This is a genomic window from Pseudomonas sp. B611 (assembly GCF_055407965.1).
On record NZ_JBUZST010000007.1, the window covers coordinates 169641 to 224404 of the forward strand.

General features: G+C 60.5%; 57 protein-coding genes and 5 tRNA genes (2 of these 62 cut by a window edge). 46 read left to right on the forward strand and 16 right to left on the reverse strand.

Translation table 11 applies throughout. The annotated features are described in order from the left end of the window. From ACZRMO_RS17580 to ACZRMO_RS17600, 5 genes are all read left to right on the forward strand, one after another. A protein-coding gene (locus ACZRMO_RS17580) for an O-succinylhomoserine sulfhydrylase (protein ID WP_463973646.1) crosses the window boundary here: on the forward strand, nucleotides 1–243 show its 3' portion. Its footprint begins 969 nt before the window's first position; only the last 243 of its 1212 coding nucleotides appear in the window; the start codon falls outside the window, past its left edge; the stop codon is at nucleotides 241–243. Between the two features lie 11 nt (nucleotides 244–254). Continuing rightward, complete coding sequence (locus ACZRMO_RS17585) at nucleotides 255–1019, forward strand: SDR family oxidoreductase (protein ID WP_463973730.1); 765 nt, start codon at nucleotides 255–257, stop codon at nucleotides 1017–1019. A gap of 107 nt (nucleotides 1020–1126) precedes the next feature. Continuing rightward, nucleotides 1127–1202 (forward strand) — tRNA-Val (locus ACZRMO_RS17590). A 55-nt stretch (nucleotides 1203–1257) separates the two neighbouring features. Then, nucleotides 1258–1334: transfer RNA gene (locus ACZRMO_RS17595), tRNA-Asp, on the forward strand. Between the two features lie 105 nt (nucleotides 1335–1439). Beyond that, nucleotides 1440–1516: transfer RNA gene (locus tag ACZRMO_RS17600), tRNA-Asp, on the forward strand. Nucleotides 1517–1841: 325 nt separating this feature from the next. Here ACZRMO_RS17600 and ACZRMO_RS17605 read toward each other — a convergent pair. Further along, entirely contained in the window at nucleotides 1842–3125 is a 1284-nt protein-coding gene (locus tag ACZRMO_RS17605; RefSeq protein WP_463973647.1) for an NAD(P)/FAD-dependent oxidoreductase, read from the reverse strand. A gap of 184 nt (nucleotides 3126–3309) precedes the next feature. On the opposite strand from ACZRMO_RS17605, the gene ACZRMO_RS17610 reads away from it, so the two are divergent. The 5 genes from ACZRMO_RS17610 to pcp all read left to right on the forward strand — a co-directional run bounded on the left by ACZRMO_RS17610 (nucleotide 3310) and on the right by pcp (nucleotide 6863). Further along, nucleotides 3310–3386 (forward strand) — tRNA-Val (locus tag ACZRMO_RS17610). Between the two features lie 485 nt (nucleotides 3387–3871). Beyond that, the gene (locus ACZRMO_RS17615; protein ID WP_463973648.1) at nucleotides 3872–4297 is read left to right on the forward strand and encodes a GNAT family N-acetyltransferase; all 426 of its coding nucleotides are present in this window, start codon (nucleotides 3872–3874) and stop codon (nucleotides 4295–4297) included. A 253-nt stretch (nucleotides 4298–4550) separates the two neighbouring features. Further along, nucleotides 4551–5267: a DUF969 domain-containing protein gene (locus ACZRMO_RS17620; RefSeq protein WP_463973649.1), complete on the forward strand. Its 717-nt coding sequence runs from the start codon at nucleotides 4551–4553 to the stop codon at nucleotides 5265–5267. Then, nucleotides 5264–6214, forward strand: a complete 951-nt coding sequence (locus ACZRMO_RS17625) for a DUF979 domain-containing protein (RefSeq protein WP_017737844.1) — start codon at nucleotides 5264–5266, stop codon at nucleotides 6212–6214. Before ACZRMO_RS17620 ends, ACZRMO_RS17625 begins: the two co-directional genes overlap by 4 nt. Before the next feature lie 7 nt (nucleotides 6215–6221). Then, nucleotides 6222–6863: a pyroglutamyl-peptidase I gene (gene pcp / locus ACZRMO_RS17630; protein ID WP_463973650.1), complete on the forward strand. Its 642-nt coding sequence runs from the start codon at nucleotides 6222–6224 to the stop codon at nucleotides 6861–6863. 15 nt (nucleotides 6864–6878) lie between these two features. On the opposite strand, the gene ACZRMO_RS17635 is transcribed toward pcp, so the two are convergent. Continuing rightward, nucleotides 6879–7196 (reverse strand): hypothetical protein, encoded by a 318-nt coding sequence (locus tag ACZRMO_RS17635; RefSeq protein WP_463973651.1) that lies wholly within the window; start codon nucleotides 7194–7196, stop codon nucleotides 6879–6881. 224 nt (nucleotides 7197–7420) lie between these two features. Here ACZRMO_RS17635 and ACZRMO_RS17640 point away from each other — a divergent pair, with 224 nt between their 5' ends. Next, nucleotides 7421–8086 carry an HAD family hydrolase gene (locus ACZRMO_RS17640; protein ID WP_463973652.1) on the forward strand — a complete coding sequence of 222 codons (666 nt, stop codon included), beginning with the start codon at nucleotides 7421–7423 and terminating at the stop codon, nucleotides 8084–8086. 11 nt (nucleotides 8087–8097) lie between these two features. Here ACZRMO_RS17640 and ACZRMO_RS17645 read toward each other — a convergent pair whose 3' ends face one another. Continuing rightward, on the reverse strand, nucleotides 8098–8361 hold the full coding sequence (locus ACZRMO_RS17645; RefSeq protein WP_463973653.1) for a hypothetical protein: 264 nt from the start codon (nucleotides 8359–8361) through the stop codon (nucleotides 8098–8100). A 205-nt stretch (nucleotides 8362–8566) separates the two neighbouring features. Next, nucleotides 8567–8761, reverse strand: a complete 195-nt coding sequence (gene csrA, locus ACZRMO_RS17650) for a carbon storage regulator CsrA (RefSeq protein ID WP_003192511.1) — start codon at nucleotides 8759–8761, stop codon at nucleotides 8567–8569. Between the two features lie 263 nt (nucleotides 8762–9024). Here csrA and ACZRMO_RS17655 point away from each other — a divergent pair, with 263 nt between their 5' ends. Further along, nucleotides 9025–9390 (forward strand): SPOR domain-containing protein, encoded by a 366-nt coding sequence (locus ACZRMO_RS17655; protein ID WP_463973731.1) that lies wholly within the window; start codon nucleotides 9025–9027, stop codon nucleotides 9388–9390. A gap of 30 nt (nucleotides 9391–9420) precedes the next feature. Here the strand turns inward: ACZRMO_RS17655 and ACZRMO_RS17660 are convergent, their stop codons facing one another. From ACZRMO_RS17660 to ACZRMO_RS17670, 3 genes are all read right to left on the reverse strand, one after another. Then, a complete protein-coding gene (locus ACZRMO_RS17660) occupies nucleotides 9421–10110 on the reverse strand; it encodes an endonuclease (RefSeq protein WP_124525719.1) in 690 nt (229 codons plus the stop codon). 4 nt (nucleotides 10111–10114) lie between these two features. Then, on the reverse strand, nucleotides 10115–10366 hold the full coding sequence (locus ACZRMO_RS17665; RefSeq protein ID WP_017737837.1) for a DUF1654 domain-containing protein: 252 nt from the start codon (nucleotides 10364–10366) through the stop codon (nucleotides 10115–10117). A gap of 193 nt (nucleotides 10367–10559) precedes the next feature. After that, nucleotides 10560–11648 carry an asparaginase gene (locus ACZRMO_RS17670; protein WP_026136927.1) on the reverse strand — a complete coding sequence of 363 codons (1089 nt, stop codon included), beginning with the start codon at nucleotides 11646–11648 and terminating at the stop codon, nucleotides 10560–10562. A gap of 490 nt (nucleotides 11649–12138) precedes the next feature. On the opposite strand from ACZRMO_RS17670, the gene ACZRMO_RS17675 reads away from it, so the two are divergent. The 7 genes from ACZRMO_RS17675 to ACZRMO_RS17705 are packed head-to-tail and all read left to right on the forward strand — an operon-like array spanning nucleotide 12139 to nucleotide 19103. Continuing rightward, entirely contained in the window at nucleotides 12139–13095 is a 957-nt protein-coding gene (locus ACZRMO_RS17675; protein ID WP_463973654.1) for a substrate-binding domain-containing protein, read from the forward strand. Between the two features lie 57 nt (nucleotides 13096–13152). Further along, on the forward strand, nucleotides 13153–14706 hold the full coding sequence (locus tag ACZRMO_RS17680; protein WP_257780964.1) for a sugar ABC transporter ATP-binding protein: 1554 nt from the start codon (nucleotides 13153–13155) through the stop codon (nucleotides 14704–14706). Beyond that, entirely contained in the window at nucleotides 14703–15680 is a 978-nt protein-coding gene (locus tag ACZRMO_RS17685; RefSeq protein WP_463973655.1) for an ABC transporter permease, read from the forward strand. Before ACZRMO_RS17680 ends, ACZRMO_RS17685 begins: the two co-directional genes overlap by 4 nt. A gap of 3 nt (nucleotides 15681–15683) precedes the next feature. Beyond that, entirely contained in the window at nucleotides 15684–16706 is a 1023-nt protein-coding gene (locus ACZRMO_RS17690) for a LacI family DNA-binding transcriptional regulator (protein WP_463973656.1), read from the forward strand. A 23-nt stretch (nucleotides 16707–16729) separates the two neighbouring features. Continuing rightward, nucleotides 16730–17647 carry a ribokinase gene (gene rbsK, locus ACZRMO_RS17695; protein WP_463973657.1) on the forward strand — a complete coding sequence of 306 codons (918 nt, stop codon included), beginning with the start codon at nucleotides 16730–16732 and terminating at the stop codon, nucleotides 17645–17647. After that, a complete protein-coding gene (rbsD, locus tag ACZRMO_RS17700; protein ID WP_448183796.1) occupies nucleotides 17644–18048 on the forward strand; it encodes a D-ribose pyranase in 405 nt (134 codons plus the stop codon). Before rbsK ends, rbsD begins: the two co-directional genes overlap by 4 nt. Before the next feature lie 26 nt (nucleotides 18049–18074). Continuing rightward, on the forward strand, nucleotides 18075–19103 hold the full coding sequence (locus ACZRMO_RS17705) for a nucleoside hydrolase (RefSeq protein WP_463973658.1): 1029 nt from the start codon (nucleotides 18075–18077) through the stop codon (nucleotides 19101–19103). A 33-nt stretch (nucleotides 19104–19136) separates the two neighbouring features. Here ACZRMO_RS17705 and ACZRMO_RS17710 read toward each other — a convergent pair whose 3' ends face one another. Further along, a complete protein-coding gene (locus ACZRMO_RS17710) occupies nucleotides 19137–19349 on the reverse strand; it encodes a hypothetical protein (RefSeq protein ID WP_124525710.1) in 213 nt (70 codons plus the stop codon). 170 nt (nucleotides 19350–19519) lie between these two features. On the opposite strand from ACZRMO_RS17710, the gene ACZRMO_RS17715 reads away from it, so the two are divergent. Then, a complete protein-coding gene (locus ACZRMO_RS17715; protein ID WP_463973659.1) occupies nucleotides 19520–19828 on the forward strand; it encodes a hypothetical protein in 309 nt (102 codons plus the stop codon). 143 nt (nucleotides 19829–19971) lie between these two features. Then, a complete protein-coding gene (locus ACZRMO_RS17720) occupies nucleotides 19972–20292 on the forward strand; it encodes an I78 family peptidase inhibitor (RefSeq protein WP_463973660.1) in 321 nt (106 codons plus the stop codon). A 73-nt stretch (nucleotides 20293–20365) separates the two neighbouring features. Here the strand turns inward: ACZRMO_RS17720 and ACZRMO_RS17725 are convergent, their stop codons facing one another. Both ACZRMO_RS17725 and ACZRMO_RS17730 read right to left on the reverse strand, forming a co-directional pair. Further along, on the reverse strand, nucleotides 20366–20578 hold the full coding sequence (locus ACZRMO_RS17725; RefSeq protein WP_003234260.1) for a cold-shock protein: 213 nt from the start codon (nucleotides 20576–20578) through the stop codon (nucleotides 20366–20368). A 289-nt stretch (nucleotides 20579–20867) separates the two neighbouring features. Continuing rightward, complete coding sequence (locus tag ACZRMO_RS17730; protein ID WP_017737825.1) at nucleotides 20868–21182, reverse strand: hypothetical protein; 315 nt, start codon at nucleotides 21180–21182, stop codon at nucleotides 20868–20870. A gap of 366 nt (nucleotides 21183–21548) precedes the next feature. Between ACZRMO_RS17730 and thrS the strand changes: the two genes are divergently transcribed. The 10 genes from thrS to ACZRMO_RS17780 all read left to right on the forward strand — a co-directional run bounded on the left by thrS (nucleotide 21549) and on the right by ACZRMO_RS17780 (nucleotide 29798). Next, on the forward strand, nucleotides 21549–23471 hold the full coding sequence (gene thrS / locus ACZRMO_RS17735) for a threonine--tRNA ligase (protein WP_122773355.1): 1923 nt from the start codon (nucleotides 21549–21551) through the stop codon (nucleotides 23469–23471). After that, the gene (infC, locus tag ACZRMO_RS17740) at nucleotides 23471–24022 is read left to right on the forward strand and encodes a translation initiation factor IF-3 (RefSeq protein WP_169850653.1); all 552 of its coding nucleotides are present in this window, start codon (nucleotides 23471–23473) and stop codon (nucleotides 24020–24022) included. The genes thrS and infC overlap by 1 nt, the downstream gene beginning before the upstream one ends. A 60-nt stretch (nucleotides 24023–24082) precedes the next feature. Next, nucleotides 24083–24277, forward strand: coding sequence for a 50S ribosomal protein L35 (rpmI, locus tag ACZRMO_RS17745; protein ID WP_002553160.1), 195 nt, complete (start codon nucleotides 24083–24085; stop codon nucleotides 24275–24277). Nucleotides 24278–24307: 30 nt separating this feature from the next. Then, complete coding sequence (gene rplT / locus ACZRMO_RS17750) at nucleotides 24308–24664, forward strand: 50S ribosomal protein L20 (protein WP_003174975.1); 357 nt, start codon at nucleotides 24308–24310, stop codon at nucleotides 24662–24664. A 109-nt stretch (nucleotides 24665–24773) separates the two neighbouring features. Beyond that, a complete protein-coding gene (gene pheS / locus ACZRMO_RS17755; protein WP_017737822.1) occupies nucleotides 24774–25790 on the forward strand; it encodes a phenylalanine--tRNA ligase subunit alpha in 1017 nt (338 codons plus the stop codon). 26 nt (nucleotides 25791–25816) lie between these two features. Then, nucleotides 25817–28195 carry a phenylalanine--tRNA ligase subunit beta gene (pheT, locus tag ACZRMO_RS17760; protein WP_463973661.1) on the forward strand — a complete coding sequence of 793 codons (2379 nt, stop codon included), beginning with the start codon at nucleotides 25817–25819 and terminating at the stop codon, nucleotides 28193–28195. A gap of 3 nt (nucleotides 28196–28198) precedes the next feature. Then, nucleotides 28199–28501: an integration host factor subunit alpha gene (gene ihfA, locus ACZRMO_RS17765; RefSeq protein ID WP_002553164.1), complete on the forward strand. Its 303-nt coding sequence runs from the start codon at nucleotides 28199–28201 to the stop codon at nucleotides 28499–28501. Further along, entirely contained in the window at nucleotides 28482–28838 is a 357-nt protein-coding gene (locus tag ACZRMO_RS17770; RefSeq protein WP_010209127.1) for a MerR family transcriptional regulator, read from the forward strand. Before ihfA ends, ACZRMO_RS17770 begins: the two co-directional genes overlap by 20 nt. A 90-nt stretch (nucleotides 28839–28928) precedes the next feature. Beyond that, a tRNA-Pro gene (locus ACZRMO_RS17775) sits at nucleotides 28929–29005 on the forward strand. Between the two features lie 361 nt (nucleotides 29006–29366). After that, nucleotides 29367–29798 (forward strand): glycine zipper domain-containing protein, encoded by a 432-nt coding sequence (locus ACZRMO_RS17780; protein ID WP_124525707.1) that lies wholly within the window; start codon nucleotides 29367–29369, stop codon nucleotides 29796–29798. A gap of 64 nt (nucleotides 29799–29862) precedes the next feature. Here the strand turns inward: ACZRMO_RS17780 and ACZRMO_RS17785 are convergent, their stop codons facing one another. After that, nucleotides 29863–30714, reverse strand: coding sequence for a lipopolysaccharide biosynthesis protein (locus tag ACZRMO_RS17785; RefSeq protein WP_463973662.1), 852 nt, complete (start codon nucleotides 30712–30714; stop codon nucleotides 29863–29865). A 350-nt stretch (nucleotides 30715–31064) separates the two neighbouring features. Here ACZRMO_RS17785 and ACZRMO_RS17790 point away from each other — a divergent pair, with 350 nt between their 5' ends. From ACZRMO_RS17790 to ACZRMO_RS17815, 6 genes are all read left to right on the forward strand, one after another. Then, the gene (locus tag ACZRMO_RS17790; protein WP_463973663.1) at nucleotides 31065–31733 is read left to right on the forward strand and encodes a GntR family transcriptional regulator; all 669 of its coding nucleotides are present in this window, start codon (nucleotides 31065–31067) and stop codon (nucleotides 31731–31733) included. Between the two features lie 77 nt (nucleotides 31734–31810). Next, entirely contained in the window at nucleotides 31811–32617 is an 807-nt protein-coding gene (locus ACZRMO_RS17795; RefSeq protein ID WP_463973664.1) for an ABC transporter substrate-binding protein, read from the forward strand. Between the two features lie 12 nt (nucleotides 32618–32629). Then, a complete protein-coding gene (locus ACZRMO_RS17800) occupies nucleotides 32630–33406 on the forward strand; it encodes an amino acid ABC transporter permease (protein ID WP_017737070.1) in 777 nt (258 codons plus the stop codon). A gap of 2 nt (nucleotides 33407–33408) precedes the next feature. Continuing rightward, nucleotides 33409–34188, forward strand: a complete 780-nt coding sequence (locus ACZRMO_RS17805) for an amino acid ABC transporter ATP-binding protein (protein WP_124525702.1) — start codon at nucleotides 33409–33411, stop codon at nucleotides 34186–34188. A 30-nt stretch (nucleotides 34189–34218) separates the two neighbouring features. Further along, the gene (locus tag ACZRMO_RS17810) at nucleotides 34219–35829 is read left to right on the forward strand and encodes a gamma-glutamyltransferase family protein (protein WP_463973665.1); all 1611 of its coding nucleotides are present in this window, start codon (nucleotides 34219–34221) and stop codon (nucleotides 35827–35829) included. A 713-nt stretch (nucleotides 35830–36542) separates the two neighbouring features. Then, entirely contained in the window at nucleotides 36543–37022 is a 480-nt protein-coding gene (locus ACZRMO_RS17815) for an Lrp/AsnC family transcriptional regulator (protein ID WP_124525700.1), read from the forward strand. Here ACZRMO_RS17815 and ACZRMO_RS17820 read toward each other — a convergent pair. Continuing rightward, entirely contained in the window at nucleotides 36994–38121 is a 1128-nt protein-coding gene (locus tag ACZRMO_RS17820) for an alkene reductase (protein WP_463973666.1), read from the reverse strand. The two genes, ACZRMO_RS17815 and ACZRMO_RS17820, sit on opposite strands and share 29 nt — an antisense overlap. A 26-nt stretch (nucleotides 38122–38147) precedes the next feature. Next, a complete protein-coding gene (locus tag ACZRMO_RS17825; protein ID WP_463973667.1) occupies nucleotides 38148–38588 on the reverse strand; it encodes a nuclear transport factor 2 family protein in 441 nt (146 codons plus the stop codon). A gap of 133 nt (nucleotides 38589–38721) precedes the next feature. Between ACZRMO_RS17825 and ACZRMO_RS17830 the strand changes: the two genes are divergently transcribed. The 6 genes from ACZRMO_RS17830 (at nucleotide 38722) to fecE (ending at nucleotide 46001) form a co-directional block, all read left to right on the forward strand. Further along, nucleotides 38722–39642: a LysR family transcriptional regulator gene (locus ACZRMO_RS17830; protein ID WP_463973668.1), complete on the forward strand. Its 921-nt coding sequence runs from the start codon at nucleotides 38722–38724 to the stop codon at nucleotides 39640–39642. A gap of 81 nt (nucleotides 39643–39723) precedes the next feature. Further along, nucleotides 39724–42108 carry a TonB-dependent siderophore receptor gene (locus tag ACZRMO_RS17835; protein WP_463973669.1) on the forward strand — a complete coding sequence of 795 codons (2385 nt, stop codon included), beginning with the start codon at nucleotides 39724–39726 and terminating at the stop codon, nucleotides 42106–42108. Nucleotides 42109–42333: 225 nt separating this feature from the next. Continuing rightward, nucleotides 42334–43248: a Fe(3+) dicitrate ABC transporter substrate-binding protein FecB gene (locus ACZRMO_RS17840; RefSeq protein ID WP_463973732.1), complete on the forward strand. Its 915-nt coding sequence runs from the start codon at nucleotides 42334–42336 to the stop codon at nucleotides 43246–43248. A gap of 2 nt (nucleotides 43249–43250) precedes the next feature. Further along, a complete protein-coding gene (fecC, locus tag ACZRMO_RS17845; protein WP_463973670.1) occupies nucleotides 43251–44240 on the forward strand; it encodes an iron-dicitrate ABC transporter permease FecC in 990 nt (329 codons plus the stop codon). Continuing rightward, nucleotides 44237–45205 (forward strand): iron chelate uptake ABC transporter family permease subunit, encoded by a 969-nt coding sequence (locus ACZRMO_RS17850; protein ID WP_463973671.1) that lies wholly within the window; start codon nucleotides 44237–44239, stop codon nucleotides 45203–45205. Before fecC ends, ACZRMO_RS17850 begins: the two co-directional genes overlap by 4 nt. Nucleotides 45206–45209: 4 nt before the next feature. Then, nucleotides 45210–46001, forward strand: coding sequence for a Fe(3+) dicitrate ABC transporter ATP-binding protein FecE (gene fecE / locus ACZRMO_RS17855; RefSeq protein WP_463973672.1), 792 nt, complete (start codon nucleotides 45210–45212; stop codon nucleotides 45999–46001). 110 nt (nucleotides 46002–46111) lie between these two features. Here the strand turns inward: fecE and ACZRMO_RS17860 are convergent, their stop codons facing one another. From ACZRMO_RS17860 to ACZRMO_RS17870, 3 genes are read right to left on the reverse strand one after another with little or no spacing between them, the layout of a single operon-like run. Continuing rightward, entirely contained in the window at nucleotides 46112–47044 is a 933-nt protein-coding gene (locus ACZRMO_RS17860; protein ID WP_463973673.1) for an aliphatic sulfonate ABC transporter substrate-binding protein, read from the reverse strand. After that, nucleotides 47041–48372 (reverse strand): LLM class flavin-dependent oxidoreductase, encoded by a 1332-nt coding sequence (locus tag ACZRMO_RS17865; RefSeq protein ID WP_463973674.1) that lies wholly within the window; start codon nucleotides 48370–48372, stop codon nucleotides 47041–47043. Before ACZRMO_RS17865 ends, ACZRMO_RS17860 begins: the two co-directional genes overlap by 4 nt. Nucleotide 48373: 1 nt before the next feature. Continuing rightward, nucleotides 48374–50554: a TonB-dependent receptor gene (locus ACZRMO_RS17870; RefSeq protein ID WP_463973675.1), complete on the reverse strand. Its 2181-nt coding sequence runs from the start codon at nucleotides 50552–50554 to the stop codon at nucleotides 48374–48376. Nucleotides 50555–50761: 207 nt separating this feature from the next. Between ACZRMO_RS17870 and ACZRMO_RS17875 the strand changes: the two genes are divergently transcribed. The 3 genes from ACZRMO_RS17875 to ACZRMO_RS17885 form a co-directional block, all read left to right on the forward strand. Then, nucleotides 50762–51802 carry a LacI family DNA-binding transcriptional regulator gene (locus ACZRMO_RS17875; protein ID WP_463973676.1) on the forward strand — a complete coding sequence of 347 codons (1041 nt, stop codon included), beginning with the start codon at nucleotides 50762–50764 and terminating at the stop codon, nucleotides 51800–51802. Nucleotides 51803–52307: 505 nt separating this feature from the next. Then, nucleotides 52308–54701 (forward strand): TonB-dependent receptor plug domain-containing protein, encoded by a 2394-nt coding sequence (locus ACZRMO_RS17880; protein WP_463973677.1) that lies wholly within the window; start codon nucleotides 52308–52310, stop codon nucleotides 54699–54701. A 25-nt stretch (nucleotides 54702–54726) separates the two neighbouring features. After that, nucleotides 54727–54764, forward strand: partial view of an amino acid ABC transporter permease gene (locus tag ACZRMO_RS17885; RefSeq protein ID WP_017737031.1) — the start only. The gene runs 928 nt beyond the window's last position; the window shows 38 of its 966 coding nt (coding positions 1–38); the start codon lies at nucleotides 54727–54729; the stop codon falls past the right edge of the window.

Consider the following 54764-nt stretch of genomic DNA (forward strand, 5'->3'; position numbering starts at 1 on the left):
GTGAAGGGCGGCAAAGACGGCGCCTGGCGTTTTATCGATGCCACGCGCCTGATCTCCATCACTGCCAACCTGGGCGATAGCAAGACCACCATCACCCACCCGAGCACCACGTCTCACGGGCGCCTGGCGCCGCAAGAGCGTGAAGCGGCGGGCATTCGTGACAGCCTGATCCGCATCGCGGTGGGTCTGGAAGATGTGGCTGACTTGCAGGCTGACCTGGCTCGCGGGCTGGCGGCCTTGTGATCGAGTGGTCCATGGAGGCAGCGGCGGCGACTAACGGGCGCGTCGCATTGGTGACCGGTGCTGCCCGTGGTATCGGTCTTGGCATTGCTGCGTGGCTGATCAGCGAGGGCTGGCAGGTGGTGTTGACCGACCTGGACCGTGATCGGGGTTCCAAGGTGTCGAAGGTGCTGGGGGAAAACGCCTGGTTTATCACCATGGATGTGGCCGATGAGAAGCAGGTCGCCCAGGGTGTTGCCGAGGTGCTTGGGCAATTTGGGCGCCTGGATGCCTTGGTGTGCAATGCGGCGGTGGCCGACCCGCGCAATATCACCCTGGAAAGCCTCGACCTGGCCTACTGGAACCGCGTGCTCGCGGTGAATCTCAGTGGGCCGATGTTGTTGGCCAAACATTGTGCGCCGTACCTGCGTGCCCATGGTGGTGCCATCGTCAACCTGGCATCGACCCGCGCTCGTCAGTCCGAGCCGGATACCGAAGCCTATGCGGCGAGCAAGGGTGGCCTGCTGGCGCTCACTCACGCACTGGCCATGAGCCTTGGCCCGGAAGTGCGGGTCAACGCTGTAAGCCCTGGCTGGATCGATGCGCGTGATCCGGCCGCACGGCGTGCCGAGCCTTTGACCGACGTCGACCACGCCCAGCATCCTGCGGGCAGGGTCGGCACAGTGGAGGATGTGGCGGCAATGGTGGCGTGGTTGTTGTCGCGCCAGGCCGGGTTTGTCACCGGGCAAGAGTTTGTCGTGGACGGTGGCATGAGCAAGAAGATGATTTACAGCGAGTAGGGCAGGTAGCTGTCTTGAAGCATTTTTGTCTTTTTCAGAAAAACTTCAAGCAGGCTATTGACTTAGGTCCGTTACCTGCGTAAATTTCGCGGCCTCAACGAAGCAAAGGGTGATTAGCTCAGCTGGGAGAGCATCTGCCTTACAAGCAGAGGGTCGGCGGTTCGATCCCGTCATCACCCACCACTTCTTGAGAGTTTTGCCTTAGGGCAAGACGCAACGTTAAAGGTTGCACCGACGCGCAGCGGTAGTTCAGTCGGTTAGAATACCGGCCTGTCACGCCGGGGGTCGCGGGTTCGAGTCCCGTCCGCTGCGCCATATTTTCCAGGTCTGACTTGTCGGGCTTGAGATCGAACAGCCAAGGCTGGTTGGTCAGATGTTTAAAGACGGTTGGGAGTTTGCTCCGAGCCGGTCAAGCGATACGCAGCGGTAGTTCAGTCGGTTAGAATACCGGCCTGTCACGCCGGGGGTCGCGGGTTCGAGTCCCGTCCGCTGCGCCATATCTGCTTCAAGGCCCACTGAACGCCTTGAAGCACAAAGAAAGCCTCTGGCTACTTTGATCCGATAGCAAAGACCCTGGTCGAAAGACCGGGGTTTTTTGTGTCTGCGATTTGGTTTACTGACACGATCAGGTCAAAAGTGTGGGAGCGGGCTTGCCCGCGATAGCGGTGTATGAATGATCGTTCCCACGCTCTGCGTGGGAATGGCGCCGGTGACGCTCTGCGTCACGCCTTCAAGAACGGACGCAGAGCGTCCAGGGATGCATTCCCACGCAGAGCGAGGGAACGATCAACCACACAAGCCCGCTCCCACAGTTGGATTGGGTCAGAACCCCAACTTATCCCGCAGCCCGTAGTACCAAGCCCCCAGCGCCGCAAACGGCGTGCGCAACAATTGCCCGCCCGGGAACGGGTAGTGCGGCAGGTCGGCAAACGCATCAAAACGCTCTGCCTGGCCTCGCAGCGCTTCAGCCAGCACCTTGCCCGCCAAGTGCGTGTACGTCACGCCATGGCCGCTACAGCCCTGGGAGTAATAGATGTTGTCGCCCAGCCGACCTACCTGTGGCAAGCGCGACAGGGTCAGCAGGAAATTACCGGTCCAGGCGTAGTCGATCTTCACGTCCTTGAGCTGCGGGAATGCCTTGAGCATTTTCGGGCGGATGATTGCTTCGATGTTCGCCGGATCGCGCGCGCCATACACCACGCCGCCGCCGAAGATCAGGCGCTTGTCGCTGGTGAGGCGGTAGTAATCCAGCAGGTAGTTGCAGTCTTCGACGCAGTAATCCTGTGGCAGCAATGTCTTCGCCAGCTCATCGCCCAGTGGTGCCGTGGTGATGACCTGGGTGCCGCAGGGCATCGACTTGGCCGCCAGCTCCGGCACCAGGTTCCCCAGGTAAGCGTTGCCCGCGACAATGATGAACTTGGCCCTGACCTTGCCCTCGGCGGTGTTCACCACCGGATTGGCGCCACGCTCGATACGCAGCGCCGCCGATTGCTCGTAGATCGTGCCGCCCAGGGACTCCACTGCCGCCGCTTCACCCAGTGCCAGGTTGAGTGGGTGGATGTGCCCGCCGCTCATGTCCAGCAGGCCGCCCACATAGTTGTCACACGCCACGACTTCACGGATGCGGCGCTCGTCCAGCAGTTCCAGCTGTGTGTGGCCGTAGCGCTCCCACAGGCGTTTTTGCGACTCCAGGTGGCCCATGTGCTTGCTGTTGAGTGCGGCGAACACGCCGCCGTCCTTCAAATCGCACTGGATCTGATATTTGGCGACCCGCTCGCGAATGATCCGGCCACCTTCAAACGCCATCTGCCCGAGCAATTGCGCTTGCTGGGGGCCGACGCTGCGCTCGATGACATCAATATCTCGGCTATAGCTGTTGACGATCTGCCCGCCGTTACGGCCCGACGCGCCAAACCCTACCTTGGCGGCTTCCAGTACCGTCACGCGAAAACCGTTCTCCAGCAGGAACAGCGCGCTGGAGAGGCCGGTGTAGCCTGCGCCAATCACGCACACATCGGTTTCGACATCACCTTGCAGCACTGGGCGAGGCGGGACTGCATTCGCGGACGCGGCGTAATACGACTGGGGGTAGGGGGTGTTCGCCATCCTGGAACCTCTGTTTTATATTTTTTACGAGTGTCCCGATCCTACCTCAGTTGAAAATTGCCCGCCAGCTACCCGAAAACCACGGGTATCCCCGGCTCAAATAAATAATTCGCATATTCATAGGGTTAGCTGCAAAAAAGATGTTGACACCCCTCCGGAATTCCGTAGAATGCCGCCTCACAGCAGGCACGTAGCTCAGTTGGTTAGAGCACCACCTTGACATGGTGGGGGTCGTTGGTTCGAGTCCAATCGCGCCTACCAAACAAAATCCGCTCTGCTGGGCGGTCTAGAAAGGCTCACCGAAAGGTGGGCCTTTTTTTGTTGCCCGGGATTTGCAGATGGCTGCAGGTGCTTGGCCTGCAACCAGGCGCGAGGCATTGGGCGTTGGGAATATCCTGGGCAAACGGAGGCAGAGTCGCAACGACTCCTGCGGGGGAATATATAGCCTGGGTGTATTGATCAATCAGCAAAAAAGCTGAGCCACCGATAGCAGACAGATGATCTGTACAACCATCTGGCAGCGAATCTCACCATTTGTTGTCGCCATACCCATTTGTCCGGCGTACATAGTGGACTACCTCTTCGTCAGCGAAGCGATGCACAGAAATGCGCAATCGCACGAATGAGTATAGGTGCTGTGTGAGATTCTTCATTGTTTCGCCGATCAGGCGCGATTTGGCACGCTTTCTCCCACCCCCGCAGGCAGCCATACTGAGCGACGTTTTCGTCTTATACAGGAGGTCGAAATGGAATTGGCAATGGAAGTGTCGTTCAACGTATCCGAACAGGAGCGCGAGGCAATCTTCAAACCGCTACGTGCTTACAACCTCACTATTACCGGGAAAATGCCTTTCGAAACCGTCGGGATTTTACTGCGTGACCCAGACAGCCAAGAGGTTGTTGGTGGGCTTTACGGGAAAATTTCCTACGGCTGGCTGTTTGTTGAGTTGTTGAGCGTCCCGGATCAGATGCGTACCCAAGGTACGGGCACGCGGCTGATGCGTACCGCTGAGGACTTGGCGCGTCAACGAGGGTGCGTTGGGATCTGGCTGGATACGTTCAGCTTTCAGGCGCCCGGATTTTATCGAAAGCTGGGTTTCAGCGAGTTTGGTCACGTTGCCGACTACCCACCGGGTCATCAGCGCTTCTTTTTTCAGAAGCGTTTCGCGTAAAACCCTGGGCGCTGATGATCGCCAGCCGGCTTCAGCGCAGCCTCCAATCACTGACAAAATTTATTGGTTTGCAGCAACAATTTTTCTTGTTGGACACCTCCCGCCCCAGGCAGCAAAGTTGCCGCCACTGACGCTCGACCTTCCGGGTCAACAATAAAAAACCGAGCCGACTGCACGCCACTTCTTGCTGTGAACCCTTTGTTCACATCCTGCTGTAATGGCGCCGCAGCGCGCATTTAAGGACTTCACCGTCATGCAAACTGTTGTGAACCTATGGCCGTTGATCGGCGTACTTGTCATCGTGGTTGGCTTTGTCTTGCGCTTCAATCCGCTGTTGGTGGTCACCGCTGCCGCCATCGCCACCGGGCTTGCTGCCCATTTTCCCTTGGAAAAAATCCTCGCCACCATGGGGGATGGTTTCCTTCAGACCCGCGCCCTGCAATTGATCCTTCTGTTGCCCCTGGCCGTCATCGGCTTGCTGGAGCGTCATGGTTTGCGCCTGCATGCGCAGAACTGGATCGCACGGTTTGAGCGAGCGACGGTTGGGCGCCTGTTGATCATTTACCTGTTTGTGCGTGAATCCACGGCGGCCATGGGCTTGACCAGTCTGGGCGGGCATCCGCAGATGGTGCGCCCGTTACTGGCGCCGATGGCCGAAGGTGCGGCGGAAAAGCGCTACGGCAAGCTGCCAGACAAAGTACGACACAAGGTTCTGGCGATGTGTGCGGCGACTGACAACGTGGGTTTGTTTTTTGGTGAGGACATCTTTGTCGCCTTTGGCGCGATTGCACTGATGCACACCTTCCTGCTCGGCTCTGGTATTGATGTGGAACCGCTGCACATTGCGGTGTGGGGCATTCCCACGGCGATCTGCGCCTTTATCATCCACGCGATCCGTTTGCATCGGTTTGACCGCAAGCTCACCCGCGAGCTGACGCCGGCCGCTACGTCTGTGGAGGCCGTGCAATGATTATCTCCATTCAATATCTGTACTGGTTGGCCGGTGTGCTGCTGCTGATCACGGCAGGCATGATCGTGTTGGATCGCAGCCATCCCAAGCGCTGGTCAAGCGCGCTGTTCTGGCTGCTGTTTGCTATCCCCTTTCTGGTTGGTGAGCGCTTGCCGTCGGTAGTTATCGGTGCCGGGGTCGTCGTGATGGCATTGATCGCCGGGATGGGCGGTGTTGGCCGTGGCCAGCATGCCGAATTGCATGACAAGGCTTCTCGTGCCAGCGCTGGTCGCTTGGGGCACAAGCTGTTTATCCCTGCGCTGGCCATTCCCCTGACCACGGTGATTGGCTCGGTATTGCTCAAACACACCGAAATCGGTGGCGTGCCGCTGCTGGACCCGAAAAACACCACCTTTGTGTCCCTCGGCATCGGTTGTCTGATCGCCCTCGGTCTGGCCTGTTGGCTGACGCGCGATACGCCGGTGCAAGCCCTGCGCGAATCCCGGCGCCTGACAGAAGCCTTGGGCTGGGCCATGGTGCTGCCGCAAATGTTGGCGATGCTCGGGTTGTTGTTCAATGAGGCGGGGGTCGGTACGGCCGTCGCCCATGTCACCACCACCTATATCAACCTGGATTACAAGTTGGTGGCGGTAATGGTCTATGTGCTGGGCATGGCATTGTTCACGGTGATCATGGGTAACGGTTTTGCGGCCTTTCCGGTGATGACCGGCGGTGTCGGCGTGCCGGTACTGGTGGGGATCTACGGTGGCAACCCGGCGGTGATGGCGGCCATTGGCATGTTCTCCGGCTACTGCGGCACATTGATGACGCCTATGGCGGCGAACTTCAATATCGTGCCGGCAGCGCTGCTGGAACTGCCGGACAAGAACGCGGTGATCAAGGCTCAGTTACCTACGGCGCTGATGATGTTGGTGGTCAATATCGTCCTGCTTTACCTGCTGATGTGAGATCAAGATGCAAACTATACTGCTGACGGGGTTTGAACCTTTCGATCAAGACCTGGTGAATTCCTCCTGGGAGGCCGTGCGCCAACTGGACGGTATGCAACTGGACGACGATGTGCAGATTGTTGCGCGCCGCTTGCCTTGCGCGTTTGCCACGGCGGGCGAGTACCTGACCCAACTGATCGCTGAACTGTCCCCGGTGATGGTCATTGCCACTGGCCTCGGCCCGGGACGCAGCGATATTTCCATCGAGCGGGTGGCGATCAACGTTAACGATGCGCGGATTCCCGATAACTTGGGCGCGCAACCGATCGACACTGCGGTGGTTGTGGGTGGTCCCGCAGCGTACTTCACCACACTGCCGATCAAGGCGATGGTCAAGGCCATGCGCCAGGCAGGGGTCGCGGCTTCGGTTTCGCAGACCGCAGGTACGTTTGTATGCAATCAAGTGTTTTATCGGTTGCAGCACCTGCTGGCCGGGACAGCTGTGCGCAGTGGGTTTATTCATGTGCCCGCCTTGCCGGAGCAGGTCGTTGGATCGGGGCAGCCTTCGATGGCTTTGGCGATCTTGGTTGGTGGCTTGCAGGTTGCGGTACGGACGGCGTGGCTTACGCCCATGGATGTTGTGGAGGCCGGCGGACAGGTCAGTTGACCTGTCCGATTGGCCCTAGCTGGAATGCACTCGGATCAATCCGAAGGCGATAGCGCATGCAAGGCCGGCTATTGCGAGCGTGGTAGCGACGAAGCATTTGATGATGTTCATTTCCGTCGTCGCCAGGTCTGCCCGGGTGGCGAAGTGTTTTTCAATGGAATCAGCCTTGTTCGAGACGGTTAATAGCTTCTCTTTCATTTCTGTTAACCCCTTTTCCAGTAAGCCCACGCGTTTTTCCAGGCCGGAGCCTCCGTCGTTGCCTCCAGCGGTTCTGCCTTGAGCCGGAGTATTCAGAGTATTCGCGCCACCGACCTGATATTGTCTTTTTTCCACTGTGTGACATCCGTTTCAAACAATGTGAGTGAGTGCTTCGGAACCAAGAATAGTAGGAGTGCGAGCCAGTGAGGGCGGGCAAATTTTTGCAAAATAACACCGTGGCTCTGGCCCGTGGTTTTCAGTCCGCCCGCTCGGTGAGCAGCCAGCGTTTACAAGCATCGATGGCATCCGTAGATTGCTTCGGGCCGATTATTTGTTACCGCCCATGAGGAAGCCACGCAGTGTCCATCCCAGCAGCTCAACATTACCGCGCCTTTCTGTTCGATATGGACGGGACCCTACTCAACTCCATCGCCGCCGCCGAGCGGGTGTGGAGCATTTGGGCGCAACGCCATGGCCTGGACGTAGCGGCGTTCCTGGCCACCATTCACGGCGCACGTGCGATTGATACGATCACGCGCCAGGCATTGCCCGGCGTCGATCCAGAGGCCGAGGCGCAGTGGATTACCGAAGCCGAAATCAATGATGTCGAAGGTGTTGTCGCGATACCTGGCGCCATTGCATTCCTGAACGATTTGCCGGGCGATCAATGGGCGCTGGTCACGTCTGCCCCTCGGACGCTGGCGCTGCGTCGTCTTCAGGCCGCGGGAATTACGCCGCCTGCTGTGTTGGTGACAGCCGAAGATGTCGCCACCGGCAAGCCAGACCCCGCCTGCTACGTTTTGGGGGCGCAGCGGTTGGGCGTGGCGGTTCAGGAGTGCCTGGTGTTTGAGGATGCGACAGTGGGCATTCGTGCAGGCGAGGCTGCTGGTGCGGATGTGATGGTCGTGACCTCGACGCACCTCACTCCCATGGTGACGAAGCATCCTTCGATAAACGGATATGAAAAACTACAGGTCCGGCGCAGCACTGACGGCTTGTTGTGCGTGCAGGGCAGGGACGAATGATACGAAGGTCATCAACTTGCGGCTTTGCGTCGCAGCTGTTGAGTCGCGTTGCGGCACAACCTACGCCGGACGGCCGCCTGGATGGGCTTGAGGCAGAACGCAAACAGGTAGGCGCAGAGGAATAAGCCAAGGTCCAGCCACGAACGGGTTTCAGGGTTGGCGGCTTGTTGGGCTCCCAGGCTCAGGCCATATTCCAGCCCTGCGAAGGCAAGCCCAATCAACAGAGCGATTATCCAGGCACGAATGGCAAAGGGTTGTGTTGCTATGCGCCTCATCGACGTGCTCCTGACTGCACTCTGATGGCGGGAAAGGGTCAGGAGATTCGGCTGTGAGTTTGTCGACAAGTTCCAGGCGCCGACATAGTTTCATCTTTGTAGCGATGAACAGGCGAGGCATGCGAACTCACGGAAAAACCTAAGCAGGGCTTGGGGTTTTCGCCAGCCGTTACAGTGAACGAAAAGGCTGGCTACTGAGTGCGCGTCAAGGCGTCTGGTTTTTGTCTGGAGCGGTCAGGCCAGCCTGGATGCGTTGGTAAATCTCCTCGCGATGCACGGCAACGTCCTTTGGTGCGTTGATGCCGATTCGTACTTGCTGGCCGCTAACGCCCAGGATGGTGATCGTGATGTCATCACCGATGTTTATGCTTTCACCGACTTTGCGGGTGAGTATAAGCATGGACTTCTCCTTGATTACTTTTAAGGACACATGTTTCAGACAGGGCAGGTGTCGGATGTGTGTAGCTTACTGCTAAGCGCTTCCCTGTGACTGCCTCTTTTAGGACGCATAGAGGCGACATTAATTCCCATGGCGGCATCATACAGGTCTGCGATACATGATTCGCATTGTTTAAGCCAACGTTTATGACGGCCAGAATAGACAGTGAATGATAAAGTTGCCTCTTTATCCTTTAAAGGAGCAGGGCAGTGCGTAAAGTAGCGATGGCAATTGCGGTGTTGGCATTGGCCGGTTGCGGTGAAGGCAAGCGTGTCGATGCCCCCAAGGCCAAGCCTGCCGTGACCGAAAGCCAGCCACAAACCGGTACGATTGCCGCCCAGGAGTGGGATGTGCGCGTAGGCCCGCCGGACCACAAGTTGCAGGCTATTACCGACCTGACAGCGTGGTTGCTGGAACATGGTTTCAATTTTTATATCGTGAAGGTCGACGGCAAGGACGAAGTGTTCCTGGGGCCTTTCGCAAGCAAGGCTGAGGCTGAGGCCAAGCAGGCGTTGCTTAACGAGAAGATGGCCCGCGCCAAAAAAACCGATACCGAGTCACAGGTTGTCGAGCACAAGGCTGCGCAATAAGGGCTGGTTGGGCGGGAGTCCCGCCCACGTTCAACCGCAGGCCTTGAGGTTTACCGGGCCGACAAATTCATTGCCGCGCCCCATCACGCAGGCCACGGTCTGGTTACGCTGGCGCTCCCAGGTTTGCACCGGGTAGGTCTTGTTCCAGGCTTCGTACAACTGACGGTCCTGTTTCGACAGGCGCAAGCCGTATTGCTTGCTCATGTAAAAGTAAGTGCGCGCAATCATCCCGCGAACCGAGGGGCGCGGCATGACTTTCTTGGCCTTGAAGTCCACCTGGGTCAAGCATGATCCGTACTGCCCGCGTTGCACGGGCAGCCAGCCAAAACTGAAGTTGTTACGGTCCCCGTTGACCTCGCCGATGCTTGGCACCAGGTTGTGCAGGTCGGCTTCGGCGCGCTTGAATACATCGTCATGGCGCGTGCAGTTTTTGCGCCCGCCGTTTTGCCAGCATTGGCGCTGATGCCCGATCTGCCAGGCTGGGACAATATGCTCCCACTCGATACGCGCAGCGCGGCTGGCGTTTTTGCGTGGGATGTAGCCGCAGGCTTTCAGGTCCACGCGGTTGCCAGTGTATTTGCAGCCGCAATAAAACTCGGTGGATTGCGGTGCGTAGAGCTTCCAGGCGACTTTCTTGGCTTCGCTGAACGTGCGAGGCGCTTGTGCGTGGGCGGTGATGGAAAAAAACAGGCAGCACATAGCAATAAAGCGGGCACTCATTGAATCAATCTTCCTTCGGCACAACCCAGAAAATCTGCACGCCGCCATCATCCCGGTAGGCAAGGGTGACGTTGTCGTTCTCTGCGATTTCCTCCAGCAGGCGCTGCCACTCATCCTCAGGTTCATCCGGCAAGCGGAAGATCAAGGCTGCCTTGGCTTTCTGGGCGTTGGTCGAATTGATGATCTTTTGCACACGAATGGCCAGGCGTTCGTAAGCACCAGGTGGGGTTTGTGCTGCGGAAGAGGACTTTGCCACAGGGGGCTCCTTAGATAAGCTGTACGTGCATACAGTATTTAACTGCGAGCAATTTCGCAACTGCTTAAAATTCAGGAAGTTCTTCTGATACCGACTTGGGCGGTTTGGTGTAGGAAGGGGCGGTTCTAATGGTGGGCATTTGCGAAGGGAGGCAGGGGCGGGTAGGCCGCCCCTGCCGGGGTGTCACCAGGAATCAATATTCCCAGAACATCCGTTGCAGCTCTTTGCTGTCCTGGGTCTTGGTCAGGGCGACCATCGCGAGGATGCGGGCTTTTTGCGGGTTCAGGTCATGGGCGACCACCCAGTCGTACTTGTCGTCAGGTTGTTCGGCGTTGCGCAGAACGAAACCGCCAGCATTCACGTGGGAAGAGCGAATGATCTGCACGCCTTGTTTACGCAGTTCCTGCAGGGCAGGGACAACCTTGGAAGACACCGAGCCATTGCCGGTGCCGGCATGGATGATGGCTTTGGCGCCAGCCTGGGCCAGGGCCTTATAGGCCGTGTCGCTCACGTTGCCGTAGCCGTAGGCGATTTCAACGTCGGGCAGGCTCTTGATGTTCTTGATGTCGAATTCAGAATCCATGGTGTGGCGCTTGGCTGGCAGGCGGAACCAGTAGGATTTGCCCTCAACCACCATGCCCAGCGGGCCCCATGGGCTCTTGAACGCTTCGGTCTTGATGTTGACCATCTTGCTTACGTCGCGACCCGATTGGATTTCGTCGTTCATGGTCACCAGCACGCCTTTGCCGCGTGCATCTTTGCTGCCAGCCACGGCCACGGCGTTGTACAGGTTGAGCATGCCGTCTGCCGACATGGCGGTGCCTGGGCGCATGGAGCCGACCACAATGATTGGCTTGTCGGTTTTTTCTACCAGGTTCAGGAAGTAGGCGGTCTCTTCCAGGGTGTCGGTGCCGTGGGTGATCACGATGCCGTCCACGTCCTTGCTGTCGGCCAGTTCGGCGACGCGACGACCCAGTTGCAGCAGGTTGTCGTTGTTGATGCTCTCGGATGCAATTTGCATCACTTGCTCGCCGCGCACGTTGGCGATCTGGCTAAGCTCAGGAATACCGGCGATCAATTGTTCGATACCGACCTTGGCTGCCTGGTAGGTGGCACTGTTGGCCGAGCTGGCGCCGGCGCCGGCGATGGTGCCGCCGGTGGCGAGGATCACCACGTTGGAGAGTTTGGTCTTGGTTTCAACTTCCTTTGCCTGGGCGGCAACGGGGAACAACAGCAGGAGGGCCAGCGCGCCCGGAACAATGTTCTTCAATGCAGATTTCATTATTTTTCTCTCTGGTTTTTGATGAGTGCTGGTGCAGGTTCATCTAGAGCGCCCGGGCGGTTCTGAACGCCGCGAGGTGCAGGGAAAGAGCAGGATCTGTACCAGCCTCACCAGGTTTTCATTCATAAAATAAGATATTGATTTATATGGAATAAATTCGGTTTTTTGAATTTCTTCAGCGATACGTTGTCCGGCTTTCCGAACAATTGGGCAGTAGCGCGTTCGGTTGTCCGAAAAAATGATCGAATCTTCCCCGGGGGTGTGCGACACCAGCCTCGCAGCCTGTCGTTTTAGAGAACGACCAGGCACCGGCGATGTTTAAGAGTGCCTCTGCGCCGCGTGAAGGTTGAGGCTAGAGGGCTCGCATGAAAGCGTGCTGGAGACCGTTGACAAATCTCGACAAGGTTCTCATAGTTTCAATAACGCAAACGTTTGCGAGATGTTTCGTTGCAGGCGTTGCTTACAATAATCATAAGATCGGAGTGAACCCATGAAGCTGCCATTCGCTGGACGTCTTCTTGCTGTCGCTGTGCTTGCTGCCGCATCCGCTGCTCTACCTCTCTCCTCGGCATTTGCCGATGACGCCGCCAAGCCAAAGGTTGGCCTGGTGATGAAGTCCCTCGCCAACGAATTTTTTGTCACCATGCAAGACGGTGCAAAGGCCTATCAGAAGGACCACGCCGCCGATTTCGACATGATCACCAACGGTATCAAGAACGAAACCGATACCGCCGCGCAGATCGACATCGTCAATCAGATGATCCTCGCCAAAGTTAACGCCATCGTCATTGCGCCCGCCGACTCCAAGGCGCTGGTCACTGTGCTGAAGAAAGCCTCCGACGCCGGTATCAAGGTCGTGAACATCGACAACCGCCTCGACCCGGACGTGCTGAAAAGCAAAAACCTCGATATCCCCTTCGTCGGCCCCGACAATCGCAAAGGCTCCAAGCTGGTGGGTGACTACCTGGCCAAGCAACTGGCTGCGGGCGACAAGGTCGGCATCATTGAAGGTGTACCGACGACCACCAACGCCCAGCAGCGCACCGCTGGCTTCAAGGATGCGATGGATGCGGGCGGCATGAAGATCGTTTCCACTCAATCGGGTAACTGGGAAATCGACCAGGGCAACAAGATTGCGGCGGCGATGCTGAGCGAAACACCAGACATCAAGGCCCTGCTGGCCGGTAACGACAACATGGCCCTGGGCGCAGTCTCCGCTGTCCGCGCGGCGGGCAAGGCCGGCAAAGTGCTGGTTGTAGGTTATGACAATATCGAAGCCATCAAGCCGATGCTGCTAGATGGCCGTGTCCTGGCGACCGCCGACCAGGCTGCGGCCCAGCAAGCTGTGTTCGGTATCCAGAATGCACTCAAGCTGGTCAAGGGTGAGAAAGTCGATGCCAAAGATGGCGTGATCGAAACCCCGGTCGAACTCGTCCTCAAGAAGTAATCCTGGCAGCACCCAACAGCGCCCGCTCATGGTGAGCGGGCGCCTGGAGATTTTCCTATGTCATCTTCCGCCCCGAACGCTGTCCTCTCGGTCAGCGGTATCGGCAAGACCTATGCCCAACCGGTTCTGTCCGACATCACCCTGACGCTCAATCGCGGTGAAGTGCTGGCGCTGACCGGTGAGAACGGCGCAGGTAAAAGTACCTTGTCGAAGATCATCGGCGGGCTGGTCACGCCGACCACCGGGCACATGCAATTCAACGGGCAAGACTATCGCCCGGGCAGTCGCACCCAAGCTGAAGAGCTGGGGGTGCGCATGGTCATGCAGGAACTCAACCTGCTGCCGACGCTCACCGTGGCCGAAAACCTGTTCCTGGATAACCTGCCCAGCCACTGTGGCTGGATCAGCCGCAAGCAACTGCGCAAGGCGGCTATCGAAGCCATGGCTCAAGTCGGCCTCGACGCCATCGACCCGGACACGCTGGTTGGCAGCCTGGGCATTGGCCATCAGCAGATGGTCGAGATCGCGCGCAACCTGATCGGCGACTGCCATGTACTGATCCTCGACGAACCGACGGCGATGTTGACCGCCCGTGAAGTCGAGATGCTCTTTGAACAAATCACCCGCCTGCAGGCCCGGGGCGTGGCGATCATTTATATTTCGCACCGGCTGGAAGAACTCGCCCGGGTTGCCCAGCGCATTGCGGTACTGCGTGACGGCAAGCTGGTGTGCGTCGAGCCGATGGCCAACTACAACAGCGAGCAACTGGTCACCTTGATGGTCGGCCGCGAGCTGGGTGAACAGATCGACCTGGGCCCACGTACCCTTGGCGCGCCTGCGCTGACGGTAAAAGGCCTGACGCGCTCGGACAAGGTTCGCGATGTGTCCTTTGAAGTGCGTGCCGGTGAGATCTACGGCATTTCCGGCCTGATCGGCGCAGGCCGTACAGAGCTGCTGCGCCTGATCTTCGGCGCTGACCTCGCCGACAGTGGCACCGTGGCACTCGGCTCGCCGGCCCAGGTGGTAAGCATCCGCTCGCCGGTAGATGCAGTGGGCCATGGCATCGCCCTGATCACCGAAGACCGCAAGGGTGAGGGCCTGCTGCTGACGCAATCCATCAGCGCCAATATCGCCCTGGGCAACATGCCGGAAATTTCCGGCGGTGGCGTAGTCAACGGTCGTGATGAAACTGCGTTGGCCAAGCGTCAGATCGATGCCATGCGCATCCGCAGTTCCAGTCCGGCGCAGTTGGTGTCCGAATTGTCTGGCGGCAACCAGCAGAAAGTGGTGATTGGCCGCTGGCTGGAGCGCGACTGCTCGGTAATGCTGTTCGATGAGCCAACCCGCGGTATCGACGTGGGGGCCAAGTTCGACATCTACGCTTTGCTGGGCGATTTGACCCGCCAGGGCAAAGCGCTGGTTGTCGTGTCCAGCGACCTGCGTGAGCTCATGCTGATCTGCGACCGCATCGGTGTGTTGTCCGCCGGGCGCCTGATCGAGACCTTCGAGCGTGACAGCTGGACCCAAGACGAATTGCTTGCCGCCGCCTTTGCCGGCTATCAGAAACGTGACGCGCTGCTAAACGACGCAGTGCTTAGGGATACCCCATGAAAACCACCACTTCTCCCGGTAAAGCGGGCGGCAACTTCTACGGGCTTGGCACCTACCTGGGCCTGGCGGGTGCCTTGTTGGCGATGATCGCGCTGTTCTCGGTGCTCAGTGATCACTTTCTGTCCTACGACACCTTCAGCACCCTGGCCAACCAGATCCCGGACCTGATGGTGCTCGCGGTCGGCATGACCTTTATCCTGATCATCGGCGGCATCGACTTGTCGGTGGGCTCGGTGCTGGCATTGGCGGCGTCGGCGGTCAGCGTGGCGATCCTGGGGTGGGGCTGGAGCGTTGTGCCAGCCGCCATACTCGGCATGGCCTGCGCTGCACTCGCCGGTACTATCACCGGTTCGATCACGGTGGCGTGGCGCATTCCGTCGTTTATCGTGTCCCTTGGCGTGCTCGAAATGGCCCGTGGCGTGGCGTACCAGATGACGGGTTCGCGCACGGCCTACATCGGTGATTCTTTTGCCTGGCTGTCCAACCCGGTGGCCTTTGGTATTTCGCCGTCGTTCATCATTGCGTTGCTGGTCATCATCGCGGCGCAATTGGTGTTGACCCGCACGGTGTTTGGTCGCTACCTGATCGGTATTGGTACCAACGAAGAAGCGGTGCGTCTGGCAGGGATCAATCCAAAACCCTACAAGATCCTGGTGTTCAGCCTGATGGGGCTGCTGGCGGGTGTGGCGGCGCTGTTCCAGATTTCGCGGTTGGAAGCGGCAGACCCGAACGCGGGTTCCGGCCTGGAGCTGCAAGTGATCGCGGCGGTGGTTATCGGCGGGACTAGCCTGATGGGTGGGCGTGGTTCGGTGATCAGCACCTTTTTTGGTGTGTTGATTATTTCGGTATTGGCCGCTGGCTTGGCGCAGATCGGTGCTACGGAGCCGACCAAACGCATCATCACCGGTGCGGTGATTGTGATTGCGGTGGTTCTCGATACCTATCGCAGCCAGCGCGCCGGTCGGCGGGGCTGAGCCATGGCGACGATCAAGGATGTGGCAGCGCTTGCAGGTATTTCCTACACCACGGTGTCCCATGTGGTGAACAAGACGCGCCCGGTGAGTGAGCCAGTGCGCATCAAAGTCGAAGCGGCGATCAAGCAGCTCGACTACGTGCCCAGTGCTGTCGCGCGTTCGCTCAAGGCCAAGACCACGGCCACGATTGGCCTGTTGGTGCCCAATAGCCTCAACCCGTACTTTGCCGAACTGGCCAGGGGCATCGAGGATTATTGCGAGCGTAATGGTTACTGCGTGATCCTGTGCAACTCCGACGATAACGCAGAAAAGCAGCGTAACTATTTGCGGGTATTGCTGGAAAAGCGCATCGATGGCTTGATCGTGACTTCCGTAGGTGGCGATGACAGTGGCCTTGCCGCTGGCTTGAGCGCCGTGCGCACGCCGATGGTCATTGTCGACCGGGCGCTGCAAGGCATTGATGTCGATCTGGTGCGCATTGACCACGAGGAGGGCGGGTACCTGGCGACCCGGCACTTGCTAGAGTTGGGCCACCGCGACATCGCCTGCATCGGCGGGCCGGCTCACACCCGCGTCGCGCAGATGCGCCTGGCGGGTTATCACCGTGCGCTGTCCGAGGCGGGCGTAGAGGTGGTGGCCAATCGCACCCAGGAAAGCGATTTCACCAGTACGGGCGGTTATGCTGCCGCTGTGCAATTACTGGCACAAAATCCGCCCAGCGCCATTTTTGCCAGCAACGACATGATTGGTTTCGGCGTGTTGCGTGCGGCCGCCGAGCGCAATATTCGCGTGCCTGGCGAGCTGTCGGTGATTGGTTTCGATGACATTCAAATGGGCCGCTACGTGTACCCGGCGCTGACCACGGTCGGGCAGTCGATCGTGCAACTGGGCGAGACGGCGGCGGAGCTTTTATTGCGACGAATTGCGACACCCCAACTGCCGATCGATCAACGCATCGTGAAGCCGAGCATTGTGTTGCGCGAGTCCACGGCACCCGTCGCCGGTGTGTTTGCCCAATACCGCTGAACCGAATTGATGAGTATTGATGTATGTGCGCAAACGTAGTGGTAGTAGGCAGCTTGAATATGGACCTGGTCACCCGCGCCAGCCGGTTGCCGCGTGCCGGAGAGACCCTGATTGGCCAGACGTTCTCCACGGTGCCTGGTGGCAAGGGTGCCAACCAGGCAGTGGCGTCGGCGCGGCTGGGCGCCGAGGTGGCGATGGTTGGCTGCGTCGGCAGCGATGCCTATGGTGTCCAGCTGCGTGATGCGCTGCTGGTGGAGGGCATCGACTGTCAGGCCGTCAGCCGCGTGGACGGCTCCAGCGGCGTGGCGCTGATCGTGGTGGATGACACCAGCCAGAATGCGATTGTGATCGTCGCCGGCAGCAACGGTGAATTGACGCCCGCCTCGTTGCAGGCGGCTGACGCGGTGTTGCAGGCGGCCGATGTGATCATCTGCCAGCTCGAAGTGCCGATGGCGACCGTGGGCTATACGCTCAAGCGAGGTCGTGAGCTGGGCAAGACCGTGATCCTCAATCCAGCGCCGGCCAGCGGCCCATTGCCTGCGCAGTGGTATGCCTCGATCGATTACCTGATCCCCAATGAAAGCGAAGCCACGGCGCTGAGCGGTGTGACAGTCGATTCCCTGGAGAGCGCCAAGCTTGCCGCGACGCAACTGATCAAGGCGGGGGCCGGCAAAGTCATCATCACCTTGGGTTCCCAGGGCGCGCTGTTTGCCGACGGCCAGGCTTTTGAGCATCTTCTGGCGCCCAAGGTCAATGCGGTGGATACCACTGCGGCGGGCGACACCTTTGTTGGTGGTTTTGCCGCGGCGCTGGCCAACGGCAAAAGCGAGGCCGAGGCCATCCGTTTCGGCCAGGTCGCGGCCGCGCTGTCGGTGACCCGCGCCGGCGCGCAACCCTCTATTCCTACGCTGCACGACGTACAAGGTTTTGTACCCTCATGAAAAAGACCCCATTGCTTAATATCGCCCTGTCGCGCGTGATCGCCTCCCTGGGGCATGGCGACATCCTGGTCATCGGCGATGCCGGTTTGCCCGTGCCGCCGGGTGTCGAGTTGATCGACCTGGCGCTGACCCAGGGCATTCCTGATTTCATCAGCACCTTGCGCATTGTGCTCAGTGAAATGCAGGTGGAAAGCCACGTGTTGGCGCAAGAAATCCTGCACAAGCAACCGCCGGCGCTGGCCGACCTGAACACGCTTGCCGAGCAGGCGGCGCTCGGTGAGCGGCGTCTGCTCAGCCACGAAGAGTTCAAGCAACTCAGCCGCAAGGCGCGTGCCGTGGTGCGTACGGGTGAGTGCCAGCCTTATTGCAATATCGCGCTGGTGTCCGGCGTAACCTTCTAGAGTGTCCCCACAACAAGGAGTGTTTTATGCAACGTAGTCTTCCAACCCTGAGAAATCTGTTTCGGAGTGTTCTGCTCTTGTCCGCACTCACTGCAGCCAGCGCCCACGCGGCGGAAAAAATCGACCTGATCATTGATACGGATCCCGGTGCTGACGACGTGGTGGCGTTGCTGTTCGCCATGGCCTCGCCGGAAGAGCTGAGTATTCGTGCGCTGACTACCGTCGCCGGTAACGTGCGTCTGGACAAGACCTCACGCAACGCGCGGCTGGCCCGCGAGTGGGCGGGGCGCGAGGATATTCCGGTGTACGCCGGTGCGCCCAAGCCGCTGCTGCGCACACCGATCTATGCCGAGAACATCCATGGCAAGGAAGGCATCTCCGGCGTTACCGTGCACGAGCCGAAAAAAGGCCTGGCCGCCGGCAATGCCGTTGACTATCTGATCAAGACCTTGAGTACCGCCAAACCCCACAGCATCACCATTGCCATGCTGGGCCCGCAGACCAACCTGGCGTTGGCATTGACCCAGGCCCCGGAAATTACCCAGGGCATCAAGGAAGTGGTGGTCATGGGCGGTGCGCACTTCAACGGCGGCAATATCACGCCGGTGGCGGAGTTCAACCTGTTTGCGGACCCGGCGGCGGCAGAGATCGTGCTCAAGAGCGGCGTGAAGTTGACGTACCTGCCACTGGACGTGACCCACAAAGTGCTGACCAGTGACGCACGGCTGAAGAAGATTGCCGACCTGAACAGCAACGCCAGCAAGGTCGTGAGCAACATTCTCAACGAATACGTCAAGGGCGACATGGAGCACTATGGCATCCCGGGTGGCCCGGTGCATGACGCCACCGTCATTGCCTACCTGCTCAAACCGTCACTGTTCAGCGGTCGCCAGGCCAATATGGTGGTGGACAGTCGCGAGGGCCCGACTTTCGGCCAGACCATTGTCGATTGGTATGATGGTCTCAAGCAGGAAAAGAACGTGTTCTGGGTTGAAAACGGCGACGCTCAAGGCTTCTTCGACCTGCTGACCGAGCGCCTCGCGCGTCTCAAGTAATACCCTTGCCGGTCGGCGCTCGCCGGCCGGTTCTTATTCGCGCTCGGGGTCGTGCGCGCCCATGTGGTCGGCCGGGTATTTTGCAAATACCTGGGCGATGAACGCCTGCGCCGCCTGGGTGCCCAGTTCCTTTACCAGCAGGTCGATGCCGATGATCGCCAACTCCTCTGTGCTTCCTGGGCTATAGGAGCTCTGCCCTTGGGGCCACTTGGCTTTGATGTCGGCTTGCAGCGTTACGGTGGTCATGAAGGTCTCACGGGGCTGAAATACTGGGCAGTGCGCTGGAGCGCAGCTCTTACGCCGGCAGTTAACCATTTTGTATCGTCTTTGGCACTGATACTTAGGCATAAGGCGCTTCGGGATGAGTGAAGTGCTGTGCGACACTGTCCGCCTGTTTAATTGCCGGGGAACACCGCGTGCAGATCGATTTGAACAACCCCGCGAACTTGACCTTGGCCGCCGTGCGCCAACTGATCGCCAGCGCCAGCGACGATGAACACACCCAATTGCGGGTCACCAAGGCCGGTATTGCCTATATCTCTTCCGGTAAAGCAGTGGGGGGCGTGGACATCGACGGCTTGTTGTTTCGCCTTGAGACCTGGGCCAAGGGGGCGGGCTATGTCGGTAATGTGGCTGCCAGCGACGAAGTCTGGGTCATGCAGATTTTCAATGCACTGAAGCAGAACTGGCCGAAGCCGCCGTTTGACTACATTGACGTCTACTGAGTACGTTCATATCTGGTGACGATTGATCGGGCGTATGCCGATCGAGAGTCAGGCAGACTTGCCGTCCGGCGGTTTACGTCTTGAAACCAATCCGCCTCACAGCTGTCGCACGATCTCTGTCCATTTTTATCATAGGAGGCTTCATGCCTTGGAAGCTCGCATCATTCGGCACTTTGTTGGCAGCACTCGCGTTGGCGGGTTGCAGCACCCCGGGTGCCTCTGAGCCAGGCAAAGACGCCGCCGTGGCCGATGCTGGTCATAGCCGCTGTGAATCGAAAGCCGCTGAGTTCACGATCGGCCAGAAAGCCTCGCCTCAGTTGCTGGAGCAGGCCCGTACCCGGGCCGGTGCTCAGAACGCGCGGATTCTCAAGCCTAACGACATGATCACCCTGGAATACCGCTCCGACCGCCTGAACCTGAACACCGATGACAACCTGGTGATTACGCGCGTCAACTGCGGCTGATCGTTTCCAGCTTTTGCAGCGCCCATAAAAAACCCCGTCACATGGACGGGGTTTTTTTTAGCTCAGCGGAGAATTACTCGCCGCGAACCTGTGCAGCTTGCATACCCTTTTGGCCTTTCTCAGCCACGAAGGAAACGGTTTGGCCTTCTTTCAGGCTTTTGAAACCGTCGCTTTCGATAGCTTTGAAGTGTACGAACAGGTCGTCACCGCCACCTTGAGGAGTGATGAAGCCGAAGCCTTTTTCATCGTTGAACCATTTAACGGTGCCGGTTTGGCGATTAGACATGGTGTATCTCCAAGAAACATATATTTTCAGTAGTGCTGTGCTGCTCAGGCCAACTGGGCACACCGGGCTATCATAGTCGAAATGTTCGGCTTGGGAGCCCCCCCAAGGCATTGTTTGCTAATCAATAGCGTTGCGTTTAATGCCTGGTTTCGCTGAAAGCCCCGATCTACGGGGCTTTGGTGCGAAATATCAGCTGGTAAAAAAAGCCGTAAAAGCTGCGTAATTTGTGTGAAATAGCAGTTTTTGCGCTGTTTTTTCAGCGAAACGTCGGTCTGATCATTGGTCTTTCTTACTTTTTCTTCACAACTTTGCACGACGAAATAGCCGCGACCGCTTTGTTTTTAAGCTCGGGCTTGGCGTTCGGGTTTTTCATCAGTTCGGTGATTTCTGCCGTGGTCAATTCGGCATTGATCTTGTCAGCGCCGCATTCGCAGTGGTCTTTGGCGGTTTTGGCATCCACGTTCTGGCTGGCTGCGGCGCTGCAGTCGTTGACGAAACTGTCGCGGGCGCCGGCCGGCCAGTTCGACGGGGCCGCTGCCTGTGCGCCGAGGGACAGGAGGGTCAGGGAGGCAGCGAGAGCGAGGGTCGAGGTGAAACGCATCATGGGATGCTCCTTTGGGTCGGGGACGAACGGCGATTCTCAGTGGGTTTGAGGCGCTGCGTACAGCTCAAGTTCCGTTTTGCAGCGACAAAGCCTGGAATTTGTCATTACCTGGCATGGCGTCGGCGCGATGACCGTTCATCTGTGCTAGCATCGGTGCCCTGGCTATTTCCAGGCGCGCCATTTGCCGCCTTGCCATGTTCTTTTTAGCTCACTCCAGTCACTCTGGTTCGATTATCGGTTGGCCGAAAGGCTCCTGCCGCTGTAAGGCAGGCGTTCATCTCTGAACGGCCTGGTGTTGGATCTTGTACTGGCTCATCCCAACCCACGTGACCTTTGGTAGGGGTCACCACTAGGAGAGGAGGCGCCATGCCAACTATTACTCTTCCCGACGGCAGTCAACGTTCATTCGATCATCCGGTTTCCGTAGCCGAGGTCGCCGCATCCATTGGTGCTGGCCTGGCCAAGGCCACCGTGGCCGGCAAGGTCGACGGCAAACTGGTTGATGCCAGTGATCTGATCACCTCCGATGCCAGCCTGCAAATCATCACCCCCAAGGATCAAGAAGGGCTGGAGATCATTCGCCACTCTTGCGCTCACCTGATTGGCCACGCGGTCAAGCAGCTGTACCCGACGGCGAAAATGGTGATCGGCCCGGTCATCGATGAAGGCTTCTATTACGACATCGCCTACGAGCGTCCTTTCACTCCGGACGACCTGGCCGCCATCGAACAGCGCATGCACGCCCTGATCGAAAAAGATTATGACGTGATCAAGAAGGTCACGCCGCGCGCCGAAGTGATCGACGTGTTCACCGCCCGTGGCGAAGACTACAAGCTGCGCCTGGTGGAAGACATGCCGGACGAGCAGGCCATGGGCCTGTACTACCACGAAGAATATGTCGACATGTGCCGTGGCCCGCACGTGCCGAACACACGCTTCCTGAAGTCGTTCAAGCTGACCAAGCTGTCCGGTGCCTACTGGCGCGGCGACGCAAAGAACGAGCAACTGCAGCGGATCTACGGTACTGCCTGGGCTGACAAGAAGCAGCTGGCTGCCTACATCCAGCGCATCGAAGAAGCCGAAAAACGCGACCACCGCAAGATCGGCAAGCGCCTGAACCTCTTCCACCTCCAGGAAGAAGCGCCGGGCATGGTGTTCTGGCACCCGAACGGCTGGACCCTGTACCAGGTGCTTGAGCAGTACATGCGCAAGGTGCAGCGCGACAACGGCTACCTGGAGATCAAGACTCCCCAGGTCGTTGACCGCAGTCTCTGGGAGAAATCCGGGCACTGGGCCAACTACGCCGACAACATGTTCACCACCCAGTCCGAAAACCGCGACTACGCCATCAAGCCAATGAACTGCCCTTGCCACGTGCAGGTGTTCAACCAGGGCCTGAAGAGCTACCGCGAGTTGCCGATGCGCCTGGCCGAGTTTGGTGCTTGCCACCGTAACGAGCCATCGGGTGCGTTGCACGGCATCATGCGTGTGCGCGGCTTCACCCAGGACGACGCCCACATCTTCTGCACCGAAGAGCAGATGCAGGCTGAATCCGCTGCGTTCATCAAACTGACCATGGACGTTTATCGCGATTTCGGTTTCACCGACGTCGAAATGAAGCTGTCCACTCGTCCGGAAAAACGCGTCGGTTCCGACGAGCTGTGGGATCGCGCCGAAGCAGCATTGGCCGCAGCGCTGGACAGTGCGGGCCTTGCGTACGATCTGCAGCCGGGCGAGGGCGCTTTCTACGGTCCGAAGATCGAGTTCTCGCTGAAAGATTGCCTTGGCCGCGTCTGGCAGTGTGGTACCCTGCAGCTCGATTTTAACCTGCCGATCCGTCTGGGAGCCGAATACGTCTCCGAAGACAACAGCCGTAAACACCCGGTTATGTTGCACCGGGCGATCCTCGGCTCGTTCGAGCGGTTCGTCGGGATCCTGATCGAGCACTACGAGGGTGCATTCCCTGCGTGGCTGGCGCCGACCCAGGCAGTGATCATGAATATCACTGATAAACAGGCAGATTTTGCCGCTGAAGTTGAAAAAACTCTCAACGAAAGCGGGTTTCGTGCCAAGTCCGACTTGAGAAATGAAAAGATCGGCTTTAAAATCCGCGAGCATACTTTGCTCAAGGTTCCCTATCTTTTGGTTATCGGAGATCGGGAAGTCGAGATGCAGACTGTCGCTGTGCGTACTCGTGAAGGTGCTGACCTGGGCTCGATGCCCGTCGCCCAGTTCGCTGAGTTCCTCGCGCAAGCGGTTTCCCGGCGTGGTCGCCCAGATTCGGAGTAATTATTATTAAGCGTGAAATGAGACAAGATAAACGAGCTGCACCGAAAGCCCCGATCAACGAGAATATCTCGGCACGCGAGGTTCGGTTAATTGGCGCTGACGGCGAGCAGATTGGCATCGTCTCGATTGATGAAGCGCTTCGTATCGCTGAAGAGTCCAAATTGGACCTGGTGGAAATCTCCGCCGACGCAGTCCCGCCTGTTTGCCGGGTGATGGACTACGGCAAATCGATCTTCGAAAAGAAGAAGCAGATTGCTGCGGCGAAGAAGAACCAAAAGCAGATTCAAGTAAAAGAAATCAAGTTTCGTCCAGGGACGGAGGAAGGGGATTACCAGGTAAAACTGCGCAACCTGGTACGTTTCCTGAGTGATGGGGACAGGGCCAAGGTATCCTTGCGATTCCGCGGCCGTGAGATGGCCCACCAGGAGCTGGGGATGGAACTCCTCAAGCGGGTTGAAGCTGACCTGCTCGAGTACGGTTCGGTCGAACAGCATCCTAAGATGGAAGGACGCCAACTGATCATGGTCATCGCCCCGAAAAAGAAGAAGTAATCAACAGGGCACGGCAGGCCTTCTGATTATGTTTATCAACTGAATGCGGAGTATCCGAACATGCCAAAGATGAAGACTAAAAGTGGTGCTGCTAAGCGGTTTCTGAAAACTGCTAACGGTATCAAGCACAAGCACGCTTTCAAGAGCCACATCCTGACCAAAATGTCGACCAAGCGTAAGCGTCAACTGCGCGGTAGCAGCTTGCTGCATCCGTCTGACGTGGCAAAAGTCGAGCGCATGCTGCGCCTTCGTTAATTTTTGGATCAAGACTAGAGGAAGAAACTCATGGCTCGTGTAAAGCGTGGCGTCATTGCCCGTAAACGTCACAAAAAAATTCTGAAACTTGCTAAAGGCTACTACGGCGCGCGTTCACGCGTATTCCGTGTTGCCAAGCAAGCGGTAATCAAAGCAGGCCAATACGCCTACCGCGACCGTCGTCAGAAAAAACGTCAGTTCCGCGCTCTGTGGATCGCTCGTATCAACGCTGGTGCACGTGTTAACGGTCTGTCCTACAGCCGTTTCATCGCTGGCCTGAAAAAAGCTTCCATCGAGATCGACCGTAAGGTTCTGGCCGAACTGGCAGTGAACGAAAAAGCGGTGTTTGCTGCGATTGTCGAGAAAGCTAAAGCCACTCTGGCTTAAGTACCCCCGACAATCACCCTGGGCTACTCCTGTAGCCCAAGGTGGTAAACGTCTTAAATAGGGGAAGAGCCTTCAAGCTCTTCCCCTATTTTGTATCTGGAGTCTGTACATGGAAAACCTGGACGCGCTCGTCGCTCAAGCTCTTGAGGCTGTGCAAAGCGCTGAAGATATCAATGCCCTGGAGCAAATCCGGGTTCACTACCTTGGCAAAAAGGGTGAATTGACTCAGGTGATGAAGACCCTGGGGAATTTGCCGGCTGAAGAGCGTCCGCAAGTCGGTGCGCTGATCAACGTCGCCAAGGAGCGTGTTACAGAGGTGCTCAATGCGCGCAAGGCGACGATGGAGGAGGCCGATCTTGCGGCCAAACTCGCCGCCGAGTCCATTGACGTGACCTTGCCTGGCCGCGGCCAGGCCTCGGGCGGCCTGCATCCGATCACCCGGACTCTGGAACGTATCGAGCAGTTCTTCACCCATATCGGCTACGGCATTGCCGAAGGCCCTGAGGTCGAAGACGACTATCACAACTTCGAGGCGCTCAACATCCCAGGCCACCACCCGGCCCGGTCGATGCACGACACCTTCTATTTCAACGCGAACATGCTGTTGCGCACCCATACCTCGCCGGTACAGGTCCGCACCATGGAAGCGAACAAGCCGCCGATCCGCATTGTCTGCCCAGGCCGTGTGTACCGTAGCGACTCCGATATCACCCACTCGCCGATGTTCCACCAGGTCGAAGGCCTGCTGGTTGATCGCGATATCAACTTCGCTGACCTCAAGGGCACCATCGAAGAGTTCCTTCGCGTGTTCTTCGAGAAAGAGCTGGCGGTACGTTTCCGTCCATCGTTCTTCCCGTTCACCGAGCCGTCCGCTGAAGTCGACATGGAATGCGTGATGTGCAGCGGTAAAGGCTGCCGCGTGTGCAAGCAGACCGGCTGGCTGGAAGTGATGGGCTGCGGCATGGTTCACCCCAACGTGCTGCGCATGTCCGGGATCGACCCGGAAGAGTTCTCGGGCTTTGCCTTCGGCATGGGCGTTGAGCGTCTGGCCATGCTGCGTTACGGCGTGAATGACTTGCGTCTGTTCTTCGACAACGACTTGCGGTTCCTCGCGCAATTTCGCTAGTCGTAACGAATCTTTAGGAGAGCAGGATGAAATTCAGTGAACAATGGCTGCGTGGCTGGGTAAGCCCGCAGGTAGGTCGCGACGAGCTGGTTGCCCGTCTGTCGATGGCCGGTCTTGAGGTCGATAGCGTTACGCCGGCCGCCGGTGTTTTCAGCGGTGTGGTCGTGGGCGAGGTGCTGAGCACCGAGCAGCACCCGGATGCCGACAAATTGCGTGTGTGCCAAGTCAGCAGCGGTGCGGAAACCTTCCAGGTCGTGTGCGGAGCGCCCAATGTGCGCCCGGGCCTGAAGATCCCATTCGCGATGATCGGCGCCGAGTTGCCGGGCGACTTCAAGATCAAGAAGGCCAAGCTGCGTGGCGTCGAGTCCAACGGCATGCTGTGCTCCCAAGCCGAACTGCAAGTAGGCGAGGGCAATGATGGCCTGATGGAACTGCCGGCTGATGCACCAGTAGGCCAGGACATCCGTGTTTACCTGGAGCTGGAAGACGCGAGCATCGAGGTCGACCTGACCCCGAACCGCGGCGACTGCCTGTCCCTGGCCGGCCTGGCCCGTGAAGTGGGTGCGCTGTACAACGCGCCGGTCACCCGTCCAGTGGTTGCCAGCGTGCCGGCTGTACACGACGAAGTCCGTCCGATTGAAGTACTGGCGCCACACGCCTGCCCGCGTTACCTGGGTCGTGTGATCCGTAACGTTGACCTGTCCAAGCCAACGCCGCTGTGGATGGTTGAGCGTCTGCGTCGCGCCGACGTACGCAGCATCGACGCTGCCGTCGATATCACCAACTACGTGATGCTGGAGCTGGGTCAGCCGCTGCACGCCTTCGATCTCGCCGAGATCAATGGTGGCATCCGCGTCCGCATGGCTGAAGAAGGCGAGAAGCTAGTGCTGCTCGACGGCCAGGAAGTCAGCCTGCGTGCCGACACCCTGGTCATCGCCGACCACTCCCGCGCCCTGGCAATCGCCGGCGTGATGGGTGGCGAGCATAGCGGTGTGTCCGCTACCACGCGCGACGTTTTCCTTGAAAGCGCGTTCTTCGACCAGATCGCCATCGCTGGCAAGGCCCGTTCCTATGGCCTGCACACCGATGCTTCGCACCGCTACGAGCGTGGCGTGGACTGGCAGCTGGCCCGTGAAGCCATGGAGCGCGCCACCGGCCTGCTGCTGGAGATCACCGGCGGCGAAGCCGGCCCGATCACCGAAACCGTCAACGAACAGTACTTGCCGTCCGTTGCGCCAATCACCCTGCGTGCCAAAAGCGTCGAGCAGATGCTGGGCCTGGTGATCGAGCCGGCTGAAATCGAGCAACTGTTGTCGGCCCTGGGCCTGGCTATCTCCGTGAGCGGGGAAGGGCAGTGGCACGTTGAAGTGCCAAGTCATCGTTTCGACATCAGCCTCGAAGTTGACCTGATCGAAGAACTGGCGCGCCTGTACGGCTACAACCGCCTGCCGGTTCGTTACCCGCAAGCGCGTCTGGCGCCACAACCCAAGGCCGAGGCGCGTGCGCACCTGCCTGAGCTGCGTCGCCTGCTGGTTGCCCGTGGTTACCAGGAAGCGGTGACCTACAGCTTCATCGACCCGAAGCAGTTCGAACTGTTCAACCCGGGCGTCGAGCCGCTGTTGCTGGCCAACCCGATTTCCAACGACATGGCGGCCATGCGTTCGTCCCTGTGGCCAGGCCTGGTGAAAGCACTTTCCCACAACCTGAACCGTCAGCAAGACCGCGTGCGCATGTTCGAAAGCGGCCTGCGTTTTGTCGGCCAACTCGATGGCCTGAAACAAGAGCCGATGCTGGCTGGCGTGGTGTGCGGTAGCCGTCTGCCGGAAGGCTGGGCGCAGGGCCGCGATGCCGTGGACTTCTTCGACGTCAAGGCTGACGTGGAAGCGGTACTGGGCTTCGCCGGTGCACTGGATGCCTTCACCTTCCTGCCAGGCAGCCACCCGGCGTTGCACCCGGGCCAGACTGCGCGTATCGAGCGTGAAGGGCGTTTGGTTGGTTTCGTTGGTGCCATCCACCCGGAACTGTCGAAAACCCTCGGTCTTGACCGTCCGGTGTTCGTGTTCGAGCTGGTCCTGGCTGAAGTGGCTTCTGGCAAGATGCCTAAATTCAGCGAGCTGTCGCGCTTCCCTGAAGTGCGCCGCGACCTGGCCTTGATCGCCGACCGTGAAGTGGCCGCCACTGCCGTTCTGGATGTAATCCGTGAAAATGCAGGGGAATGGCTGACAGACCTCAGGCTATTTGACGTCTATCAGGGTAAAGGTATTGATCCGCATAGAAAAAGCCTTGCAGTTGGCTTGACCTGGCAGCATCCATCGCGCACTCTTAATGACGATGAGGTGAATACCACGACACAAAATATCCTCACCTCGCTCGAACAAAGGTTGAACGCCACGTTAAGGAAGTGACGTATGGGGGCTTTGACGAAAGCTGAGATGGCGGAACGTCTGTACGAAGAGCTGGGTCTGAACAAGCGCGAGGCCAAGGAATTGGTCGAGCTGTTTTTTGAAGAAATCAGACACGCTCTGGAAGACAACGAGCAGGTCAAATTGTCCGGTTTCGGCAATTTTGACCTGCGGGACAAACGCCAGCGGCCTGGCCGCAATCCAAAAACGGGAGAAGAAATCCCGATCACGGCTCGCCGTGTGGTCACCTTTCGTCCAGGGCAGAAGTTGAAGGCCCGAGTTGAGGCTTATGCTGGAACCAAGTCATAACGACGAGCTACCCGTCATCCCAGGCAAACGCTACTTCACCATTGGTGAAGTCAGCGAGCTCTGTGCGGTCAAACCGCACGTGCTGCGCTATTGGGAGCAGGAGTTTCCTCAACTCAACCCCGTCAAACGCACCGGGAACCGTCGGTATTATCAGCGCCAGGACGTGCTGATGATCCGACAGATCCGCGCGTTGCTGTACGACCAGGGGTTCACCATCAGCGGTGCGCGCCAGCGTATGTCCGGTGATGAAGCCAAAGACGACACCACCCAATACAAGCAAATGATCCGCCAGATGATCGCCGAACTGGAAGATGTGCTGGTGGTTTTGAAGAAGTGATTCAAGCTTTTAAAATACTTCCACATTTCAAAAGCTTGCGGTATATTTCGGGTCGCTTCGTTAAGAAGCAAACCCAGTAACACGCCTAGTCGGGGCGTAGCGCAGTCCGGTAGCGCACTAGCATGGGGTGCTAGGGGTCGAGTGTTCGAATCACTCCGTCCCGACCATATTTTTCAGTGATTTAGGCCAATGCTCACAGCATTGGCCTTTTTCATGTGCGTGATTTTTGCGGGACTTCACGCCTGCCCCATGCACTCGGCGGCCGGACGCGAGCCCACGCCAAAGAAGCTGAACCAAATCCAGAAGAAAGCGGTTCACTCACAGCCCCGCCCAACGCGGGGTTCGTCGTATCTGGGGCGTCTGTCCCCATTACAGTGACTGCATAGCCGCCTCCATCACGGCATACCTTGTTACAACCATTCGCCCCTGGGCATAGTCGGTATAGAACTTCGGCCTTTTGTTCTAATCCTAATGCTAGGCGTGCTTGAAACCGTGAGCGCCTGCTGACAACCCATAGAGGTTCACAAAATGAAAATGACACTACCCGCCCTGGTTTTGGGCGCCCTCATTTCGCAAGGAGCGATGGCCGCCGGAGATGGCACAGCCGCTCTTGGAGGCGGCGTTGGTGGTGCACTTGGCAATATCGTAGGTCAACAACTCGGTGGCTCAACCGGCGCAGCGGTAGGCGCAGGTGTTGGTGGTGCAGCCGGTAGTGCTGTCGGCGCTCAACGAGGCAACAGAGCGGAAGCCGCAATAGGTGGCGGTATCGGCTCAGCCGGCGGCTCGCTCATTGGTAATCGTCTCGGAGGCACAACGGGATCGACTATCGGCGCTGGTGTAGGGGGTGCAGCCGGCGGCGCGCTGGGGAATAACCTGGCAGATGATGAGAGTAGTCATAGATCGGATGGTAAGAAGCACAAAGGCAACAACAAGCATAAACACAAGAACAAGCATCGTTAGTGCCTGACGTTGTTACATTGAAGCCCGGCCCAGCGCCGGGCTTCTCGTTTCTGGCTTCGCTGTCTTACGCGAGCATTTCCTCGACATCTGCCAGGGTGGCATGCGGGACAACACTGTCAGGAATTCTCGAGATGTCAGACAGGTTGTAAACCCTGAAGTCATCACCGATAACCTTATCGGACATCAATTCGAACGACGGCAATATGCGCGTGAAGTAGTGTTGATCGAGCCCGCAGGGTGAGTGAGTGGATTCTGCGTTCTCGTAAAACCTGCCTGAGCGCTCGTCCAGATCAACGCCCACCAGAAAGACTTGGGTGAACCCCACATGGAACGCCAGCTGTATGGCCAGATAGGCCACGGTTCGCGCATCAAAAAAGCCCTCGCTCATGTCTTTGCTGAACCCCAGCGGTCTTTCGCGGCTGGGCAGCAAGGGATGATTGACGACCAATGCGTTGTGTTTGCCCAGCACAGATTCCAGCCAGGAAGGCCGCTTGGCTTTGGACAACGGGTAAAGCCGCCCCGTGGGGCGAACATGCGCAGATCGCGCGTGGTCTTCCCACAGCGCAACCCTCTGGCTGATTGCCATGGCGTGTTTGAATAAATCGGGCTGCTGTTCGGAGAAACTTCTGTCCGTGCAGGCGTAAAAGTACGGCTTGATGTCAGTGTCCAGAAACATCGAGATGGCGCCATTCATCGTGATCATTGGCACGTGCGCAAATTGCCCGAGGGGAAACGACTTGGCTGATGGTCCGGAGGCAATGATGAAGACTGCGCCCGACTCGGTGTTCCGGCAGGCTTCAAAATCGCTCAGGTCCAGAGCGTATTGGGTCGAGAGCCAGCTGGCGGTGAAGGGGGCGTGTAAAGCTTGCTGAGTGCTACCGGCATGCTCCATGGCGACGAAGGATGTCTGTTTCATCAGGCCCAACCTTGAAGTTAGAAGAAAGTTCTTACATCACCCGACCTTAGGAGGCATCGTTGAGTTCCTTCTTAAAACAAAGTTAATCAGCCTAAGCGCCGATTTTTGAGTGGGATATTTCCCAGAGTTGGCAGCATTCATGCGCACTCACCGTTACTTCAGCCCACAGACGGTGCGCTTTCTGAGCCATTTGGTAGCAATTTCCTACACAAGCGCTTGGCTTGACGATCGATATTTTCCCGGTACTCCATCCAAATCAATCACTTGGTTCATCCCCAGATTAGTTGGCACGCATCCTGCCTTTTTGTATTCGTGGATAATTGGATACAAAAATTCAAAAGGTGCTGCCGATGCAATTTGCCCCCGCTTACGTTGACCGCCAGCCCCTCACCGCCGAGGAGGAGGCCTACAACTTCCTGCTCGACGCCATTTGCAACGGCCGTTACCGCAAGGGCGACCGGCTGATTGCCGAAGACATCGCCAGCGAAATCGGCATGAGCCGCATGCCGGTGCGCGAAGCGTTTCGTCGCCTGGATGCCCAGGGCCTGGTGACGCTGCGGCCCAATCGCGGCGCCATCGTCAGCGGCCTGGATATCGACGAGTTGCACGAGGTGTTCGAGATGCGTAGCGCTCTCGAAGGCCTGGCGGTGCGTGTCGCAGTGGGGCGGATCGGCGAGCGCCAATTGGCTGCCCTGGAACGCATGCTCGACGAAATGGATGACTACCGCGACGAAAGCGCCGCGTGGGTCAGCCGTCACCGCGCGTTTCACGAATACCTGTGCAGCCTCAGTGGCCGCCCGCGTTTGATGAAGCAGATTTCGGCCCTGTACTCGCTGGTGGAAGCGCCTATGCGCCTGTGGTTGCAGCACGGCGACAAACCCCTCAGCGCCCGCCAGGAACACGCGGTGATCCTCGATGCCATCCGTGTCGGCGACGCTGCCCGCGCCGAAGCCGTGGTGCGTGAGCACATCGAAGGCACCGTGCCGGCGCTGATCCAGTTTTTGCAATCGGAAAAATAATCAGAGGTGGGCCCAAGCCCGCCCGTGTTTTGACTTTGAGTCCTGCCCCGTTAACCAACGAACTGGAGTGTCTGGTCATGCATAAACGCCGCGCCTTGCTGGTGGCTGTCTCCCTCGGGCTCTGCGCACAAGGGGCCGTTGCGGCACTCCAAGTGCCGGAGCGCTTGCAGAAAGTCGACAAACTCACCTACTGCTCGGGGATGGACTCGCCGCCCCTGGTGTCCTTCGATGAAGCACAGAAACCGCGCGGGCTGACCGTCGACCTGGGCCTCGAAATCGCCAAGCGCCTGGGCGACAAACAGGTGCAGTGGCGGGTGATCCCGTTCTCTGGCCTGGTGCCGGCCTTGCTCGCGCAGCAGTGCGACATGATTGTCGACCAACTGTTCGACAAGCCCGAACGGCGCCAGGTGATCGACATCGTCAACTACATGTATTCCAGCCAGTCGGTGGTGGTGCCCAAGGGCAACCCCAAGGGCATCAAGACCCTGGATGACTTGTCCGCGCACAAGGTCGCGGTGCTGAATGGCTCCACCATCAAGACCCTGCTCGACGCCCAGAACGAAAGCCTGGTCAAAGCCGGCAAGCCACCGATGAAACTGGTGGTGTACAACACCGACACCGACGCCTTCCAGGCCCTGCGCATCAGTCAGGTGGACGCCTACGGCACCACCGTGGAAACCGCCGGTTATTACGCAGCAATGGCCCCGGATCTGTTCGAGGAAGGCGTGCCGGCGTTCAGTCGCATCCTCACCGGCCTGGGCATGCGCAAGGACGATCCACAACTGACCGCCGCCGTGCAGCAGGTGATCAGCGATATGCGCAGCGACGGCAGCTACGTGCAGCTGTTGAACAAATGGCATGTCAGCAGCGACACACTCGACTGAGGCTGGGCGGCGATGAATTTCAATTGGGATGTGTTCTGGCAGTACCTGTTACAGCCCAGCGGGGTGTACCTCAACGGGCTCTGGCTGACGTGCCTGATCAGCGTGCTGGCCATGCTGTTGGGGTGCGCGCTGGGGCTGGCGGCGGCGCTGTTGCGTCTGTCGAAGAACCCGCTGTTGCACCTGCCGGTGCGGTTTTATGTGTGGTTGATGCGCGGCACGCCGCTGCTGGTGCAGATCGTGTTTCTGTACACGGCGCTGGCGGCGGGCGGGCTGTTTCGTTTCGAGGACATCGAGCTGTTCGGCCTGATTGTGCCCGGCAATATCCAGGCGGCCATCATCGCCCTGGGCCTCAACGAAGGCGCGTATATGGCCGAGATCATCCGCGCCGGCATCGGTGCGGTGGACAAGGGCCAATACGAAGCGGGGCGTTCCTTGGGCATGGGCTTCGCCAAGCTGATGCGGCGCATTGTGCTGCCCCAGGCGTTCCGCGTAATCGTGCCGCCGTTGGGCAATGAGTTCAACGTGATGCTCAAGAACACCACCCTGGTCAGCGTGATCGGTGTGCAGGAGTTGTTGCTCAGCACGCAGATGGTCACCTCGGCGACGTTCCGTGTGTTCGAGTTGTACCTGGTGGTGGCGATCTACTTCCTGATGCTCACCACCCTGTGGGGCTTTTTTCAGCGTTGGCTGGAAGCGCGTTTCGGCCAGTCCGACCGGCCTTCGGCGCCGCCACCGGCCTCCAGCCGCATGTTCGGGCGCAGCACCTTGAAACTGCTGAGGGGACGCTAACCATGGCGCATAAAAGTGACGAACTGATCATCGACGCCCAGGACCTGCACAAGTCGTTCGGCGACTTGCAGATCCTCAAGGGCATCTCCCTGCAAGTGCGACGCGGCGAAGTGGTGGTGCTGATCGGCGCCTCGGGCTCGGGCAAGACCACCTTCATCCGTTGCATCAACCTGCTGGAAGACATCCAGGGCGGGCGCATCCGCGTCAACGGCCGTGCCATGGGCTACCGCGAACGCAGCGACGGCAGCCTGGTGCGTGATTCGGAGCGCAACATCGCCCGCCAGCGCCGCGACATCGGCATGGTGTTCCAGCGCTTCAACCTGTTCCCGCACATGACCGCCCTGGAAAACATTATCGAAGCGCCCATCCACGTGCTCGGCACTCCGCGTGCCGAAGCCCTGGAGCAGGCGCGTGGCTTGCTCGCGCGGGTCGGCCTGGCGGACAAGGCCAACCATTACCCGTCGATGCTTTCCGGCGGCCAGCAACAGCGGGTGGCGATTGCCCGCGCCCTGGCGATGAAACCCCAGGCCATGCTGTTCGACGAACCCACCAGCGCCCTCGACCCGGAGACCGTCGGCGAAGTGCTGCAAGTGATGAAGGAGTTGGCCGAGGAGGGCATGACCATGGTGGTGGTCACCCACGAAATGGGCTTTGCCCGTGAAGTGGCCGACCGTGTGGTGGTGCTCGACCAGGGCGAACTGATCGAACAGGGGCCGCCGGAACAGATTTTCAGCCACCCCAGCCACCCACGTACCCGTGCGTTTCTCAGCCGCGTGTTATGACCTGAAACCTAGTGTGGAAGACCCTTTGCCATGTTGAAATTTTCGGCTCACGAGTACCCTTATCCGTCGCAACGCCAGAGCGTGTTTGCCCAACGCGGCATGGTCGCGGCGTCCCAACCGCTGGCTGCGCAGGCCGGTATCGAGATCATGCAACAGGGCGGCAACGCCATCGACGCCGCCATCGCCACGGCGGCCGCGTTGACGGTGGTCGAGCCCACTGGCTGCGGCCTGGGCGGTGACGCGTTCGCGTTGGTCTGGTGCAAGGGCCAGTTGCATGGCCTGAACGGCAACGGCCATGCACCGGCGGCCTTGAGTGTCGAGGCGGTCAAGGCTGCGGGGCATGAACAGATGCCGCTGTATGGCTGGACCCCCGTCACAGTGCCCGGTTGCCCATCAGCCTGGGCCGAGTTGTCGCAACGATTCGGCAAGCTGCCGTTTGCCGAGTTGCTGCAACCGGCCATCCGCCTGGCACGGGACGGTTTTCCGCTGTCGCCGGTGGTTGCCCATCAATGGCAGATCGCCCTGGATGAATTCAGCCCCCATCGCGACCCGGTGCTGGATGCCTGGTTCGCCACCTTCTTGATCGACGGCCGCGCGCCTCGGGCCGGGGAGCTGTTCCGCAACCCAGCCCAGGCCCGCACCCTTGAAGAACTCGCTGAAACCCGCTGCGAAAGCCTGTATCGCGGCGCTCTCGCCGAGCGCCTGGATGCCCACTCCCGGGCCAGCGGCGGCTACTTGCGCGCCAGCGACCTCAAGGATTACCGCGCGCAGTGGGTGGAGCCGATCCACGTCAACTACCGTGGCGTCGACGTCTGGGAAATCCCCCCCAGCGGCCAGGGCCTCGTCGCCCTGATGGCGCTGAAAATCCTCGAAGGCTTCAGCTTCGATCACCGCGACAGCCAACAGACCTGGCACCGCCAACTGGAAGCCATGAAGCTCGCCTACAGCGACGGCCTGCACTACATCACCGACCCGCTGCACATGCGCGTGGCCGTTGCGGATTTGTTGAGCGACGACTACAGCAGCCGCCGCCGCGCGCAGATCGGCGAACAGGCCCAGCCGCCCAAACCCGGCGACCCCCACGCCAGCGGCACGGTGTACCTGGCCACGGCGGACGCCGAAGGCAACATGGTCTCGTTCATCCAGAGCAACTACCACGGCTTCGGCTCCGGCGTGGTGCTGCCCGACAGCGGCATCGCCCTGCAGAACCGTGGGCAGGAATTCAGCCTCGACCCCACCCACGCCAACTGCCTGGCGCCGGGCAAGAAAACCTTCCACACCATCATCCCCGGCTTCCTCACCAAAGACGGCCAGGCCCTTGGCCCGTTCGGCGTGATGGGTGGCTACATGCAGCCCCAGGGCCATGTGCAGATGGTGATGAACCTGGTGGATTTCGGCCTCAACCCGCAAGCCGCCCTGGACGCGCCGCGCTGGCAATGGCTGGGCGAGATGAAGGTCGGCATCGAGCAAGGCGCCTCGCGCGACCTGGCCAACGCCCTGGCGCGCCGCGGCCACCAAGTGCAAATCGCCAGCGACCTCACCGACTACGGCCGCGGGCAAATCATCCTGCGCGACCCGGTCAGCGGCGTATTGTGCGGCGGCACAGAGCCGCGAGCGGACTCCCATATCGCCGTGTGGTGAGGACGATTTTGCCTTGTGGACCCCGTCAACACAGTTGCTCCCACATTTTGACCTGTGAACCCGGTTAATTGTGGGAGCTGGCTTGTCGGGTCGCCGCATCGCTGCGAAAGCGGCGGCACAGGCAATATTCCCGCTGCCTGACCCACCGCCTTCGCAGCCTCGCTAAAGCTCGACAACTCCCACAGGGGATTGGGTTTACAGGCTGTGTCAGGTGTACACCGCTCAAAATGTGGGAGCTGGCTTGTCGGGTCGCCGCATCGCTGCGAAAGCGGCGGCACAGGCAACATTCCCGCTGCCTGACCCACCGCCATCGCAGCCTCGCTAAAGCTCGACAACTCCCACAGGGGATTGGGTTTACAGGCTGTGTCAGGTGTACACCGTTCAAAATGCGGGAGCTGGCTTGCCTGCGATAGCGGTGGGTCAGGCAGCATTTCCGCTGCCTGACCCACCGCCTTCGTAGCCTCGCTAAAGCTCGACAACTCCCACAGGGGATTGGGTTTACAGGCTGTGTCAGGTGTACATCGTTCAAAATGTGGGAGCTGGCTTGTCGGGTCGCCGCATCGCTGCGAAGGCGCCAGCCCAGGCAACATCGCACCCAGCCTTGCACCCGTACACCAGAACACTTGGGATAGTATTGGCGCCCAAGTCGTCACCGCTCTCCAAATCGAGGCTGTGTTCGACATCCCCCCTCACCTTGTCGAGCGCGCCCCCCGATGGCCAAACCCGCATCTTCCACGCTGGACCTGGACGGTTTCGACTGGTCGATCCTGGCCCTGGTCCAGCATGACAACGCTGTGCCCCTGCGTACCCTGGCCGAAAAGGTCAACCTCTCCACCGCCGCCGTGCAGCGGCGGATCAAGCGTCTGGAAGAGGGCGGGGTGATCATCGCGAATGTCGCGGTGGTCGACCCGGCCAAAGCCGGCAAGCCGATCACCATCATTGCCGAGGTTTCCGTGGAGCGCACCAGCGCCGAAGCGCTGGCGGCGACCAAAGCCAGCTTCTGCGTACCCCAGGTGCAGCAGTGTTACTACGTCACCGGCGAGGCGGATTTCGTGCTGGTGCTCAACGTGGCGAGTATGCAGGAATACCAGGACCTCGCCGGGCAGCTGTTTGCCGAGAACCCCAATGTGAAGTGGTTCAAGACCCTGGTCGCGCTGGATCGGGTCAAGGTTGGCTTGCAGGTGCCGGCGTAACGCTGGCGGGCGGATAGTCGGTGTAACCCCGCGTCGGGTTGCCGTCGATGCCGTAGAACGTGGCGCGATCACCTTCGGCCAGCGGCCAGTCGTGCTGCATGCGCTCCACCAGGTCCGGGTTGGCAATGAAGGGGCGCCCGAATGCCACCAGATCCAGATCGCCTTTTGCCAAGACCGCTTCGGCCAAGGCGCGCGTGAAACCGCCCGCCGCGATCAGCGTGCCCTGATAAGCCTGGCGCCATTGCGTGGCAAACCCGGCGGGAATCGCTTCGGCGCCAATCGTCAGTTGATCGCTCAAATGCACATAAGCGAGGCTGCGCGTATTCAGTGCCTCGGCGAGGCTTAGCCAAGCCTCGGCTTCTTGCGCGTACGGGTGCATATCAAACAGCCGACCGAACGGCGAAAGGCGCACGCCGACCTGCGCGCTGCCAATCTCGGCGGCCAACGCATCAAGGGTTTCCAGCAGGAAGCGCTGGCGATTGGCGATGGAACCACCGTATTCGTCGGTGCGGGTGTTCAGCGCGCCGTTGTGGAACTGTTCGAACAAATAGCCATTGGCACCGTGCAATTCGACGCCGTCGAAACCGGCGTCCATCGCGCGGCGTGCGGCGCTGACAAAGTCGGCTGTCACGCGCCGTACTTCATCGGCCTCAAGGGCTCGCGGCATACTGGCCTGCACCGGCCCCGGCTGGTCTTCAGCGACCCACGCATAAGCATTCGACCGCGCGGCAGTCACCGCCACCGACGACACCGGCGCACCGCCATCAGGCTGAATCGACACATGGGAGACGCGCCCCACATGCCACAACTGCGCGAACATCTTGCCGCCCTTGGCATGCACCGCATCGGTGACCCGGCGCCAGCCTTGGACTTGCGCATCGTTGTACAGCCCAGGGTTGAACAGGTAACCGCAGCCCTCGCGGGAAATCGGTGCGCCTTCGCTGATGATCAACCCGGCGCTGGCGCGTTGCGCGTAGTACAGCACCGTGTGTTCATCCGGGATGTCGTCCAGCGCACGGGCGCGGGTCATCGGCGCCATCACCACGCGGTTGGCCAGCGTGGTGCCGGTAAGGTTGTAGGGTTGGAACAGGTTGCTCATGGAAATTCTCCGCAAGTGACGAAGGTTCAGGACGCCTGTGGCCACACCACGTCCAGGCGTGTGCTGCTGATCAACCACTCTCCCTGCACGCGGCGGTATTCATCGACGTACACGCCGAGCAGCAGCAATGGGCTGTCCCCGGTCGGGCGCTGGGTGACGAAGTCGGTCAGGTAGCAACGGCCTTCGGCGCGGTCCTCGTCGAGGATCTCGATCCAGTGGTTGGACACGGCATGCAAGAACGGATAACGGCCGCGTTGCTGCGTATCAAAGTCGCGAAAGGCCTGGGACAGCCCGGCCTTTATCGCTTCGCGGCCGGTCCAGCCCGCTCTGGCGACGTGGCACACCGCGTCTGCGGTAAACAATTGCGCCAGCGCGTCCATGTCGTAGGTATCGAGGTGATGGCAGTAGCGCAGGCGCAGGGTGCGAATGGCTTCCAGGGTGACGAGACGGTTCAGATCGGCGTGCATGGGACCTCGCTGGGGTGGTCATTGAACAATGATGACCAGCTTATTCCAGCGTGGCGGTTGGATTAATCCCCGATAAATACGCTCAGTTGATCCTGGCAGGATAGAATCCAGGCTTTCCCAGACGGAGGCGCCCATGGACACCCTGCAATTCGACGGCATCCCCGAATTTATCCTCGCGGCGCAACTGGGCAGCTTCACCGCTGCAGCCTTGCAGTTGGGCGTGACCAGCTCGGCCGTGGGCAAAAGCGTGAGCCGCCTGGAGAAACGCCTGGGGATCAAGTTGCTGCACCGCACCACGCGCAAGTTGAGCCTGACCCATGAAGGCGAGGTGTACCTGGCCAGTTGCCTGCGGGTCATGGAGGAATTGCGCGGGGTCGAAGGCAGCTTCTTGAGCGGCGTCGCCGAACCCAAGGGGCGTTTGCGCATCGACCTGCCCGCAGCGTTCGGCCGCCGGCATATCGCGCCGATGCTGATTACGCTGGCCCGGCGTTATGCCCAACTGGACCTGACCATAACTTTCGGCGAGCGCAAAGTGGACATGGTCAACGAAGGCATCGACCTGGCGGTACGCATCGGCGACCTGCGCGACGACCCGGAACTGGTCGCCCGGCGCCTGGGCGAGCAACGCCTGGTGATCTGCGCCGCGCCGCAGTATCTACAAGCGGCTGCGCCATTGCACAGCAAGACCGACCTGTTGGCGCACGACTGCATCATTGGCTGGCGCAGCGGGCTGCGTAAGACCTGGCTGTTGACGAATGCCAAGGGGGCGGTGGAAGAGCAGGAAGTGCGGGTGCGCCATGAGTTCGGCGACGGCGACGTGATGCTGCGGGCGACGCTCGACGGCGCCGGCTTGTGCCAATTGCCCACCTGGCTGGTGGCCGAGCACCTGCGCAGCGGCGCGTTGGTCACGGTGCTCGACGACTGTGCGGGAGCGACCATGCCGATTCACGTGATCTGGCCGCACACCCGTTATGTGCAACCCAAAGTGCGGGTGGTGGTGGACGCGCTGCTGGCCATGGCCGAGCAACACTGCGAGGTATTTGGCGGGCGCTGAAAAATAATGCCAATCACCTGTCCCTTTTTTTCTCGTCGGCGGTCATTCCAGGTAAGTACACATTATCGAGAGCTTGCGCCAATGCCCGTAGTCCGCCCCTTGCTGAAACTGAGCCTGCTGCTGAGCCTCAGCGCCAGCCCGTTATTTGCCACCGTCAGCTACGCCGACGACGCCCGCCGCAGTTACCAGGTGCCGGCCGGCAGCCTGAGTGCGGCGCTGACCCGGTTTGCCGGGTTGGCGGGAGTCAACCTGTCGGTGGACCCGGCGCTGGTCAGCGGCCGCAGTAGCAGCGGCCTGGCCGGTGAATATGGCGTGGAGGAGGGCTTCGCGCGGCTGCTGCAAGGCTCCGGCCTGCAACTGCAAGCCATGGGCGAGCACGCCTATATGCTCATACCTGCACCGGATGGCAGCACGTTGGAGCTGGCGCCAACCTCGATCCTCGGCACCACCGGCCTGTACGACGGCGACACCTACGCCGGCGGCCAAGTGGCACGCCGTGGCGCCCAGGGCATGCTGGGCACGCGGGACTTTATGGAAACCCCGTTCAGCATCACCACCTACACCGCCGACGCGGTGAAAAACCAGCAGGCGCGCACCCTCGGCGAACTGATCGCCAGCGACCCTTCGGTCCGCGCCACCAACCCGGCCGGTGGGCGATATGAACAGTTCACCATTCGCGGGTTCAGCCTGTTCAACAGTGATGTGTCCTATAACGGCCTCTACGGCGTGCTGCCGACCTACACCATCGATATGGAAATGGCCGATCGCGTCGATATCTTCAAAGGCCCGACCCAGTTGATCAACGGCATCTCGCCCCGTGGCAGCGTGGGCGGCGGGATCAACGTGGTGCCCAAGCGCGCCACCGACAAGGACATCACCTCATTCACCGGCACCTGGGCCTCGGAAAGCCAAGCGGGCGGGGCGGTGGATGTGGGCCGACGTTTTGGCGAAGACAACAAGTTCGGCATCCGCTTCAACGGCGTGAAGCAGGCCGGCAATACCGCCTGGGATCACCAGAGCGTCGATCGCGAAATGGCCGTGCTCGGCCTGGATTTTCGCGGCGAACGCCTGCGCCTTTCCACCGACATCGGCCACACCGAACGCGACACCGACGCACCCCAGGAGCGTGTCCAGGTGGCCGCCGCCGCACCCGTACCGAAGGCCAGCGACGTGCGTCGCAACTATGCGCAAGCCTGGAGCAAGGCGCGCACCAACGACACCTTCGGCACCTTCAACGGCGAGTACGATCTCAGCGACAACGTGATGCTCTACGGCGGCGTCGGCGTGCGTAAAAGCAACCACGACTTCCTGCGCCATGCCGTCTCCGTCAGCAACGCCGCCGGCGATTTCAGGGTGCAGCCCCGCGACTTTACCCGCGATGAAAACGTGCGCACCTATACGGCGGGCGTGCGCAACTGGTTCCACACCGGGCCGGTGAGCCATGAGGTCAACCTGGCGGCCAGCTATTTCGACATGGACTTCACCAACGGCGGCGCGCGTTATGGCGAGTCGTCGAGCAACCTCTACAACCCGGTGCAAACCCCAACGCCATCCGTTGCTACGCGCCAGGACGCCAAGGTCTACACCGAAAACAAATTCAGCGCCGTGGCCCTGTCCGACACCCTCGGCTTCTTCGACGACCGCCTGCTGCTGACCCTCGGCGCACGCTGGCAGCGGGTCAAGGTGGATGACTGGAGCAATGGCATCAAAGGCAAGACCGCCTACGACGAAGAAAAACTCTCGCCCTCCGGCGGCCTGCTGTTCAAGGCCACCGACCGGCTGTCGCTGTACGCCAACTACATGGAAGGCCTGAGCCAAGGCAAGATCGCACCGACCACCTCAAGCAACAGCGACGAAATCTTCCCGCCGTTCATCAGCCGCCAGGTTGAAGTCGGCGCCAAGTACGACGCCGGCGCCTTCGCCGTGACGGCGGCGGTGTTCCGCATCAAGCAACCCGCCTATGAAACCAACGCCACCACAAGACTGTTCGGGCCCAACGGCAAGCGCGAGAACGCCGGCGCAGAATTGAGTGTGTTCGGCGAACCGCTCAAGGGTGTGCGTTTGCTCGGCGGCGTGATGTACATCGACAGCAAACTCAAAGACACCACCAACGGCACCTGGGACGGCAACCGCGCCCCGGCCACGCCCAAATACAACGTCAACCTCGGCGCCGAATGGGACGTGCCGGGCCTGGAAGGCGTAACCCTGACCAGCCGTGGCATCCATTCCAGCTCGCAGTACCTGGACCAGTCCAACGTCAAGGAAATCGACGCCTGGAACCGTATCGACGTGGGCGCACGGTATGCGTTCAAGGTGGATGACAAGCACGTGACCTTGCGCGCGAACGTGGAGAACGTCGCGGATAAACGCTACTGGAGCTCGGCCGGTGCGTCGGATGACAGCGAGCCGGGGCTGACGTTGGCAACACCACGCACCTACCTGCTGTCGGCCACCGTCGATTTCTAGATTTGTACCGATGATCGTTCCCACGCTCCGCGTGGGAATGCATCCCGTGACGCTCTGCGTCACACAAGCGGACGCAGAGCGTCCAAATTGGCATTCCCACGCGGAGCGTGGGAACGATCAATGAGAATGTTTTTTGATCACACCGCCCTGATATGGAATAGTACCCGCCGTTTTCCCAGGCCTGTCTAGCCTGGGTGTTTCAACGCCGAGGTCCTCTTCATGCGAATGCTGCGCTCCATCCCCACCATTGCCGCCTGCCTCTTGGCGTTTTCTTCAAGCGTACTCAGCGCTGCGCCCATCGACCTCAATGACGGCCAACATACCGTGCATCTGCCGGATGCGCCCAAGCGCGTGGTGGTGCTGGAGTTCTCCTTTCTCGACAGCCTTGCCGCCGTTGCCGTGACACCCGTGGGCGCCGCCGATGATGGCGACGCCAACCGCGTGTTGCCCCGTGTGCGCCAGGCCATCGGCCAGTGGCAGTCCGTGGGCCTGCGCTCGCAGCCGAGCATCGAGGAAATTGCCCGGCTCAAGCCGGACCTGATCGTCGCCGACCTCAACCGCCACCAGGCGTTGTACAGCGACCTGTCGAGCATCGCGCCGACGCTGCTGTTGCCGTCGCGCGGTGAGGATTACCAGGGCAGCCTGAAATCCGCCGAGCTGATCGGCAAGGCGCTGGGCAAGAGCGCAGAGATGGAAGCGCGTATCCAGCAGAACCGCGAAAACCTCAAGGCCATTGCGCAACAAATCCCCGCCGGCGCCAGCGTGCTGTTTGGCGTCGCCCGTGAAGACAGCTTTTCCGTGCACGGCCCGGACTCCTACGCCGGCAGCGTGCTGCAAGCCATCGGCCTGAAAGTGCCGTCGGTGCGTGCCAACGCGGCGCCCACTGAGTTCGTCAGCCTGGAACAATTACTGGCCCTCGACCCCGGCTGGTTGCTGGTGGGCCATTACCGTCGCCCTAGCATCGTCGATAGCTGGAGCAAACAGCCGTTGTGGCAAGTGCTTGGCGCTGTGCGCAATCAGCACGTCGCTGAAGTGGACGGCGACAGCTGGGCGCGCAACCGTGGGGTGCTGGCGTCGGAGCAGATCGCCGAAGACGCCTTGGCGATTCTCAAAGGCGGCAAAGCCGTATTGAGTCAATAAGCGTGCAGCGCAGTTTCGCGGCGGCGGGCATCGTGCTGCTGGGCGCCGTGTTGTTCTGGTACTCGCTGTACAGCTGGTCGCCGTTCACGATTACGGCGACGGACGCGTGGAATGGCTTGGTCCATCAGGGCAGCGTCGGCGGCAATATGGCCTACATCGTCGCCCAACTGCGGGTGCCGCGTGCGGTGTGTGCGGCGTTGGTCGGTGCCTGCCTGGGCTTGGCCGGGGCGCTGATGCAGGGCATCACGCGCAATCGCCTGGCCTCGCCTTCCTTGTTTGGCGTGACGGCCGGCGCGGCGTTGGGTTTGGCGTTGTTCTCGACGGGTCTGGTTGCACCGCCGTTTGCCGGTGGCGCGTTGTTGATGACCTGTCTGGGCGGCGCGTTGGCCTGGGTCACGGTGTTCAGCCTCGGCGGCGCCTGGTCGCCGACCACCGCCCAAGGCCGCCTGGTATTGGCCGGCGTGGCCGTCGCGGCGTTGTGCGCGGCCTTGACCCGGCTCACGGTGATCCTGGTCGAGGCCCAGGCGCAAAGCGTGCTCAACTGGCTGGCCGGTTCGCTGGCCAACGTCGGCGCCGCGCAAGTGCAATTGCTCTGGCCGTGCACCTTGATCGGCGGCCTGTGGGCGCTGTGGTGTGCGCCCCGGCTGAACCTGATCAACCTCGGCGAAGACGCCGCGCGCTCCCTGGGCGTGGGCATCGCCAGCCTGCGTTTGCAGGTGTTTGTCGCCAGCCTGTTGCTGGTGGGCGCGAGTGTCTGCGCGGTGGGGCCGATTGGTTTTGTCGGGCTGATCGCACCGAATATCCTGCGCCAGTTCCTCGGCAATGATTACCGTTGGCTGATCCCGCTGAGTGCCGCATTGGGCGCGGTGATCGTGCTCGGCGCCGACCTGCTCAGCCGTGCGGTGGCCTTCCCGGTGGAAACCCCGGCGGGCGTGGTCACCGCGTTGATCGGCGCGCCGTTCTTCCTCTTTCTTGCCAGGCGCGCCCTATGATCCGCCCAACCTTGCGCCTGTGGCTGCTGCTCGGCCTGTTGCTGTTGGCGGCTTTTGTCAGCCTCAGCGCCGGCACCTTGTGGCTCAAGCCCGCCATCGTGTTGGAGCGCCTGCTGGCCCACGACGCCCTCGACTTTGAAGTGTGGAACCACCGCCTGCCGCGCAGCCTGATCGCGATCCTTGCCGGTGCCGCCTTCGGCCTGGCCGGGGCGATTGTGCAGGGGGTGATCCGCAACCCGCTGGCCTCGCCGGAAATCCTCGGCGTGACCCAGGGCGCCGGGCTGGCGCTGACCGTGGCGATCATCAGCTGGCCGCAGTTGCCGATTGCCTGGCTGCCGCTGGTGGCGTGCCTGGGCGGGGCGGGCGGCGCGTTGCTGTTGGCGCTGTACAACACCGGGGTGAGTTTTTCCGGGGTGCGTTTTGCGCTGTCCGGGGTGGCGATTGCGGTGACCTTGTCCAGCGTCACCGAGTTCCTGATCCTGTCCCACCCGCTGGATATCAACACCGCGCTGCTTGCCCTCACCGGCAGCCTGTGGAGCCGCAACTGGCACCATGTGGCGTTGGTGTTGCCGTTCCTTGTATTGATCCCGCTGGGCCTGTGCCTGGCCAAGCCGCTGAACCTGATCGCCCTTGGCGACGAAGCGGCCCACAGCCTGGGCACTGCGCTGAACCGCACGCGCTGGCTGGCGATGGCCTGCGCCGTGCTGTTGACCAGCCTGGGCGTGGGGGTGATCGGGCCGATTGGTTTTATTGGCCTGGTCTCGCCGCACATGGCGCGCAGGCTGGTGGGCGGGCACCACCAATTTTTGCTGCCGGCGGCGATGCTGATTGGCGCGTTGCTGCTGGTGCTGGCGGACACGCTGGGACGCACCTTGATCGCCCCCAGCGAAATCCCCGCCGGCGTGCTCACGGCGGTGATTGGCGCGCCGTATTTTCTTTGGTTGCTGGCACGGTTCAAGGGCTGATCACATGAGTATTCTGCAGGCACACCAGCTCGATATCGGTTACGGCGCCACGCGCATCGTGCAAGGGCTGTCGTTCACGCCGCCGGCGGGCAAGGTCACGGCGCTGATCGGCCCCAATGGCTGCGGCAAGTCCACGTTGCTCAAGGCGTTTGCGCGCATTCTCAAGCCAACCCAGGGCGAGCTGACCCTGGATGGCCAGGCCTACGCCAGCCTTTCCGCACGCCAACTGGCGCGGCAGATCGCGTTTTTGCCGCAAGTATTGCCGGTGCCGGAAGGGGTCAGCGTGCGCCAGTTGGTTGCCTATGGCCGCAGCCCGCACAACTCGCTGTGGGGGCGGCTGAGTGGCAACGATCAGTCCCATGTGACCCAGGCTATGCAGCGCCTGGAACTCGACGTTTTGGCAGATCGCGCGTTGGCGGATTTGTCCGGCGGCCAGCGCCAGCGCGCGTGGCTGGCGATGGTGTTGGCGCAAAACGCGCCGGTGGTGTTGCTGGATGAACCGACCACCTACCTCGATATCAGTCATCAGGTTGAGTTGCTGGACTTGATGGGGGAATTGGCCGCCGAAGGTAAGACCGTGATTACGGTGCTGCACGATATCAACCAGGCTTGCCGGTATGCTGATCACTTGGCGGTGATGCATGGCGGGAAGTTGGTGACCGATGGGGCGCCGGGGGAGGTGATCAGTGCTGAGCTGATGCGGCAGGTGTTTGATGTGCAGGTTCAGGTGATGCAGGAACCGATTGCTGGCACTCCCATGTGTCTGATCGAAAAAAGCACCCGCCCTCAAGCCTGACGCGGTCAGAAAATGTGGGAGCGGGCTTGCTCGCGAAAGCGGTGGATCAGTTAAAGCATCTTTGACTGACACCCCGCATTCGCGAGCAAGCCCGCTCCCACACTTAGATCTCAGTTGGCTTCTGATCTCCACACGGCCTTGTTGACGTCGATGGCTTTGGGTAGCAGGTGGTTTTGGTAGAACAGGTCGGCGGTTGCCTGCTGCGCCTGGATGATCTTCTCGTCAATCGGCAAGATCGGCGAAGGCGGGCGATTGTCCATGTACCGCGCAATCACCTCGGCAGGCAGCCCCATAAAACCGGTCAGCACCTTCAAGCTGTCTTCCCGCTGGCTGCGGGTCAGCGCTTCAGCGCTGCTGAGTTCACCGAGCAGATCGTGGACAAAGGCGCCGTTAGCCTTGGCGTATTCGCGCCGCGCGGTGTATACCGGCCCCGACAAGCCCAAGCCTTCACCGTTGGCCAGCACATGGCTCGGGCTCTGGCTCAGCGCCAGCGACGAATAGGGTTCCCAGATCGCCCAGGCATCCACGCTGCCGCGTTCAAACGCCGCCCGCGCATCGGCCGGTGGCAGGTACACCGGCTGGATGTCCTGGTAGCTCAGCCCGGCCTTGTTCAGTGCGCGCAGGATCAGGTTGTGGGAGCTGGAGCCTTTCTGGAACGCGACTTTCTTGCCCTTGAGGTCTGCCACTGAGTGCAGCGGGCTGTCGTTGCGCACCAGGATGGTTTCGGCGCTGGGCTTGGGCGGTTCGGCGCCGATGTAGACCAGGTCTGCGCCTGCCGCTTGGGCGAACAGCGGTGGGATATCACCGGTGGAGCCCACATCCAGCGCGCCGACGTTGAGGGCTTCGAGCATCTGCGGGCCAGCGGGGAATTCGATCCACTTCACGTCAGTCTGCGGGAAGCGCTTTTCCAGCAGGCCATGCTCCTTGGCCAATACCAGGGCGATGGAGCCTTTCTGGTAGCCGATGCGCAGGGAGGCGGGGTCGGCGGCAAGGGCGGTTTGCGTCACGGCCAGCAAGGCCAATGCCAGTGCACGAATCTTCATGGACGGTCCTTTTTAAAGCGGCTTTCGGGGCGCGCCAAACCGAGGTTGTCACGCAAGGTGGAGCCGCTGTATTCGTTGCGGAACAAGCCACGCCGTTGCAGCTCGGGCACCACCCACTGGGCGAAATCCTCCAGCCCACCGGGCAGGTGCGGTACCAGGATATTGAAGCCATCGGCGGCGCCGTTTTCGAACCAGCGTTGCAGCTCGTCGGCGATCTGCTCCGGCGTGCCGATCAGGCTGTAGTGCCCGCGGCCACCGGCAATTTTTCGACCCAGTTGGGCCAGCGTGAGGTTCTCGCGAAGCGCCAAATCACTGAGCAACTGCTGACGGCTGCGCTGGCCGCTGTCAGTCAGTGGCAACTCTGGCAACGGCCCGTCCAGCGGGTAGCCGGACAGGTCGAAGTTACCGAGCATGCGCCCAAGCAGCGCGACGCCGACTTCGGGCTCAACCAAATCCTGAAACGCCTCGAACTTCGCCTGCGCCTCAGCCTCGGTTTGCCCGACCACCACAAACACGCCAGGCATGATTTTCAACGAGTCCGCTTCCCGTCCGTACTGCGCAAGACGACCCTTGAGGTCGGCATAAAACCCCTGGGCATTCTCCAGCGACGTCTGCGCGGTAAACACCACCTCGGCGGTTTGCGCCGCCAGATCGCGACCGGCCTCGGACGAGCCCGCCTGCACAATCACCGGTTGGCCCTGGGGCGAGCGCGCGACGTTCAGCGGGCCCTTGACGCGAAAGTGTTCGCCCACGTGATCGAGCACGTGCACCTTCGCCGGGTCGTAGTAGTTGCCGCTGGCCTTGTCGCGCACAAAGGCGTCGTCCTCCCAGCTGTCCCACAAGCCGGTCACCACCTGATGAAACTCACGGGCGCGGCTGTAGCGTTCGCCGTGGCCGAGGTGCTCATCACGGCCGAAGTTCTGCGCCTCGGCGGCGGCGTCCGAGGTCACCAGGTTCCAGCCGGCGCGCCCGCCGGACAGGTGATCCAGCGAGGCGAATTTGCGCGCCACATGGTAGGGCTCGTTGTAGGTCGTGGTGGCGGTGGCGATCAGGCCGATGTGCTCCGTCACTGCACTCAACGCCGAGAGCAAGGTCAGCGGCTCGAAGTGATCCGAACGCGCCATATGGCTGGCGATCTCGCCAGTGGCCGCCGCCACGCTGTCCGCCACGAACAGCGCATCGAACCTGGCCGCTTCGGCGACCCGCGCCAGGTGCTTGTACTGGGCGAAATCCAGCCCGGCATTCGCCGGTACATCAGGGTGACGCCAGGCGGCGACATGGTGCCCGGTGGCCATGAGGAAGGCGCCGAGTTTCAGTTGACGGCTCATGCTAGAAATCCTTGCGCAGTTGCACGCCGAAGTAACGTTCATCGTCACGGGGTACGGCGCGGTAGATGTAGTTGCCGCCGCTGGCCAGCATCGGCGAGTAGGACTTGTCGGCGAGGTTCTTCGCCAGCAACGCCACGCGCCAGCCATTGCTGTAGTCGGCCAGGGCCACGCTGGCGTTCCAGATGCCGTAGGCGCCTTGCTTGGTGTCGAGGTTCTGGCTGATGTCGTACTGCACTTCGCTCTGCCAGCTGTAGTCGGTGCCCAGTTCGATATCCAGGCCGTTATCCAGGGGGATGCTGTAGTCGGCGCGTACGTAGCTTTTCCAGTCCGGGCTGTACGGCAGCGGCTTGCCATTCACGTTGCAGGTTGCTGCTGCGCCGGCGGGGCAGGCGAATTCGTCGATGCGTGCGCGGGTGTAGGCCAGGGCACCGGAAAGCTTGAGTTGCTGGGTGGCCTGCAAGGCGTAATCCAGCTCGACGCCTTCGCTGCTGACGCTGCCGGCGTTGATCAAGCGGGTCACGACCTGGCCGGCGACGGTGTCGAAAAAGTTCGCCTGGTAGTTGTCGTAATCGCTGTGGAACACCGCGAGGTTGGTGGTCAGGCGGTTGTTCCAGGCGGTGGCCTTGATCCCGGCTTCCCAGGTGTTGGAGGTCTCGGGCTTGAGCGCGTCGGTGTCGCGCGGCTGCATATTGAAGAACACGTTGTAGGCCGGGCCTTTGTAGCCGCGCGAGTAGGTCAGGTAGCTGGTGACGTTATCGCTGATGTCGTACTGAACGCCGAGGCGGCCGGACCAGCCGTCCTCATCCACCGACCCCGAACTGGACGTGGCCGGTTGAATCCCGCTGACCGTGGTGGCCGAGGTGGAGACGCGGCGGTGATCGTATTTCAGGTCGTCGTGGGTGTAGCGCAAGCCGGCGATGCCGCGAAAGCGTGAAGTGAAGTTCAGCGTGGTCTCGCCGAACACCGCATAGCTGTCGTTGGTGGTGCTGTAGTCGGCGATGCCACGGTCGGTGCGCGTGGTGGTCGTGAGGGTGCGCTGGTAGGTTTCTTCGTCCTTGCCGTGCATGTAGAACAGGCCGCCGACGTACTCCAGGAACTCACCTTTGGGCGAAGCCAGGCGCAGTTCCTGGGAGTACTGGTTGAACTCCAGTTGGCCCTTGTCGGCAGTGCCGGGGAATGCGGCGGTCACGTTGCCCAGGCGGTCGCCGTCCTGGTACTGGGTGTTGTCCCAGCCGCGCCAGGCGGTGATCGAGGTCAGGGTGTAGTCGCCGAGGTTCCAGTCCAGCTGGGCCGACAGGCCTTTGTTGGTGTCTTCCACATGGCTGCGGGTGTCGGTGTTGATGTCGCGGTTGTCGCTGGAGGCGCGCACAGGGCCCAGGGCGTTGGTGAACGCCGGGGTCAGGGACTTGCTTACCACGCCGTTGGGCGCGTCGTCGTGGGACTGCATGTAGTCGGCGATCAGGGTCAGCTTCACGTCTTCATTGGGGGTGAACTCCAACTTGCCGCGAATGCCCTTGTGGTTGTAGCCGTTGACCTCTTGGCCGTTGTGCTGGTTGTCGACGTTGCCGTCATAGCTGCCGAACAGCGTGCTGATCGAACCCTTGAGCACATCCGGTACCAGGCTGCCGCCGATGCCGAAGCGGGTGCGGCTTTCGTTGCCGCTGTAGTAGGACTGGTCGATATAGCCGTGGGTCTCGGCGGTCGGCGCCTTGCTGGTGATATTGAGCACGCCGGCCGAAGCGTTCTTGCCGAACAGCGTGCCTTGCGGGCCGCGCAGCACTTCGATGCGTTCCAGGTCGAGCAGGTCGAGGGTGGCCTGGCCGGGGCGGGCGTAGACCACGCCGTCGATCACCGTGGCCACCGTCGGCTCCACGCCGGGGGAGGTGGAGATGGTGCCAACGCCGCGCACAAACAGCGAGGTGTCCTTGTTGGAGGCGCCGGTGCGAAAGTTCAGCGACGGCACTTGTTGCGCGATGCTGGCGACGCCGTTGCGGTTGTCGCGTTCCAGCTGTTCGCCGTCGAGCACAGAGACCGCCACCGGGACTTTTTGCAGGGATTCTTCACGGCGGGTGGCCGTGACGGTCACGGATTTGAGCGTCGGCTCCTGCTCATCGGCTGCAAAGGCGGGCAGGGCAGTCAGCCCGGCCAGGATCAATAACGTTGTGCGTTGGAAGTTGTGCATGCTGTGCCCGCTCGAAAAAAATGCCCTGAACCGTTGCCGTTCTGCGACGGCAACGCCTGTGAATTCGTCTCTGGCATTCGCTCGAGCGAGTAGCAGACAAAGCGCTTTGTTAGCGCTAACATCGGCATTATTGGTGGGACTGGTTTAGATCGTCAAATACTGAAAAATTAGTCCTATATGCCTTTTGGTTTCTAACAGGATTTTCCCGTGAGCGAAGACAAACCGCGCAAACGTCGTGGCGCCGGGCGCGTCACCCTCAACACCGTGGCGCGCCAGGCCGGGGTGTCGGCGATTACCGTGTCGCGTTACTTCAACCAGCCGGAGCAGGTCTCACCCGAGCGTCGCGAGCGCATTGCCCAAGTGGTGGCCGAGCTGGGCTACGTGCCCAACCTGGTGGCTGGCGGTTTGGCCTCGGCACGCGGGCGGATCGTGGCGATGGTGATCCCGAACATCTCCGGGCCGATCTTTGCCGACACCATCCAGGGCTTCAGCGACACCCTCAGCCAGCATGGGTATCAGCTGTTGTTGGCATCGAGTTACTTCAGTGCCGAGCAGGAAGAAAGTGCGGTGCGCGCCTTTCTCGGCTGGTCGCCGGCGGCGTTGGTGCTGACCAGTCGCTTCCACAGCGCGGCCACCGAGAAGATGATCGCCGACGCCGATATCCCGGTGGTGGAAACCTGGGACTACGTGCCCGAACGCGAGCCTTTGCAGATCGGATTTTCCCACTACGAAGTGGGCGTCACGGCCGCGCGTTACCTGCATGGCCAGGGTTATCGGCGCATCGCCTTCGTGCAGAACAGTGCGGCGGGGGATTTCAGTGCAATGGAGCGCGGTGACGGGTTCGCCGCGACCTTAAGCGAATTGGGCGTGCAGCCCTGGACCTTCGCGCCGGACGCAGGTTGTGCGCCCTTCGAAGCCGGCAAGCAGGCGATGGACGCGTTGATGAGCCACCCCACGCCACCCGACGCGATCTTCTTCGCCAATGACAACCTCGCCGCCGGCGGCTTGCTGGCGGGGCAACGTGGCGGGCTGAACATTCCGCAAGATTGCGCGGTGCTTGGTTTCGGCGATTACCCCTTCGCGCACATGCTGCTGCCGAGCCTCAGCACCATCAAGCCACCGGCGTTGCAAATCGGTGTGTTGGCGGCCACGCGGGTATTGGAAAGTCTCGGGGTATTGCCGGTGGAAGAGGAGGTACAGCGCTTGAATTTGCTGGAGTGCCGTCTGATCTCGCGGGAAAGTGCCTGAGGGCCTCAAATACGGGAACGATCAATGTGGGAGCGGGCTTGTGTGGGAGCGGCGGTGCGACGATTCGACTTGCTCGCGAAGGCGGCGTGCCAGCCACCGAATTTGTCGACTGACCCACCGCCTTCGCGAGCAAGCCCGCTCCCACATTTGGATCTTCATACAATAGAGACATTATTTATATGAATAAAATCATAAGAAAATAATGAAATCCAAGAATATTAGCTTAGACCAAAACAGCATTATATTTTCAAAACCCATTCCGTTATGTTTGATCGCAACAGCCTACCCCTGACCATGGATGGTACCCATCGTGATTCAGATTCTGCTCCCATAACCGGGTAATCATGCCCGCAGCAGAATCGTTGGAAGGGAACTCAACGTATGTTGCCGATACAACCCCCGCACGCACCTTAGCCGCAAATCGCCGCCACACCCCCCAAAAAACGAGCACCGCGCACGACCGCGTGATTGCCCGACTTCGCGATTTGAATATGCAGGCATGGCTATGAAGCAAGCGTTAACCCCCACCGCCGTACTGGCACTGGCCATGTTGGCCAACACCGCCCAGGCCCAGGACGACAGCACCCTCTCGACCGTCGTCGTCACCGGTAACCGAGGCGCCGAACAGCGCACCGTCACCAGCAGCCCGGTGCCGATCGACGTGGTCAGCGCCAAGCAATTGCAGAGCACCGGCAAGCCCGGTTTGATGGAAGCCCTCAGCGCGGTGATCCCGTCGCTGACCCTGCCGGAAAAAACCGGTTGGGACGCCAGCGGCATTGCCCGTGCCCCCAACCTGCGGGGCCTGAGCGCCGCCGAAGTGCTGGTGCTGGTCAACGGCAAGCGCCGCCACACCAGTGCGACCTTGAACATCAACGGCATCAACACCGGCGCGGCGCCGGCTGACCTGGACCTGATCCCCATCAGCGCCATCGACCATGTGGAAGTGCTGCGCGATGGCGCCGCCGCCCAATACGGCTCCGACGCCATCGCCGGGGTGATCAACGTGATCCTCAAGGCCGATACCAGCGGCACCTCGGTGACCAACGCCGGCCTTGGCTACGACGGCAAGAAACAGACCGTGCAACAAAGCCTCAACAAAGGCTTCGAAATCGGCAACGGCGGCATCGTGCAACTGGCGCTCGACGCGCGCAGCCAGAACGATGACAACAAGGCCAGCGCCAACGGCTACACCTACGCCCAGGCCTACGAGCAGGCCGGTCGCTCGACGTACGGCGGCTACGGCACACCGAAGACCAACCTGCTGACCCTGGGCTACAACGCCGAACTGCCGGTGGACGACAACTTCAGCCTGTATTCCTTCACCACCTATTCGCGGCGCAAGGCCGAGCAGGGCCAGAACTTCCGCCTGCCGACCATCACCAACACCATCACCACCGGCCCCAACGGCTACCCCGGCGGCTACACGCCGACCTGGTTTATCGACGAAGACGACTTCCAGGCCGCCTTCGGTGGCAAAGGCACCGTCGGCGAGTGGGACTGGGATTTGTCCACCACCTACGGGCGCAATGACGCGGAGCAGGGCACCACCCACAACCAGAACCCGTCCCTGGGCGAAGCCACGCCGAACCACTTCACCTCCGGCACATGGATTTCCACCGAGCTGACCACCAACCTCGACTTCAAGCGCGGCTTTGATATCGGCCTGCAAAAACCGCTGGACCTGAGCTACGGCTTCGAACACCGGCGCGACACCTATGAGGTGCAGGCCGGTGACTATGAGTCCTACGCCAACGGCGGCTACTGCAAGGCGCCGGGCAATTGCGCCTCAAGCGGGGCGCAGGTCACCAACGGTATTTCGCCGGACGAAGAAGCCACCGCCTCGCGCAACAGCCTGGCCAGTTATGTGGACGTGGGCTTCAACCCTGTACCGGACTGGTACGTGGGCACCGCCTTCCGTTACGAGCACTACAACCAGGGCGTCGGCGCCACCCGCAGCGGCAAGCTGACCACCCGTTATGACTTCACCCCGCAATTCGCCGTGCGTGCCACGGTGAGCAACGGCTTCCGCGCGCCGTCCCTGGCCAACAGCCTGTTCAGTGCGCGTTCCACCACTTATGGCGTGGTGGACGGCGTGTACCAGTCGATCAACTACGGCGTGCTGCCGGTGGGGTCGGGCGCCGCCCAGGCCCTCGGCGCCCAGGAATTGAAACCCGAGCGCTCGACCAACTTCAGCCTTGGTTTCACCCTCACGCCCACCGACCGCCTGAGCTTCACCGCCGACGCCTACGTGATCAACCTGCGCGACCGCATCACCCTCACCGGCACCTTGCTCGGCCCCGAGATCACCCAGGTGCTGCAAGGCAATGGCATCACTTCGACGTCCGGCGGCCAGTACTTCATCAACGGCGCCGACACCCGCACCAAGGGCCTGGACCTGGTCAGCAACTACAGCCAGGACCTCGGCGAATACGGCGCGCTGAAGTGGACCGCCGCGTTCAACTGGAATCAGACCAAGATCCTCAACTACAAGGAATCCACGACGATCCTCGGCACGGCCTATGACCTGATGGATCGCCAGGCGCGCAACCTGATCACCGGCGTGCAGCCGAGCACCAAGCTGATCCTCGGCGGCGACTGGAGCATCGACCGCTTCAACCTCAACCTGGCCCTGACCCGCTACGGCTCCTACAAGGAGGTCAATGTCTCTGCCGACCGCAGCCTGGACCGAGTCTACGCGGCCAAATGGATCACCGACCTGGACCTTGGCTACAACCTCACCAAAGACCTCAACGTCGCCATCGGCGCCAAGAATCTGTTCGACGTCTACCCGAAAAAACAAGGTGTACCGAGCAGCACCATGGTCAGCAGCTACGGCACCTATTCGCCCTTCGGTTTTACCGGCGGTTACTACTACACCCGGCTGACTTACGCCTTCTAAGGCCACAACCCGCGAGGAAGAGAACATGCCCATCGTCGCCAAACCCTATGACCTGATTGAACA

Bases quoted from the DNA above. Each gene is read 5' to 3' on its own strand.
- ACZRMO_RS17585 (WP_463973730.1), top strand. From the start codon at position 255: ATGGAGGCAGCGGCGGCGACTAACGGGCGCGTCGCATTGGTGACCGGT.
- ACZRMO_RS17605 (WP_463973647.1), bottom strand. From the start codon at position 3,125: ATGGCGAACACCCCCTACCCCCAGTCGTATTACGCCGCGTCCGCGAAT.
- ACZRMO_RS17615 (WP_463973648.1), top strand. From the start codon at position 3,872: ATGGAATTGGCAATGGAAGTGTCGTTCAACGTATCCGAACAGGAGCGC.
- ACZRMO_RS17620 (WP_463973649.1), top strand. From the start codon at position 4,551: ATGCAAACTGTTGTGAACCTATGGCCGTTGATCGGCGTACTTGTCATC.
- ACZRMO_RS17625 (WP_017737844.1), top strand. From the start codon at position 5,264: ATGATTATCTCCATTCAATATCTGTACTGGTTGGCCGGTGTGCTGCTG.
- pcp (WP_463973650.1), top strand. From the start codon at position 6,222: ATGCAAACTATACTGCTGACGGGGTTTGAACCTTTCGATCAAGACCTG.
- ACZRMO_RS17645 (WP_463973653.1), bottom strand. From the start codon at position 8,361: ATGAGGCGCATAGCAACACAACCCTTTGCCATTCGTGCCTGGATAATC.
- csrA (WP_003192511.1), bottom strand. From the start codon at position 8,761: ATGCTTATACTCACCCGCAAAGTCGGTGAAAGCATAAACATCGGTGAT.
- ACZRMO_RS17655 (WP_463973731.1), top strand. From the start codon at position 9,025: ATGGCAATTGCGGTGTTGGCATTGGCCGGTTGCGGTGAAGGCAAGCGT.
- ACZRMO_RS17660 (WP_124525719.1), bottom strand. From the start codon at position 10,110: ATGAGTGCCCGCTTTATTGCTATGTGCTGCCTGTTTTTTTCCATCACC.
- ACZRMO_RS17670 (WP_026136927.1), bottom strand. From the start codon at position 11,648: ATGAAATCTGCATTGAAGAACATTGTTCCGGGCGCGCTGGCCCTCCTG.
- ACZRMO_RS17675 (WP_463973654.1), top strand. From the start codon at position 12,139: ATGAAGCTGCCATTCGCTGGACGTCTTCTTGCTGTCGCTGTGCTTGCT.
- ACZRMO_RS17680 (WP_257780964.1), top strand. From the start codon at position 13,153: ATGTCATCTTCCGCCCCGAACGCTGTCCTCTCGGTCAGCGGTATCGGC.
- ACZRMO_RS17685 (WP_463973655.1), top strand. From the start codon at position 14,703: ATGAAAACCACCACTTCTCCCGGTAAAGCGGGCGGCAACTTCTACGGG.
- ACZRMO_RS17690 (WP_463973656.1), top strand. From the start codon at position 15,684: ATGGCGACGATCAAGGATGTGGCAGCGCTTGCAGGTATTTCCTACACC.
- rbsK (WP_463973657.1), top strand. From the start codon at position 16,730: ATGTGCGCAAACGTAGTGGTAGTAGGCAGCTTGAATATGGACCTGGTC.
- rbsD (WP_448183796.1), top strand. From the start codon at position 17,644: ATGAAAAAGACCCCATTGCTTAATATCGCCCTGTCGCGCGTGATCGCC.
- ACZRMO_RS17705 (WP_463973658.1), top strand. From the start codon at position 18,075: ATGCAACGTAGTCTTCCAACCCTGAGAAATCTGTTTCGGAGTGTTCTG.
- ACZRMO_RS17710 (WP_124525710.1), bottom strand. From the start codon at position 19,349: ATGACCACCGTAACGCTGCAAGCCGACATCAAAGCCAAGTGGCCCCAA.
- ACZRMO_RS17720 (WP_463973660.1), top strand. From the start codon at position 19,972: ATGCCTTGGAAGCTCGCATCATTCGGCACTTTGTTGGCAGCACTCGCG.
- ACZRMO_RS17725 (WP_003234260.1), bottom strand. From the start codon at position 20,578: ATGTCTAATCGCCAAACCGGCACCGTTAAATGGTTCAACGATGAAAAA.
- ACZRMO_RS17730 (WP_017737825.1), bottom strand. From the start codon at position 21,182: ATGATGCGTTTCACCTCGACCCTCGCTCTCGCTGCCTCCCTGACCCTC.
- thrS (WP_122773355.1), top strand. From the start codon at position 21,549: ATGCCAACTATTACTCTTCCCGACGGCAGTCAACGTTCATTCGATCAT.
- rpmI (WP_002553160.1), top strand. From the start codon at position 24,083: ATGCCAAAGATGAAGACTAAAAGTGGTGCTGCTAAGCGGTTTCTGAAA.
- rplT (WP_003174975.1), top strand. From the start codon at position 24,308: ATGGCTCGTGTAAAGCGTGGCGTCATTGCCCGTAAACGTCACAAAAAA.
- pheS (WP_017737822.1), top strand. From the start codon at position 24,774: ATGGAAAACCTGGACGCGCTCGTCGCTCAAGCTCTTGAGGCTGTGCAA.
- pheT (WP_463973661.1), top strand. From the start codon at position 25,817: ATGAAATTCAGTGAACAATGGCTGCGTGGCTGGGTAAGCCCGCAGGTA.
- ihfA (WP_002553164.1), top strand. From the start codon at position 28,199: ATGGGGGCTTTGACGAAAGCTGAGATGGCGGAACGTCTGTACGAAGAG.
- ACZRMO_RS17770 (WP_010209127.1), top strand. From the start codon at position 28,482: ATGCTGGAACCAAGTCATAACGACGAGCTACCCGTCATCCCAGGCAAA.
- ACZRMO_RS17780 (WP_124525707.1), top strand. From the start codon at position 29,367: ATGAAAATGACACTACCCGCCCTGGTTTTGGGCGCCCTCATTTCGCAA.
- ACZRMO_RS17785 (WP_463973662.1), bottom strand. From the start codon at position 30,714: ATGAAACAGACATCCTTCGTCGCCATGGAGCATGCCGGTAGCACTCAG.
- ACZRMO_RS17790 (WP_463973663.1), top strand. From the start codon at position 31,065: ATGCAATTTGCCCCCGCTTACGTTGACCGCCAGCCCCTCACCGCCGAG.
- ACZRMO_RS17795 (WP_463973664.1), top strand. From the start codon at position 31,811: ATGCATAAACGCCGCGCCTTGCTGGTGGCTGTCTCCCTCGGGCTCTGC.
- ACZRMO_RS17800 (WP_017737070.1), top strand. From the start codon at position 32,630: ATGAATTTCAATTGGGATGTGTTCTGGCAGTACCTGTTACAGCCCAGC.
- ACZRMO_RS17805 (WP_124525702.1), top strand. From the start codon at position 33,409: ATGGCGCATAAAAGTGACGAACTGATCATCGACGCCCAGGACCTGCAC.
- ACZRMO_RS17810 (WP_463973665.1), top strand. From the start codon at position 34,219: ATGTTGAAATTTTCGGCTCACGAGTACCCTTATCCGTCGCAACGCCAG.
- ACZRMO_RS17815 (WP_124525700.1), top strand. From the start codon at position 36,543: ATGGCCAAACCCGCATCTTCCACGCTGGACCTGGACGGTTTCGACTGG.
- ACZRMO_RS17820 (WP_463973666.1), bottom strand. From the start codon at position 38,121: ATGAGCAACCTGTTCCAACCCTACAACCTTACCGGCACCACGCTGGCC.
- ACZRMO_RS17825 (WP_463973667.1), bottom strand. From the start codon at position 38,588: ATGCACGCCGATCTGAACCGTCTCGTCACCCTGGAAGCCATTCGCACC.
- ACZRMO_RS17830 (WP_463973668.1), top strand. From the start codon at position 38,722: ATGGACACCCTGCAATTCGACGGCATCCCCGAATTTATCCTCGCGGCG.
- ACZRMO_RS17835 (WP_463973669.1), top strand. From the start codon at position 39,724: ATGCCCGTAGTCCGCCCCTTGCTGAAACTGAGCCTGCTGCTGAGCCTC.
- ACZRMO_RS17840 (WP_463973732.1), top strand. From the start codon at position 42,334: ATGCTGCGCTCCATCCCCACCATTGCCGCCTGCCTCTTGGCGTTTTCT.
- ACZRMO_RS17850 (WP_463973671.1), top strand. From the start codon at position 44,237: ATGATCCGCCCAACCTTGCGCCTGTGGCTGCTGCTCGGCCTGTTGCTG.
- fecE (WP_463973672.1), top strand. From the start codon at position 45,210: ATGAGTATTCTGCAGGCACACCAGCTCGATATCGGTTACGGCGCCACG.
- ACZRMO_RS17860 (WP_463973673.1), bottom strand. From the start codon at position 47,044: ATGAAGATTCGTGCACTGGCATTGGCCTTGCTGGCCGTGACGCAAACC.
- ACZRMO_RS17865 (WP_463973674.1), bottom strand. From the start codon at position 48,372: ATGAGCCGTCAACTGAAACTCGGCGCCTTCCTCATGGCCACCGGGCAC.
- ACZRMO_RS17870 (WP_463973675.1), bottom strand. From the start codon at position 50,554: ATGCACAACTTCCAACGCACAACGTTATTGATCCTGGCCGGGCTGACT.
- ACZRMO_RS17880 (WP_463973677.1), top strand. From the start codon at position 52,308: ATGAAGCAAGCGTTAACCCCCACCGCCGTACTGGCACTGGCCATGTTG.